This is a genomic window from Pediococcus argentinicus, assembly GCF_001437605.1.
Lineage (GTDB): Bacteria > Bacillota > Bacilli > Lactobacillales > Lactobacillaceae > Pediococcus > Pediococcus argentinicus.
In genome coordinates, this window is record NZ_JQCQ01000010.1 from 1 (window position 1) to 49,896 (window position 49,896).

The 49,896-nt window shown below is 36.0% G+C and carries 52 protein-coding genes; 15 read left to right on the top strand and 37 right to left on the bottom strand.

Translation table 11 applies throughout. The features are described from left to right. Nucleotides 1-66 precede the first annotated feature (66 nt). The 9 genes from nagA to lacD (IV88_RS03595) all read right to left on the bottom strand — a co-directional run bounded on the left by nagA (nt 67) and on the right by lacD (IV88_RS03595) (nt 8,977). Nucleotides 67-1,206 (bottom strand): N-acetylglucosamine-6-phosphate deacetylase, encoded by a 1,140-nt coding sequence (nagA, locus tag IV88_RS03555; RefSeq protein WP_057798835.1) that lies wholly within the window; start codon nt 1,204-1,206, stop codon nt 67-69. 14 nt (nt 1,207-1,220) lie between these two features. Continuing rightward, nucleotides 1,221-2,390 (bottom strand): SIS domain-containing protein, encoded by a 1,170-nt coding sequence (locus tag IV88_RS03560; RefSeq protein WP_057798839.1) that lies wholly within the window; start codon nt 2,388-2,390, stop codon nt 1,221-1,223. A gap of 43 nt (nt 2,391-2,433) precedes the next feature. Then, complete coding sequence (locus IV88_RS03565; RefSeq protein ID WP_057798842.1) at nt 2,434-3,180, bottom strand: GntR family transcriptional regulator; 747 nt, start codon at nt 3,178-3,180, stop codon at nt 2,434-2,436. Nucleotides 3,181-3,277: 97 nt separating this feature from the next. Then, nucleotides 3,278-4,102 carry a PTS system mannose/fructose/sorbose family transporter subunit IID gene (locus tag IV88_RS03570; RefSeq protein ID WP_057798846.1) on the bottom strand — a complete coding sequence of 275 codons (825 nt, stop codon included), beginning with the start codon at nt 4,100-4,102 and terminating at the stop codon, nt 3,278-3,280. Next, on the bottom strand, nt 4,086-5,009 hold the full coding sequence (locus IV88_RS03575; RefSeq protein ID WP_057798848.1) for a PTS mannose/fructose/sorbose/N-acetylgalactosamine transporter subunit IIC: 924 nt from the start codon (nt 5,007-5,009) through the stop codon (nt 4,086-4,088). The genes IV88_RS03570 and IV88_RS03575 overlap by 17 nt, the downstream gene beginning before the upstream one ends. A gap of 18 nt (nt 5,010-5,027) precedes the next feature. Then, complete coding sequence (locus tag IV88_RS03580; protein ID WP_057798850.1) at nt 5,028-5,519, bottom strand: PTS sugar transporter subunit IIB; 492 nt, start codon at nt 5,517-5,519, stop codon at nt 5,028-5,030. Between the two features lie 46 nt (nt 5,520-5,565). Beyond that, nucleotides 5,566-7,575, bottom strand: a complete 2,010-nt coding sequence (locus IV88_RS03585; protein WP_057798852.1) for a hypothetical protein — start codon at nt 7,573-7,575, stop codon at nt 5,566-5,568. Between the two features lie 13 nt (nt 7,576-7,588). Further along, nucleotides 7,589-7,978, bottom strand: coding sequence for a PTS sugar transporter subunit IIA (locus IV88_RS03590; protein WP_057798855.1), 390 nt, complete (start codon nt 7,976-7,978; stop codon nt 7,589-7,591). A gap of 15 nt (nt 7,979-7,993) precedes the next feature. After that, entirely contained in the window at nt 7,994-8,977 is a 984-nt protein-coding gene (gene lacD, locus IV88_RS03595; protein ID WP_057798856.1) for a tagatose-bisphosphate aldolase, read from the bottom strand. 127 nt (nt 8,978-9,104) lie between these two features. Here lacD (IV88_RS03595) and IV88_RS03600 point away from each other — a divergent pair, with 127 nt between their 5' ends. After that, nucleotides 9,105-9,767, top strand: coding sequence for a histidine phosphatase family protein (locus IV88_RS03600; RefSeq protein WP_057798859.1), 663 nt, complete (start codon nt 9,105-9,107; stop codon nt 9,765-9,767). Between the two features lie 179 nt (nt 9,768-9,946). Here IV88_RS03600 and IV88_RS03605 read toward each other — a convergent pair whose 3' ends face one another. From IV88_RS03605 to IV88_RS03625, 5 genes are read right to left on the bottom strand one after another with little or no spacing between them, the layout of a single operon-like run. After that, complete coding sequence (locus tag IV88_RS03605; protein WP_057798861.1) at nt 9,947-10,612, bottom strand: DUF4867 family protein; 666 nt, start codon at nt 10,610-10,612, stop codon at nt 9,947-9,949. A 22-nt stretch (nt 10,613-10,634) separates the two neighbouring features. Further along, nucleotides 10,635-11,636 carry a tagatose-bisphosphate aldolase gene (gene lacD, locus IV88_RS03610; RefSeq protein WP_057798863.1) on the bottom strand — a complete coding sequence of 334 codons (1,002 nt, stop codon included), beginning with the start codon at nt 11,634-11,636 and terminating at the stop codon, nt 10,635-10,637. A 44-nt stretch (nt 11,637-11,680) separates the two neighbouring features. Beyond that, nucleotides 11,681-12,199, bottom strand: a complete 519-nt coding sequence (lacB, locus tag IV88_RS03615) for a galactose-6-phosphate isomerase subunit LacB (RefSeq protein ID WP_057798865.1) — start codon at nt 12,197-12,199, stop codon at nt 11,681-11,683. Between the two features lie 13 nt (nt 12,200-12,212). Further along, nucleotides 12,213-12,641: a galactose-6-phosphate isomerase subunit LacA gene (lacA, locus tag IV88_RS03620; RefSeq protein WP_057798867.1), complete on the bottom strand. Its 429-nt coding sequence runs from the start codon at nt 12,639-12,641 to the stop codon at nt 12,213-12,215. 15 nt (nt 12,642-12,656) lie between these two features. Further along, the gene (locus IV88_RS03625) at nt 12,657-13,421 is read right to left on the bottom strand and encodes a DeoR/GlpR family DNA-binding transcription regulator (RefSeq protein WP_057798869.1); all 765 of its coding nucleotides are present in this window, start codon (nt 13,419-13,421) and stop codon (nt 12,657-12,659) included. Nucleotides 13,422-13,659: 238 nt separating this feature from the next. Here IV88_RS03625 and IV88_RS03630 point away from each other — a divergent pair, with 238 nt between their 5' ends. The 6 genes from IV88_RS03630 (at nt 13,660) to IV88_RS03650 (ending at nt 19,012) form a co-directional block, all read left to right on the top strand. Next, nucleotides 13,660-14,160, top strand: coding sequence for a PTS sugar transporter subunit IIA (locus IV88_RS03630; RefSeq protein ID WP_057798871.1), 501 nt, complete (start codon nt 13,660-13,662; stop codon nt 14,158-14,160). A 12-nt stretch (nt 14,161-14,172) separates the two neighbouring features. Beyond that, entirely contained in the window at nt 14,173-14,475 is a 303-nt protein-coding gene (locus IV88_RS03635; protein WP_057798873.1) for a PTS sugar transporter subunit IIB, read from the top strand. A gap of 86 nt (nt 14,476-14,561) precedes the next feature. After that, the gene (locus tag IV88_RS03640; RefSeq protein ID WP_057798875.1) at nt 14,562-15,983 is read left to right on the top strand and encodes a PTS galactitol transporter subunit IIC; all 1,422 of its coding nucleotides are present in this window, start codon (nt 14,562-14,564) and stop codon (nt 15,981-15,983) included. A 41-nt stretch (nt 15,984-16,024) separates the two neighbouring features. Then, nucleotides 16,025-16,189 (top strand): hypothetical protein, encoded by a 165-nt coding sequence (locus tag IV88_RS09180; protein ID WP_157059323.1) that lies wholly within the window; start codon nt 16,025-16,027, stop codon nt 16,187-16,189. 179 nt (nt 16,190-16,368) lie between these two features. Further along, nucleotides 16,369-17,532: a galactokinase gene (locus IV88_RS03645; protein WP_057798876.1), complete on the top strand. Its 1,164-nt coding sequence runs from the start codon at nt 16,369-16,371 to the stop codon at nt 17,530-17,532. Nucleotides 17,533-17,542: 10 nt separating this feature from the next. After that, nucleotides 17,543-19,012: a UDP-glucose--hexose-1-phosphate uridylyltransferase gene (locus tag IV88_RS03650; protein WP_057798878.1), complete on the top strand. Its 1,470-nt coding sequence runs from the start codon at nt 17,543-17,545 to the stop codon at nt 19,010-19,012. A gap of 89 nt (nt 19,013-19,101) precedes the next feature. On the opposite strand, the gene IV88_RS03655 is transcribed toward IV88_RS03650, so the two are convergent. From IV88_RS03655 to IV88_RS03680, 6 genes are all read right to left on the bottom strand, one after another. Beyond that, nucleotides 19,102-19,395 (bottom strand): Txe/YoeB family addiction module toxin, encoded by a 294-nt coding sequence (locus tag IV88_RS03655; protein WP_057798880.1) that lies wholly within the window; start codon nt 19,393-19,395, stop codon nt 19,102-19,104. After that, nucleotides 19,392-19,652, bottom strand: coding sequence for a type II toxin-antitoxin system Phd/YefM family antitoxin (locus IV88_RS03660; protein ID WP_057798882.1), 261 nt, complete (start codon nt 19,650-19,652; stop codon nt 19,392-19,394). Before IV88_RS03660 ends, IV88_RS03655 begins: the two co-directional genes overlap by 4 nt. Before the next feature lie 129 nt (nt 19,653-19,781). Then, nucleotides 19,782-20,534 (bottom strand): SDR family NAD(P)-dependent oxidoreductase, encoded by a 753-nt coding sequence (locus IV88_RS03665; RefSeq protein ID WP_057798884.1) that lies wholly within the window; start codon nt 20,532-20,534, stop codon nt 19,782-19,784. Between the two features lie 10 nt (nt 20,535-20,544). Then, nucleotides 20,545-21,282, bottom strand: coding sequence for an IclR family transcriptional regulator (locus tag IV88_RS03670; protein ID WP_057798886.1), 738 nt, complete (start codon nt 21,280-21,282; stop codon nt 20,545-20,547). A 175-nt stretch (nt 21,283-21,457) separates the two neighbouring features. Next, the gene (locus tag IV88_RS09335) at nt 21,458-21,595 is read right to left on the bottom strand and encodes a hypothetical protein (RefSeq protein ID WP_057798888.1); all 138 of its coding nucleotides are present in this window, start codon (nt 21,593-21,595) and stop codon (nt 21,458-21,460) included. A gap of 256 nt (nt 21,596-21,851) precedes the next feature. Next, on the bottom strand, nt 21,852-22,730 hold the full coding sequence (locus tag IV88_RS03680) for an aldose 1-epimerase family protein (RefSeq protein ID WP_057798890.1): 879 nt from the start codon (nt 22,728-22,730) through the stop codon (nt 21,852-21,854). Between the two features lie 188 nt (nt 22,731-22,918). Here IV88_RS03680 and IV88_RS03685 point away from each other — a divergent pair, with 188 nt between their 5' ends. Both IV88_RS03685 and IV88_RS03690 read left to right on the top strand, forming a co-directional pair. Further along, the gene (locus tag IV88_RS03685; protein ID WP_057798892.1) at nt 22,919-23,170 is read left to right on the top strand and encodes an AbrB/MazE/SpoVT family DNA-binding domain-containing protein; all 252 of its coding nucleotides are present in this window, start codon (nt 22,919-22,921) and stop codon (nt 23,168-23,170) included. A gap of 89 nt (nt 23,171-23,259) precedes the next feature. Continuing rightward, a complete protein-coding gene (locus IV88_RS03690; protein ID WP_057798894.1) occupies nt 23,260-24,591 on the top strand; it encodes a dihydrolipoyl dehydrogenase family protein in 1,332 nt (443 codons plus the stop codon). Nucleotides 24,592-24,831: 240 nt separating this feature from the next. On the opposite strand, the gene IV88_RS03695 is transcribed toward IV88_RS03690, so the two are convergent. From IV88_RS03695 to IV88_RS03710, 4 genes are all read right to left on the bottom strand, one after another. Then, nucleotides 24,832-25,278 (bottom strand): hypothetical protein, encoded by a 447-nt coding sequence (locus IV88_RS03695; RefSeq protein ID WP_057798896.1) that lies wholly within the window; start codon nt 25,276-25,278, stop codon nt 24,832-24,834. Nucleotides 25,279-25,362: 84 nt separating this feature from the next. Beyond that, entirely contained in the window at nt 25,363-27,030 is a 1,668-nt protein-coding gene (locus IV88_RS03700) for a glycoside hydrolase family 13 protein (RefSeq protein WP_057798898.1), read from the bottom strand. An 81-nt stretch (nt 27,031-27,111) separates the two neighbouring features. Then, on the bottom strand, nt 27,112-27,972 hold the full coding sequence (locus tag IV88_RS03705; protein WP_147165232.1) for an ROK family protein: 861 nt from the start codon (nt 27,970-27,972) through the stop codon (nt 27,112-27,114). After that, nucleotides 27,969-29,951 carry a sucrose-specific PTS transporter subunit IIBC gene (locus IV88_RS03710; protein ID WP_057798936.1) on the bottom strand — a complete coding sequence of 661 codons (1,983 nt, stop codon included), beginning with the start codon at nt 29,949-29,951 and terminating at the stop codon, nt 27,969-27,971. Before IV88_RS03710 ends, IV88_RS03705 begins: the two co-directional genes overlap by 4 nt. A gap of 174 nt (nt 29,952-30,125) precedes the next feature. Here IV88_RS03710 and IV88_RS03715 point away from each other — a divergent pair, with 174 nt between their 5' ends. Both IV88_RS03715 and IV88_RS03720 read left to right on the top strand, forming a co-directional pair. Next, nucleotides 30,126-31,601 (top strand): sucrose-6-phosphate hydrolase, encoded by a 1,476-nt coding sequence (locus IV88_RS03715; RefSeq protein WP_057798902.1) that lies wholly within the window; start codon nt 30,126-30,128, stop codon nt 31,599-31,601. An 11-nt stretch (nt 31,602-31,612) separates the two neighbouring features. Further along, nucleotides 31,613-32,605 carry a LacI family DNA-binding transcriptional regulator gene (locus IV88_RS03720; protein WP_057798904.1) on the top strand — a complete coding sequence of 331 codons (993 nt, stop codon included), beginning with the start codon at nt 31,613-31,615 and terminating at the stop codon, nt 32,603-32,605. 32 nt (nt 32,606-32,637) lie between these two features. Here the strand turns inward: IV88_RS03720 and IV88_RS03725 are convergent, their stop codons facing one another. Beyond that, nucleotides 32,638-33,492, bottom strand: coding sequence for a CPBP family intramembrane glutamic endopeptidase (locus IV88_RS03725; RefSeq protein WP_057798905.1), 855 nt, complete (start codon nt 33,490-33,492; stop codon nt 32,638-32,640). A 104-nt stretch (nt 33,493-33,596) separates the two neighbouring features. On the opposite strand from IV88_RS03725, the gene IV88_RS03730 reads away from it, so the two are divergent. Then, a complete protein-coding gene (locus IV88_RS03730; protein ID WP_057798907.1) occupies nt 33,597-34,484 on the top strand; it encodes a MerR family transcriptional regulator in 888 nt (295 codons plus the stop codon). A 42-nt stretch (nt 34,485-34,526) separates the two neighbouring features. On the opposite strand, the gene IV88_RS03735 is transcribed toward IV88_RS03730, so the two are convergent. Both IV88_RS03735 and IV88_RS03740 read right to left on the bottom strand, forming a co-directional pair. Then, nucleotides 34,527-35,753, bottom strand: coding sequence for an MFS transporter (locus IV88_RS03735; RefSeq protein ID WP_057798909.1), 1,227 nt, complete (start codon nt 35,751-35,753; stop codon nt 34,527-34,529). Nucleotides 35,754-35,846: 93 nt separating this feature from the next. Next, nucleotides 35,847-36,920 carry an endonuclease/exonuclease/phosphatase family protein gene (locus IV88_RS03740; RefSeq protein WP_057798937.1) on the bottom strand — a complete coding sequence of 358 codons (1,074 nt, stop codon included), beginning with the start codon at nt 36,918-36,920 and terminating at the stop codon, nt 35,847-35,849. Between the two features lie 132 nt (nt 36,921-37,052). On the opposite strand from IV88_RS03740, the gene IV88_RS03745 reads away from it, so the two are divergent. Continuing rightward, the gene (locus IV88_RS03745) at nt 37,053-38,150 is read left to right on the top strand and encodes a hypothetical protein (RefSeq protein ID WP_057798911.1); all 1,098 of its coding nucleotides are present in this window, start codon (nt 37,053-37,055) and stop codon (nt 38,148-38,150) included. A 98-nt stretch (nt 38,151-38,248) separates the two neighbouring features. Beyond that, complete coding sequence (locus tag IV88_RS03750; RefSeq protein WP_057798913.1) at nt 38,249-38,710, top strand: SRPBCC family protein; 462 nt, start codon at nt 38,249-38,251, stop codon at nt 38,708-38,710. A gap of 33 nt (nt 38,711-38,743) precedes the next feature. On the opposite strand, the gene IV88_RS03755 is transcribed toward IV88_RS03750, so the two are convergent. From IV88_RS03755 to IV88_RS03790, 8 genes are all read right to left on the bottom strand, one after another. Beyond that, on the bottom strand, nt 38,744-39,565 hold the full coding sequence (locus IV88_RS03755; protein WP_236698597.1) for a metallophosphoesterase: 822 nt from the start codon (nt 39,563-39,565) through the stop codon (nt 38,744-38,746). A gap of 375 nt (nt 39,566-39,940) precedes the next feature. Continuing rightward, on the bottom strand, nt 39,941-42,205 hold the full coding sequence (locus IV88_RS03760; RefSeq protein ID WP_057798916.1) for a glycoside hydrolase family 31 protein: 2,265 nt from the start codon (nt 42,203-42,205) through the stop codon (nt 39,941-39,943). Nucleotides 42,206-42,216: 11 nt separating this feature from the next. After that, nucleotides 42,217-42,633, bottom strand: coding sequence for a PTS sugar transporter subunit IIA (locus tag IV88_RS03765; RefSeq protein WP_057798918.1), 417 nt, complete (start codon nt 42,631-42,633; stop codon nt 42,217-42,219). Between the two features lie 89 nt (nt 42,634-42,722). Then, nucleotides 42,723-43,565: a PTS system mannose/fructose/sorbose family transporter subunit IID gene (locus tag IV88_RS03770; RefSeq protein ID WP_057798920.1), complete on the bottom strand. Its 843-nt coding sequence runs from the start codon at nt 43,563-43,565 to the stop codon at nt 42,723-42,725. Then, nucleotides 43,558-44,358, bottom strand: coding sequence for a PTS mannose/fructose/sorbose/N-acetylgalactosamine transporter subunit IIC (locus IV88_RS03775; RefSeq protein ID WP_057798922.1), 801 nt, complete (start codon nt 44,356-44,358; stop codon nt 43,558-43,560). The genes IV88_RS03770 and IV88_RS03775 overlap by 8 nt, the downstream gene beginning before the upstream one ends. A gap of 18 nt (nt 44,359-44,376) precedes the next feature. After that, nucleotides 44,377-44,868: a PTS sugar transporter subunit IIB gene (locus IV88_RS03780; RefSeq protein ID WP_057798924.1), complete on the bottom strand. Its 492-nt coding sequence runs from the start codon at nt 44,866-44,868 to the stop codon at nt 44,377-44,379. Then, on the bottom strand, nt 44,865-45,389 hold the full coding sequence (locus IV88_RS03785) for a PTS sugar transporter subunit IIB (protein ID WP_057798926.1): 525 nt from the start codon (nt 45,387-45,389) through the stop codon (nt 44,865-44,867). The genes IV88_RS03780 and IV88_RS03785 overlap by 4 nt, the downstream gene beginning before the upstream one ends. A gap of 78 nt (nt 45,390-45,467) precedes the next feature. Further along, complete coding sequence (locus IV88_RS03790; RefSeq protein WP_057798928.1) at nt 45,468-48,212, bottom strand: sigma 54-interacting transcriptional regulator; 2,745 nt, start codon at nt 48,210-48,212, stop codon at nt 45,468-45,470. 172 nt (nt 48,213-48,384) lie between these two features. Between IV88_RS03790 and IV88_RS03795 the strand changes: the two genes are divergently transcribed. After that, the gene (locus tag IV88_RS03795; RefSeq protein ID WP_057798930.1) at nt 48,385-48,903 is read left to right on the top strand and encodes a GNAT family N-acetyltransferase; all 519 of its coding nucleotides are present in this window, start codon (nt 48,385-48,387) and stop codon (nt 48,901-48,903) included. A gap of 50 nt (nt 48,904-48,953) precedes the next feature. Here the strand turns inward: IV88_RS03795 and IV88_RS03800 are convergent, their stop codons facing one another. Both IV88_RS03800 and IV88_RS03805 read right to left on the bottom strand, forming a co-directional pair. Continuing rightward, nucleotides 48,954-49,334: a VOC family protein gene (locus tag IV88_RS03800; RefSeq protein WP_057798932.1), complete on the bottom strand. Its 381-nt coding sequence runs from the start codon at nt 49,332-49,334 to the stop codon at nt 48,954-48,956. 2 nt (nt 49,335-49,336) lie between these two features. Then, entirely contained in the window at nt 49,337-49,798 is a 462-nt protein-coding gene (locus IV88_RS03805; protein WP_057798934.1) for a hypothetical protein, read from the bottom strand. Nucleotides 49,799-49,896: the final 98 nt, after the last annotated feature.

Sequence of the window (49,896 nt, forward strand, 5' to 3'; positions counted from 1 at the left end):
GCTTGACTTTGGGTAGAAAAAAAGCATAACGAATTATTAATTCAAATTCGTTATGCTTTTTATTTATTATTCTGCTTTTACACCATCTACATACGTTTCCTGTAGTTCCATATTAGGACTTAAAATGATGAAGCCAGCTTCACGGCCTGGTAAGATTTTTCCACAGCTATCACCAATTCCAGCACTATTTGCTGCAGTAGCAGATGCCATACGGATTGCTTCTGCAGGGCTTGCTATATTCCAATCCACTACATTCTTAATAGCATCCTTTAACTGCAAAATGCTTCCTGCCAAACTACCACCATCAACTAATCTAGCAGTACCCTTCTCGACAATAACTGGGAATTCACCCAAAATATAGTTTCCATCTGGCATTAATCCGGCCTTCATACAGTCAGTTACTAGAGCAATATGGTTTTGACCTTTTAATTTAATTAATGTCTTAACAGCAGCCGGATGAACATGATGACCATCGCAGATTAATTCATCAACAACATTGTCCATTGCCATTGCTGCTCCAACCATCCCAGGTTCTCTATGATTCAAACCACTCATACCATTATAAGTGTGGGTAAACATCTTAGCTCCTGCCTCCACACAAGCTTTGGCTTGATCGTATGTTGCATCACTATGGCCAAGTGCTACAACTACGTTTTCAGAGCTTATTTCTCTAGTAAACTCAACGGATCCATTTTTTTCTGGTGCTATAGCAATCTTGCGAATCATTCCTTTAGCTGATTTTTGCCACTTATGGAACTCTTCAATACTTGGATTGTTGAAGTATTTAGGATTTTGGGCTCCTTTATGCTTTTCAGTGAAATATGGGCCTTCAAAGTAAATACCTTGAATCTTAGCTCCTTTGTTATTGTCCAAAGAGCTTATAGTCCTAACCACATCGTTTAGTTGATCAGAACTGGCTGTTAGTGTTGTTGGTAACCACGAAGTAACTCCGCATTGTAATAATCCTTTAGACATCACACGCAGGCCGTTTTCATCATTATCCATCACATCATGATTTAACAAACCATGAATATGAGTATCAACTAATCCTGGAGCAATCCATTGTCCCTTTTTATCAATAATTTTTCCTTCTGGTTTTTCACTGCTAAATTGACCAAAGGTACCATTATCTTTAATTTCTAAGTAACCATCGTTTTCAGTTGCATTTTCTAGAAAGAACTTATCAGCATAGATATAATAACTCAAATCATTATCCCCTTTTAGTTAAATTCATGGATTGTAACACCCTTAACAACACGATTAACAGTACCTGTAGCTGATGGTGTATCTGGAGTGTTTTTAACTTTTAGAGATGTCATTAGAGCTAATACTTGAGCAAACATAATATCTGGAAATGCTAGATAAGCATCTGGCAAACTAACTGTTCCTTTTTCGAAGACGAAGTTATCTCCATCGAAGTTATTTGAACTACTTTGTCCAATTCCCATAACTGTTGGGGCAATCTCATCATGTTTTACTTCTTCAAGAATATCAACATCATATTGACGTACATAATTCTCGTTGCTCAAGAAATCAAAAACAAGCGATTTTGAGTTAACAAATGATTTAGGTCCATGACGGAATCCCATTGAGCTATCGAACATAGCTGCTTTTTGTCCAGCTGTTAATTCTAAAATTTTTAGTTGAGCTTCGCGCGTTAATCCCGAAAGACCACCTGATCCTAAATAGATGATTCTTTCAAAGTCAGTATCTACAATAGCTTGAATTTCGCTTTCGCGTTCAATAATTTCAGTTCCAATTTTTGAAATACTATCTACATATTCACTTTTGTTGGAATCCATAGCCGTATCGAAAACAAGTAAAGAGGTTAACATCATACAACTGAAGCTTCCTGTCATAGCAAAACCCTTATCATTTGATCTTGCAGGTTGAAGAAGGACTAAATTATTTGCGTCTCCTTCTGCATGTTTTGCCAATTGACCTTCTGGTGCACAAGTAATTGTTAGTTGCCATAAGTTCTTGATAACTTTTTCAGCAATATCAACTGTTGCTACACTTTCTGGGCTATTACCACTGCGTGCAAATGAAACTAAAATTGTAGGAGTATCCTTTTCTAAATACTGCATTGGCGTTGATACAATCTTTGTAGTATCAATTGCTTCAAATTTAAATCTACTTCGATCACCATGTTCAGTTAAATAGGGTGCAACCGTATCTCCTACGTAAGCAGATGATCCAGCTCCTGTAAAAATAACCCTAACTACTTCACTTGTACTCTTAGAAACACTGTCTAAAAACTTTGTAATTTCATCCTTTTTAGTTGAATAATTATCAAAGGCCTCTTTCCAAAGTTCTGGTTCTTGTTGTATTTCTCTAGTTGTAATGTTTGCCCCTAGTTTTGTTAACTCTTCATCTGTTTTCTTAAACATTTTTGTATCCCCTTTCATAACTCTTTAAATAAAAAACGCTTTTTTATGAACGTTTCTTATTCTCATATCTTATTTTATAAACAAAGTGATCACTTCTAGCACTACTAATCGTATATTCAATAACTTCGTTTTTTTGATTGTATGTTGTTCTGTTCAACATCATTCCTGGAGAATCTTCTGGAACCTGCAATACATGTGAATCTTTATCCGTAATTCTAACTGCAGAAATTTCTTCATCAGCAACACTAACTATTTCATCAAAATCTTCAGAAAAGACCGAATACAAAGCACGGTGCTTTTTCTCTAATTCATCAATTGATAGACTAGAAAACTTATAATAAGGCAAATATGTGCGATCAATCATAGTTGGTATACCATCAGCTATACGTAAACGCTTGAGCTTTAACATCTTATCCATTGAACCTATCTGTAACTTAGATCCAAAGTACTCACCCGCTTCTCTAATTGAGTATTCCAATATACGAGTTTCTGGAGTTCTACCAATCGCCTTCATTTGTTCAGTAAAACTATATTCATCACCTAAGCTAGTTGGATTTTCCACCAGTTTAGCTACAAATGTACCTTTACCATGTTTACGATAAATAAATCCCAATATTTCTAATTCATTGAACGCTTGACGAACCGTATTTCTACTTACAGAATACATTCGCATAATCTCTCGTTCAGATGGTAATTTATCATTTGCCTTATAGTTATTTTTTATATTTTTTCTTAATCGGTCTACCAGTTGTTCATAGAGAGGCTGATTCTTCGCGCTTTTCAGTTCCATTATTATTCTCCAAGATTTTGTTATAAAAGGGTCTGGAAGTAATATACCACACCAGGCCCTTTTATTTTACAAAACCTAAAATTCGTTTTTTAAAGCATTACATTGCTTTACCTAAAACGCCGAGTGCTGATAATGCAACAGCTACAATAATAACGATGAAAATTGCTCGTGTAGATGTCATTCTCTTACGACCCAATAGCCAATAGATACCACCGACAATCAAGGCTGGAACTAATTTTGGCATGATCATATCGATTTTATCTTGGAAATTAACTGCCATCTTACCTAAGTGGGCAACATAGATAATCTTTGTATTAACCATTGTTGCAGCTAAAGCTCCCACAACATAAACGCCAAGTAATGTTGCAGCATTTGTTAATGCATTCAGTTGGCCTTGCATTGCAGTAACAAGGTTTACACCTTGTTTATAAGCAAATTTCAATTGAACCCAACGGAACCACATGATTACAAAGTTGACTGCCATCCATAGAAAGGCGCCAATAGCATTCCCTTGAACCGCCATATTAGCTGCGATGGCTCCCATAATAGCAGGAACTAGGGCTGCAAAGATTGAATCACCAATTGCGGCAAATGGTCCCATAAGACCTGACTTGATACCAGCAACTGTTTCAAGTGACTTTGTACCTTCTTTTTCTTCGATGGCTAAATCAATACCTTGAATAATTGTGTTAAAGAAGTTACTTGTGTTGAAGAACTGATTTTGCATCTTCATGATGTCGCGTAAATCTTTAGTCTTGTCACCATACATTTTACGAAGTTGAGGAAGCATGATATATAGATAACCTGATCCTTGCATTCGTTCGTAGTTCCAACCCCATTGGTTGAAAAACAAACTACGTATATTAATCTGTCTAAAGTCTTTATCTGTTAATTGATATTTCTTGTTAGATTTCGTCTCCATGAATTTCACCATCCTGTTCTTCAGAGTTTTCTGTATCTACTTCTTTTTTAGGACCATTTGTCGATGAAGCTGAGAATGTTTCACTACTTGTTGAGCGTTTATACTCAATCATAGCTAATGCAAAACCAATCAAAGCAATTGCTAACATTGGAAGACTAGCGAATGCTGTTGTGAAGCTCTTGTTCATACCAGCAACTGTTGTTCCTAACAAACCGATGTTTGAGTAAACTGTTGAGAATAATGCGGTAACAACAAATCCAATAACCAAGTATGGGAAGTGTTTCTTTACTGGTAAATATCTTAGTAAAATTGCAAAACCTACTGCTGGAAGCAATGCTCCGGCTGTTGCTAATCCATTACTTAGCCAAGCGAGATTGTCATTCATATAAGCAACCGCTGATCTAACAAACGGACCACCGAATGCTAAAGCTAAGAACACTGGAATTCCACGTGATAATGTCCATGGAAATACTCCGTATAAATAGTTTCTTTCAATACCCTTGTAATTATCTTGGTCAATCATTTTATCTACTCGGTGCTGGAAGAATGTATTTGCAAATCGAGCAAGAATATCTGTTTGAATCATTAAACTTGCTACTGGAACACCTAAAGCTGCAACAGCAACTTCTGGCTTCATTCCAGCTCCGATAGCAAAAGCTGTAGCCATAACTGTACCTGAGTTTGCATCAATTTTAGATGCTCCACCAAATGTTCCGACACCCAAAACAGTTAATTGTAAACTACCACCAATAATCAGACCTGTCTTTACGTCACCCATGACTAGTCCCGCAATCAATCCAGCCCAAACCGGTTGACTTAAACTTGATTGAATTGTTAATTCATCCATAATCTGATACATGGAATATGCTGTTAAAATAATTACTTGCCATATTGCAATTGTGCCCATATTAATTACCTCCCCTTATTATTTAGACTTAAACTTTTTCAATATTTCCATAAAGTTCTGTGCATTATCACCCGGTACCATTTGAGCTGTAATTTTAACGCCTTTTTCATTTAAAGCATTAAAAGCATCTACATCATCCTGAACAACATTTATTGAATTTGTAAGTTGAGTTGTTTCATCAGTTTGTGACATATTACCAACATTGATGGTTTCTAAATCAACACCATCATTAACTAAATCCAACAAAATTTGTGGTCTCTTCACAACAATAAATACTTTTTGTGAATTATATCCGCCTCGTTTAATATGTTCAGCAGCAGTTTTTTCTGGTAATACGCTTAGATCTATTCCTGCTGGCCTTGCTAGTTTTAGTCCTGCCTTTTCAATATCACTTGATGCAACCTTGTCGTCAATAACCATAATTCTTGAAATTCCTAACTTTGTTGACCATAAATTCGCTACCTGTCCATGAATCAAACGTCCATCAATACGAACAGCTGTAATTGCCATAACGTCGTCCTCCTTAAAGCGCTTTCATTTTATTGTTATTAAAAAATCATTTTTTTAAAATTAGTATCGTTTCCATTGGGCTCAGTTGATAGTCAATTTTGCCAACTCCATTATTCCAACTGCACTGAACCACCTCATTGATAACCTCGTCTTTCTTTCTAAAATTAATAGTATAAGACTCATTTTCATCTGATAAATGTAATTTAATCCCATCATACAAATCAGTAGTAAAGTTTGAAATATATATTTTTTCGCCTTCTACAACTAACTTAACTCCGGGCATATCAACTAAATATGGAAGATCAAATTCTTGAAGTGCCTGTTTCAAGGCATGTTCCTTGATAGTATGGTACTCACCTTCCCACCCATATTTATCGTCAAATCCAATTGGCATAATTAAGGATTTTTCAGTTAATACCATGACTGGACCGACTCTTTCATGCGACGCCGTGTACGCTTGCGATAATACTTTTATTTGACTAGAATTCTTATAGTCTATTTTGAGATAGTCTCCGACATGCTGTAGTAATGTAACTCTAGGGTTTTCGATTCCATCAAATGACGACCCACTAAACTCTTCATATGACTGTTTACCACTTCTAGCCTTAATCCAGGTTGCATCTGTTGCCTTTACCAAGTTAAGCAAAGAGCGATTTTTTAGTACACTTACGCTCTCACCATCTAACAGTACAAAGTTATTAGAAAATAGTTTAACTATTTTTTGATCCGTTAAGTTTCTTAGTAACTGTCCGCTAACGGCGATTACTTCATTTTCTAGATCTTTAGACTCTTCAGAATAGTTAACCGGCGATGTTGAAAAACCTAGTGCACTCACTAAGGATAACCATTCACTTTCTTTCGGAAGTAACTCTGTTGGATTGGTTCCATTTTCAGTTTGAATCGTATACGCAGAATCTTGATTAATTAAAATTTTTATACCAGAAATATTGCTTAATGAAATACGATTATTAACACTGAAGTTCAGCCAATCCTTGGAATCCCTTAGCATCCGTGCATAATCAAAGTAACTATCAATTCCGTTACCAATCATGTCAAACAAATTAAGTAAAATTCCGTTTGCTCCTGATAAAGTTGAGCTTTCCAATTGAAATTGGGTAAATCGACTTGATTTAGCATACTGAGAATACATGTAATTCTCTAGTTCTGGATATAAATCCGCTTCTTCCCCAACTTGCATCGTAGTAATTCGAGTATACCTATCAAAGTCTCTAGAATATCTAAGTGGTGAAACCTCATTATAGGCTGGTAGATGAGGTCTGCTTACTCGAATCTGTGTTCCACTCAATGCATTAAATAATCCTTGCCAATCCCTTCCTTCTACAGCATGCCAGTCTGGAAATGAACTCATTAGACTCAATCGAGTATCTGAAGAAACGTTAGACACTGCTTTCTTTACCAGTTGTGCAACATCGATCATTTCTTTACGTGCAACGTCAAGATAGATCCTGCGTTCTTTTGTTGGCTTTCCTGGTCTCAAAACTGCTTTAACAAATTCTTCCCTACTAATAGTTCTTCCAAGTAATTTAGAATAGATTTCCATATGCTTCTCACAAAAGCATCCAAGCTTAATTGGTGTGTGATTATAATGTCTAAAGTCATCTTCAAACCATAACTCTTTAGGATGGATAGAAGCATACTGACTATAAGCATCTACCATGTAATTCTGCCATTTTTCATCAGCAGGACATGCTATAGAACCGCTTCTATTGCCTAAATAATCAACCATCGTAGAAAACCCTAGTTTAGGATTAACAGTAGTACCACGATCGCTGTGCATTAACGTAGTCCATGGATTTAAGCTTGTACTAATATTAAGACGCTTCAATTTTTCCGATATAGGAAGAATTGCATCCAACCATATTTGTCTCTCAGCTCGTGTCTGGTGTCCTTGATTTAGTTCTTCAGGATTTATGAAGAAGCAAACATTATCTATTCTTGCATTCTTACAAAAGTCTATTAATTCATCTTCTTTTTGTTCTGACCAAAACTTTGGATCTAATGTAAAGCGCAATGAATAGTAAAACGTATCATTCATACTTATTACCTCGCTACATCAGTTTTTCATTAACATCAATAACTCCAGCTTTTGCTTCCTGAATCATAGTATCTTTGCTAAAATCACTTCCCATCATAATCTGATTTGCATAACTTACGACCATTGGTAGGTTAAGACCACTGACCACTTCCAGATTTGGAAACTCTGCTAGTAATCTCACAACAACGTTAGATGGTGTTCCGCCTAGTAAATCAACAATAACTACAATACGATCAGATCCAGCTTCCTTTATAAAGTCTTCAGCTGAACTTTGTAAATCCTCAGGTCCTTGGTTCGGTTGCAACCCAACGGCCTTGGCATCGTTAATAGGTCCCAGAATCATCTCGGCACTTTTTAAAGTTTCAACTGCCATATTTCCATGACTCATTAATAAAAGTTTCATATTATTTTTACCTCCCTATTTAACTTTATTAAACCAAGATGTAGCAGTTTCGTTTAACACTTGGTTCAATTCTTCAATATTTTTACGGCCTTCGGTCTGCATCCATTTCCGTCCAGCTCCTTCGCTCTCACCAGCAAATGGTTGAATTGAGTTACGCCACGTTGCTCTACCACACAGCACTCCATTAAATGTAGAACCAGCTTCTTTGGCAAACTTCAATTCGTCTTGGAATAGTTCTGCTGAAACTCCTGCACTTAAGAAGATGAATGGTAAGTTAGTCGCATCGCTTTGTTCTTTATAATACTTAAGAGCTTCTTCTCGACTATAAACAACGTCGTCAGGGGTATCCGCATAGCCTTCTACATATGCTTGGTTAACTGGGACCTCTAACTTCAAAACATCAATTCCATATTTTGGTTTTGAAAATTCTTTAGTCATCTCAATAACTTTATGTGGCTTAACCTTGGCATATTCTTTACCTACAGCGTCGTCAATATTTGCATCATAAGAAACTAATTCTAAGAAGAATGGTAAATCTTCTCCGCGACACTCGTCGCCTAATCTTTCAATGAAGACTTGTTTGCGTGAATTAATTTCTTCACCTTCATCTACGTCGTAATAAAGTAGGAACTTAATTGCATCTGCCCCTTCTTCCTTTAATTTACGAACAGACCAGTGATCAAGAATATCTGGAAAACGTCCAGGCTCAGTTACATCGTAACCCGTTTTTTCATAAGCTGTTAATAATCCCGCACCTTTTGCTCTTGCTTTTGCCGCCGGCAAACCATATTCTGGATCTAGTAGAATACCAGTCGCATAGGGAGTCAGCTCTTCAGAAATAGCTACCTTAAAATCTTCGATTTCCTCTTGAGTTGCTTCTTTACCACTAGCCTTCTCAATCATCTTCTTCAATGATCCACGTTGATCAATCGCTAAGGCATTGATAATACCTTTGTCATTTGACAAAGCTTTTAAACCGTTTAACTTTCCACTTGTCACAAGTCTTCAGCTCCTTTATAATTTAACTGGTTGGTACCAGTTCCACCTAATATACTAACTGGTTGGTACCAGTAAGTCAAGAATGAATTATTATTTTTTTAATAAAAATAGAAAGTGACCCAACACAATGCAAAAACAAAAAGAATTGACAATATACTTAATACGGCATGGCGAAACATATTTAAATAAATATAATCGCATGCAAGGATGGGCGGATACGCCATTAACACCAGCTGGAATTGAGCAAGTTACCAATGCAGCAGATAAGGTCGCCAATATAAAGTTCGACAAATATTATTCAAGCGACTTATTGCGTGCAGTGTCTACAGCTGAAATTTTTAAAAAAGAAAACGTTAATACAAATTCTGAAACTCATAAAACAATTCAAGTACCAGAGCTTCGCGAAGCATGCTTTGGATATTTTGAAGGAGCAGATGGATCAGCCACTTGGAGTCAAATTTGCCGGCCTTTAGGATATCCAGGCATAGATGAATTCTTATCTGAGCATACATTTTTGGATGCTAGAGATATTATGAGTAAAGCCGATCCATTTAAAGATGCTGAAAATAGCAAAGCTTTTACTAAGCGTATTCGCTTAGGTCTAAAAAAATTAATTGATAAATCCGATGATCAAGATACCATTTGCGTTATCTCACATGGTGATGCCATTAGAACTATCATTCAGATGTTGGATCCATCAATCGATGTTCACCTCCCAATTAAAAATGGCAGTATAAATATAATTACGTACAAAGAGGGAAAATTCTTTATCGATGCATATAATAAATAAAAATTGGCAGCTAGATTTTTCTCTAGTTGCCAATTTTCATATATATAACATTAAAATGGATCTTTAACCGGAAATTCTTTTAACTGTCGGTCAATCATATCTCTATGCATTTGTTCCAACTTATCAATTTCCTTTAGTTCTTCATCTGTGGGCTTGTCTGCCATGATAATCAGACTCCTTTAAATTGAATTAACTTCAATCAGTTTTCCTAACACACCTGGTAATATTCCCTGACTAATTTTATCAGTTCGTGTTTTGTGTGCTAACTGAAATTTATTTTTCTTAACAACCATTCTGTTTGATGATTTAAAATGATCCGGCAAGATTTGGTTTGTTCCCTGCAAAACTATCACAATTGCTTTGAAGCCAGACTTTTCAACTTCTATAGGGCTATAGTGCAATGTATCACTGTACATTTCAAAAACTGTTCCTTTTGGAATAAAGAATAGTTCCGCATGTTTCTCAGCATTATATTCCTGGTTTTCAATGTCTGAACGTTTTCCTAGAGCCATCACAACATCAGTAAAAGTTATATTAACCTCACTACCCTGATGAAACTCAATAGCAGAAAATGAATTACAATGTCCCAAACATTCTCCTGCTGAGACGCTCATGCCAGCGTAAATATCTCTTTCAATATCTTTAATAATTTTCGTTGCTTCAATTTTATCGTTGTCAACGACATAGCTATTAGTATCCGAAATACTGACTTTATCCATATACTTATTTAATTCAGACAAATCATAACCTGAATACACTATTCCATACTTCTTAAACTCACTATCATCTAAACTGTGGATTATTAAATCCTTGTTTTTTTCTTTTAGCTCATCTAATTTTGACATTTAAAAACTTCCTTTGATTAAATTATCCTTCAACCTTACTGAACCATGAAGTTGCAGTTTCATTTAATACCTTATTAAGTTCTTCAATGTTTTTGCGTCCTTCATTTTGCATCCACTTACGGCCACTTTCTTCACTTTCACCAGCAAATGGTTCGATAGAATGACGCCATGTTGCACGGCCACAAAGGACTCCGTTAAATTCTGATCCCGCCTCTTTAGCAAACTTCAACTCGTCTTGGAATAATTGTGCTGAAACTCCGGCACTTAGAAAAATAAATGGCAAATCTGTAGCTTCGCTCTGTTGTTTGTAGAAACTTGCAGCTTCTTCTTTAGAATAGATTGCTTCTTGACCATTTTCTGTAAATCCTTCAACAAAAGCCTGGTTAACCGGCACTTCAAGTTTCAAAACATCAACACCATATTCTGGTTTTGAAAATTCCTTTGTCATTTCGATAACTTTATGTGGTTTTACTTTTGCATACTCAGCGCTCTTAGCATCATCAATATTTGCGTCATAAGAAACTAATTCTAGGAATAATGGTAAGTCTTCTGCTTTACATTCATCACCGATTCGTTCGATAAACGCCTTTTTACGATTGTTAATTTCAGAATCTTCATCAGTATCATAGTACAGAAGGAACTTGATTGCGTCTGCACCACGAGCTTTCAAACGACTTACTGACCAATCATCAAGAATATCTGGGAATCGGCCTGGTTCTGTTGCATCATAACCTGTTTTTTCGTAGGCAAACAACAATCCAGCATTTTCATCTCTGACTTGTGAAGCAGGAATACCATATTCTGGGTCCAGTAAAATACCTGTTGAATAAGGTGTTAATTCAGAAGAAATTGCAACCTTGAAGTCTTCAATTTCTTTTTGATTAGATGGCTTACCACTTGCAGCCTCAATCATCTTTTTTAAAGAACCTCGTTGATCAATTGCCAAAGCATTAATAACTCCATCCTTACTAGAAAGCGCTTTCATTCCTTGCAGTTTTCCACCACTTATTTTTCTAATTGACATATTATTCTAATCCTCCAACTCTATTTTTATTTGATTCATTTTAACTAATCGTGATATACGCCTTTAGCCCACTTTTCATTTTCAGCATCGAAGAAATGTGGATTATCTTTTTGTTCTGGGTTTGGTGTTGCAATGTTGTTAATTTTCTCAATAATCTTCTTGTTTTCAGGTGTTTCTTTATATTCAGAATTTAAGAATACAGAGATAATGTCTTCACACAAATGTTCACCGACTGTAGCTCCACCAAATCCGATAATATTTGCATTCAATTCTTCTTTTGCATAACGTGCAGCAACTAGATTTGAAACTAATGCTGCTCTAACACCTTCATTCTTATCTGCAGCAGTACTGATACCAATTCCTGTACCACAAAGAACAACTCCTAAGTCTGCTCGGCCGTCAGCAACATCTTCAGCAACTCTTTTTCCGTAGATTGGATAATGTGTTCTTGATGTATCATATGTCCCTTCATCAATAACAGTGTGTCCTAAAGACTTTAAAAAATTAGATAATTGAATTTTTGTTTCTGTAACAATATGGTCATTACCAATTGAAATAATCATTTCAAGATCCTCCTTAAATCATTTTTTCTAGCATATCTAGTCGTACTTGGTGACGTCCGCCTGCATATTCTGTATCAAGATAATATTGAACGATGTTATAAGCTAACTTTTCAGCTACAACTCCTGATCCAATTGAAATGGCCTTTGCACCATTATGCATAGCCGTCATATGTGCTGTGTTTTCTTCAATAACATTCGCTGTAACCATGCCTTTAACTTTGTTGCTTGCCATTGCTGAACCAACACCATATTCATCAAACATAACAGCCTTCTTAACGCCTTCTTTTAAGACCTTATCTGTCACTGCCAACGAAGAATCAACAAAATCCTCTTGAGGTGTTTCACTAACATCTTCAACTTCATATCCATTAGTCTTTAAATACTTTTTAACTTTTTCTTTCAGTTCAAATCCATTTTTGTCTGATCCTAATACTACCTTCATAACTTATATCTCCTTTTAGTTAGATTTAGATACAAATACTCGTGTAATTGAAGCGTAATGATTAAGAATCTCATCATCTACACTATTGTCAGTAATTAATCCATCGACATCTTGTAAATTATAAAATTGATAGAAATCATCGTGATTTAGTTTATTATGATCGGCCACAACATACTTTTCCTGGGACTGATTTAAAGCAATGGACTGTGTTTCTCCTTCATCAGGATTTGCATTCATTAGACTGTTATCCATAATTCCATTAACACCAACAAACGCTTTATGCATCCTTATGCTCTTTAAAAAATCTTGAGCTAAGCTTCCAATAAAAGCTCCACTTCTGCTTCTATATGTTCCACCAACAAGACAAAGTTCATAGTCATGTTCGTCTCTAAACCTCTCAAATACTGGTAGACTATTTGTTACTATTCTTAAGTCTTCAACATTTAAATATTTAGAAACTAGTTCATTTGTTGATCCCGGTCCTAGGAAAATTGTTTCATTATCTTCAATCATCCCTGCCACTTGCTTTGCAATTTCATTTTTCTCTTCCAAATGAATTTGTCTTTTCTGTATATAGGAAGGCTCATTCTTGTTAGCAAAGTTTATGCTTTGTGCACCACCGTGAACTCTAACAATTTTTTCTTCTTTTTCTAATTCATCAAGATCTCTTCTTATAGTCATAGATGAAACGCTCAATGAATCAACCAAGTTCGTAACTGTTACGACGCCTTCCTGATTCACTGCATCGAGAATCTTAACCATTCGCTCGTTTTTTAACACCAGCACCGCCTCCTTATCTATGTAGATTATATGATACTCCAAAAACAAACTGTTCGTTTATGTTCGTTTCTGTTTCAAAATGAGAATAATATATAATTTAAAGAAAGTCAATAGCCATGCTAAAAATATTAATTTATTTTCTTATTGACATTTGAAAGCGCTTAATTATAATAAGACTTGTAAAAACAAATAAACAAAAGCGAACATTTATGAACTTTTGTTATCAAGGAGGTGCCAAATGAATAGTATTGATGTTTCATTATTTGATAGCGACATCGTCTATGTTTCTAAGGCGAACTCTCGCAGAGAAGTATTTAAAGAAGTATCTGATGATTTATTTAAAAGAGGTTATGTGAAGGAATCTTTCCTTGATAACCTCAACACTAGGGAGGATGCATATCCTACAGGAGTCGATATGACCCCTGTATCAACGGATTACCCAAATGTTGCAATTCCACATACTGAGGCTAACTTCGTTTACAAACGAAAGATAGTTCCAGTAAAGTTGGAAAATCCTATTCAGTTTCACAATATGATTGATCCCTCACAAAAGATAGAAGTTGAGTTTTTATTTATGATTCTTAACAACGATCCAGAAGGTCAAGCAAATGTATTAGCTGAGATTATGGACTTTCTAACACAAACTCCCAAAGAAAAATTATTAGAATTCTTTGGAAGTGACTCAAAAACTGATATTTTTAATTTTTTAGAAAATAACTTTACTAAGGTAAGTAATTAGGAGGAATTTAAAATGATTAAAATGTTAACTGCTTGTGGTGCTGGTGTTAATTCAAGTCATCAAATTAAAGATGCTGTTGAAGCAGAGATGAAGAACCGTGGATATGATGTTTCCGTTGACGCTGAAATGATTAAGGACGTAACACCCGAAATGATGAAGGGCGTTCAAGTATTTCTACCTATTAACAAACCAGATTTAGGATTCGATATCGATATACCTGAAATTGATGCTGGAGCAATTCTATATAGAATGCCTGCAATGGCTCAGCCAGTTTACGACAAAATCGAAACAGAAATTAAAAAAATCCAAGCTTAGCAATATTTTGGATCAAGGTAGTAAGTCTTTGGTCCATTACATAACTTTGTTAGATTCAAAAATTAAATATTAAAGGAGTGAAAATAATGCACGCAATAATTCAATTTGCTAATGCAGTTTTTAACCCAATTATCCAACTTGGTGCGGCACCAATTATGTTAATTGTTCTGACGTTACTTGCTTGGGCATTGGGAGTTAAGTTTTCAAAGGCTCTTGAAGGTGGTATTAAACTTGCCATTGCTTTAACAGGTATTGGAGCAATTATTAATTTATTGACAACTACCTATCAACAACCTCTTACAGACTTCGTTAAGTCAACAGGTATTAACCTTTCCATTACTGATGTTGGATGGGCTCCACTTGCAACAATCACTTGGGGTTCTCCATACACACTGTTCTTCCTATTAGTAATGGTTGTAGTCAACTTGGTTATGTTAAGTCTCAAATGGACTAACACTTTGGATGTTGATGTCTTTGATATTTGGCATATCTCATTCACAGCTTTGATGGCTATGTACTTCGGTGCAAACTTATTTATCGCTACATTGCTAATTCTTCTTATCGGAGTTCTTAAGATTATCAACTCAGATTTGATGAAACCAACATTTAACGACTTACTTGATGCACCTGATGATAACCCTATGACAACAACTCATTTGAACTACATGATGAACCCTTTCATTATGATTCTTGATAAGTTGTTTGATAAGATTTTCCCTTGGTTAGATAAATACGACTTTGATTCCGCTGACCTTAATAAGCGAATCGGATTCTGGGGTAGTCACTTTGCCATTGGTGTTTATCTAGGTGTATTCATTGGATTACTATCACGCCAAGATCCTAAAGAAATTTTGACTTTAGCATTTATTGGTGGTGTTTGTTTGGAACTATTCTCACAAATCGGATCATGGTTTATCGCAGCCGTTGAACCTTTATCACAAGGTGTTACAGACCTTGCCAACAAACGTCTAAACGGACGTAAGTTGAATATCGGTTTAGATTGGCCATTCTTAGCTGGTCGTTCAGAAATTTGGGCTGCTGCTAACGTTCTCGCACCAATTATGTTAGTTGAAGCACTTATCTTACCAGGCAACCGTATCTTACCTTTAGGTGGAATTATTGCCATGGGTGTTACACCAGCATTATTAGTTGTTACTCGCGGTAAAATCATTCGTATGATTGTTATCGGTGCCATTGAAATGCCTCTATTCCTCTGGGCCGGAACATTAAGTGCACCATTCGTTACAGGTGTTGCAAAACACGTTGGTGCCTTTCCCGCAGGATTACATGCCGGTACACAAATTGCTTCATCAACTAAAGAAGGACCTATCGAACAATATCTTGCATACTTGGTTGGTAAAGCATCAACTGGACAAATTGAATTTATTCTTTACGCTCTTCTTGCACTCGCAGCTTACGTACTTATCTTCTGGTGGTACGCTCGTCAAATGAAGAAACGTAACGCAATTTATGCAGCTGAAAAAGAACAAGCTAACGCTGAAGCATAATAAAAAACAAATTCTCATAACTAAATTGGAGAGTGAACGAAATGATGCAAACATTTAAAAAAATAAAAACTAACAAAGCCATATTTTGGGGAATTGTAGTAATAATAACCTCAGTTATTCCTGCGATTTTTCAAAAGAGTTCCCTTGCATACGCATTGCAAGCTCTCATCTCAATCATTGCATTATCTCAAATTATGAAAAAATAATAATAGTTCACTTTCCAGTGAATGGTTCTAGGCAAACTTATGTTGATAGAGCTTTTCAAAAAGATCAATTCGTTTTGCGAATTGGTCTTTTATTATTTGTACCTAGTGGCGTGATTTTAATCGTGCTACAATAAAATCAGCATATGAAAACGGTTACTCAAAAAACGGAGGACATACCCATGAACAAACAAGATTTTTTAAATGGTTTCACAGCTACTTTCAATTCAACTACTGATAAGGTCTATTTCTCACCTGGACGTATAAATCTAATCGGAGAACATACCGACTATAACGGTGGACATGTTTTCCCTTGTGCAATCAGTAGAGGAACTTACGGAGCCTTCAAGATACGTGACGACAACCAAATCAAATTATATTCAGAAAATGTACCATCAACTGGTATCCTAAGCTTCGATAAGGATGACTTAAAATTTGATAAAAAGTATAAATGGAGTAACTACCTTCGGGGAATGATCTTAGAAATGAGCAAGCTTTCTGGACAAACCTTTACAGGATTCGACTTATATTTATCTGGCGATTTACCCGATGGTGCTGGCCTATCCTCGTCTGCTTCCATTGAAATGCTGATGGGAACAATTTTAAATGAAGAATTTCATTTGAACATAGAACCAATTGAAATAGTTAAAGCTGGTAAAAGAGTAGAGAATAACTATATCGGTGTTAATACTGGTATTATGGATCAATTTGCCGTAGAAATGGGGAAAAAAAACCAAGCTACATTTCTTGATACAAATACAATGGAATATAAATACGCTCCTATCAGTCTTGGAAACAACATCATCTTGATAATGAATACTAATAAGCCTCATGAGCTTGTTAATTCTAAATATAACGAGCGCAGAGCACAATGCGAAAAGGCCTTAGAACTAATTCGAAAGAAAGTAAACATCGACTCTCTTGGGGATTTAAGTGTAGATGAATTCGATCGTTTAACCTCGTTAATTAATGATGAAGTTTTAATAAAGCGCGCACGTCATGCAGTTTTCGAAAACCAAAGAACCATTATGGCTAAAAAAACACTTGAAGAAGGTAATCTAATTGAATTCGGCAAATTGGTTAACGCTTCTCACATTTCGCTTCAGTTCGACTATGATGTTAGTGCACCTGAGCTCGACTTTTTAGTTAATGAAGCATGGAAATCTGATAAAGTATTAGGATCAAGAATGATTGGTGGTGGCTTTGGTGGCTGTGCTATTGCCATTATAGACAAAGATGCTGTAAAGGATTTAGAACACTCTATAGGCTCTTCATATAAAGACAAATTTGGATATGCCGCTGACTTTTATGAAGCACAAATTGTAGACGGGCCTCATGCAATATAAGGAGAAAGAAATGTCACAAGATGCTATTTCAAATTTAATATCTCTCGCAATTAATAATCAGGCTGCTGATCCTGAAGATTCTATTTATCTTAGAAATCGTACAATGGCTTTAGTTGGAGAAAAAGTACCCACTGCAGAATATAGCTATAACCCACAGGTAATTATTGATGCATTAGTGAACTTAGCCATTCAAAACAATAAAATTTCTAATTCCATTACAGATAAAGAACTATTAGCGAGTCAGCTAATGGATATTGCAGCGCCTCTTCCCAGTGCCATAAATAGAGAATTTAATAATATTTTCAACCAAAGAGGAAGTTTAGCTGCAACCACGTACTTCTATAATTTATGTAAATCTGATAACGACATTCAAACTGCTGCAATTAAAAAGAATATTGAATTTACAGCTAACAAACTTGAAATAACAATTAACTTGTCTAAGCCTGAAAAGGATCCCAAAGCTATTGCCGCAGCATTGCATCAAACCGATGAAAATAAGTATCCAAAGTGTCAATTATGCCTGGAAAATGAAGGATATCTAGGTAGAGTCGGCTATCCGGCAAGAAGCAATCATCGTGTTATACGGATTAACGTTAATGAAAACACTTGGGGATTTCAATATTCACCATACGCATATTTCCCTGAGCACGCTATCTTTATCGATCAGGATCATGTTCCTATGAAGATTAGTAAGCAAACCTTCAAAAACTTATTTGAAATAATAGATAAGTTTCCACACTACTTCGTGGGTAGTAACGCTGATCTGCCAATTGTTGGGGGATCTATGTTAACCCATGAACATTATCAAGGTGGTCGACACTCATTTCCAATGATGAAAGCTTCCATTTCTGAAAGTATACAAAATCCTTTAGACAACAACTCAGCTACTATAGGTATCGTTAACTGGCCTATGACCGCATTTCGCATTCAAAGCAATTCAAAGGAGGATGTAGTTAACACGGCGGAATTCATCCGACAAAGATGGTTTGATTACACAGATATTTCAGTTGATATTCGCGCATTTACCGACAACGAGCGTCACCATACTGTCACTCCTATTGCATACTTTAATGATGACAAACTTTACACTCTCGATATTGTTCTAAGAGACAACCAAACATCTGAAAAATATCCTGATGGTATTTTCCATCCCCATAAAGATGTTCAACACATAAAAAAAGAAAATATCGGTTTAATTGAAGTAATGGGAAGAGCCATCTTCCCACCTCGACTTGTGTCCGAAATGAATGAAGTGCAAAAATACCTACTCAATAAGGACAATAAAATCGCCGATTATCATTTACCTTGGGCCAAAGAAATTAAAAAAAAGCATAGTAAAATTTTGGAAGATAATGTTGAGGGTATTGTTCATGAAGAAATAGGTACAACGTTTGAAGAAGTTTTAAAAGATGCTGGTGTATTTAAATGGAACATCCAGGGAAGAAAAGCATTAGATAAGTTCGTAAAGTCACTTTACTAAAATTGTAATAAGTTATTATAAAAGGAAAGATTTCAGCACTTATGAAAAAAAATGTGCTAAAATCTTTTTTGATTATAAATTAGCCGGGTTTAACTAGGCTTTCTAATTTCATAGTGTGACCAAGCCGACCATACTTTAACAACCTTTGCTTGTTTATCTATTGTGTATATAACACGATGCTGATTGTTAATCCGCATTGAATAGATTTTTTTCGACTTAGGTTGCAGTATTTCTCTATTATGTTGTGAACTATATGGATTTTCTTTTAAGCATTTTATGATTTCCATATACTTGTTAAATAGGTTCGCTTTTTCAAGCAATAGTTCATCTTTCTTTTTAACTTCTCTATGTGGAATAACGATGTACTTATTTGTATTTTTCAATAAGCATCCTGATCATTAAAATCTCCTGGCTTTTCATTCTTCATTCTATCTAAAACAACGTCCAGTGTTCCCGTGTCATATAAGTACTGGGCTTCCTTCAGCTTGTTCCACTCATCTTTACCAATAATAACCACCTCGCTGTTTGTCTTTTTACTCTTATCCTTAATTGTCACTTCAATTGGCTCATGTTTCTCCACTACATTATTCAAGGCTTTATACAAATTTCTACGTAATCCAGTTGGTGTGTACACTTCCATTTCATCGACCTCCATTTGTTATTTACTGGTATTATATTCAAAAAAATAAGCGTACGTCAATACGTACGCTTATTGCAACATAAAGCGCTCGTTACTTTTAAACTACGCCTTAATATAAGATTTTATTTTTTACTGCACTGGCTGACTACTATAAATCCCAAATCCAGTATTAACCTGAATATTCTGCCCAGTGATTGATTTGCCTTCATCAGATGCCAATAAAAACATCATTCGAGCAATGTCCTCAGGTTCAGTTAATCGACCGATTGGACTTGCATTCTTAAATCCATCGATGACGCTTTGTGGATTATTCTGGAACAACGCTGTATTAGTGGGACCAGGCACAATATTATTCACACGGATATTATACTTACCGTAATCTAACGCCATTGATCGCACCAAATTAACAACAGCGCCTTTTGCAGCACTGTAAGCTGCCATATTATAGTCGCCGGTAATCCCTGAAATTGAAGCAGTGTTCACAATCGATCCATGTTGTTGTTCGATCATTGCTGGGACAAAATACTTCGTCATTAGATAAATTGATTTAACATCAATATTCATAATGCGGTCCCAAGCGTCTTCTTGAACCTCGTGAAGAGCTCCTTTTACGAAGATTCCAGCATTATTAATCACGGAATCAATCGTTTTAAATTGTTTAATACTAGCATCAAAAAGATTAGCAACTGATTTATCATTTGAAACATCAGTTTTATGAAAATAGACTTGGCCTGGAAATAGATCAGAAAGTTTCTTCGCAATCTTTACTCCATTCACATCGTCAAAGTCTGCCATGACAACATTCCATTTGCGACTTAGAAATAGCTCGGTGGCTTCAAGTCCCATGCCTGATGCCGCACCAGTTATTACAACTGTATTCATGTCTTACCTCCTAAAAATATTCATTCGTAATTTGCTGACTGCACTGTGTTAAATCCTTCGCAATTCGTTTTAATTCACTACGTTTTAAGTTGTTGTATGAGTTTGAGATACCTAGTGACGCCACGCTCTTGCCATTCACAAAAATCGGAACAGCTAAACAACGGATGCCAATTTCACTTTCTTCATCATCTAAAGCAAAACCCTGCGACTTTATTTCATTTAGATTTTGTCGAATAACATTTTGATTGTCCAAGGTATATTTAGTCCCATCTGGAAAATCCATACCATCGATAAAGGCTTCTTGTTGTTTAGGTTCTAAAAAGGCCACAATACTTTTTCCAAGCGCACTCATGGTAATCGGAGTACTGTCTCCAATTTCCTTCAAACCATCTGTATTATCTTCTGCTGAGAATACTTGTGAAATGACTACTTCGTAATTTTCTAAAATTCCGATAAATGCCGTTGCATGATATTTGTTTACAATCTCTTTCACAATCGGAATTGTGATCCAGTTTAGGGATGGTGCACTAGGCTGTGAAAATAAGTTGTTGTTATGCGTAAGTGAATACTGCGAATTGAACTTTTTAACATATTCAGTCGTTATTAACGTTTGCAAAAGTCGAAAAACGGTCGTTTTATTCATCGCTAATTCTTGTGAAATTAGTGTTAATGTCGCACCGCTATGCTCTGATAAAAACTCGATGATTTTTAATCCTTTAACGAGCGTTGTTGATGAATTGTCTGACATATCTTTCTCCTTTTAGCATACGTGTATAATATGCGGATGATTTTTAGTTGGCAAAATATAGTTGATTGTTTCAATATACGAAATTTTATTATAACGTATTGCGCTGGGTTACTGTTTATAGCTAATAAAAAATCCCAATTCATATCCTATTTGGAATGAATCGGGATTATATAATTTATCTAAAAATTTTAGGACCCTTACGCATGTTTTTACGGTCATTTTTAGGATTCTCGAAACGATCTTTACGGTATCCACCGCTTTGTTTCTTCTTGATCATTTCTAACATTTTTTCTTTTTGTGCTTTGGTTGGCATAGATTAACCTCTCTTTTAAACCTTGGCTGAAATTGTTAATTATATTTCAAGCATTTACCTTATTCGACGAGGTTTAATTATAGCATCTGGGGAGTGTTATGGCTAATTGAGTTGCGTTCTATTTGTTTATAGCCGTAACGTGCTAATGAAGACAGTAATCTCCGTCCAGCTACAAAAGAAAAACGATAAGCAAAAATCGCTTATCATTTTCCTTTTTATGCTGGTACTCGATTACTAACCGTCTTCCTGAGCACTTCTAATTTAGTTCCATCGCATACTCAAACTCGCGACTTTCGCCTGGTTCTAGAATAGTATTACCTTTCTTGTTCATCCAGTCGGTTGGAGTGTCGCTGGCTTCATCTGGTAGACCTGCGAATGGTTCGATACATAAGAATGGTTCAGTCTTGTGTTCCATTGCCCAGAGAGTTACATATGGGAAGTCTTTGATATCTAATTTGATTGAATGAGCTGTTTGGTCAGAATGAAGTGTGACACTATCAATCTTCTTAGCGTCCATAATAATCAAACCGTCATCAAACATCTCATGGTTCAATGCTAATTCACTGTTTTTAACAGCTTCATAAGGTTTCTTTGTACCATCACGGAATGGTGCTGGGTTAACTCCTAAGCGTTGAACTTCCTTTTGGTTAGGGCTGAATGTTAATGAATAGTCTTCAAAAACACCATCGTCATCAACTGGTACATTGAAACCAGGATGTGAACCTAAAGCAAATGGCATTGCTTTGTCATCAGCATTTGTAACACGATATAAAGTGATTAATTTATTTTCAACAACTTTGTATTCTACTTGGAGCACGAAGTTAAATGGGAATAATTCTTTTGTCTTATCGTTAGCTTTTAATTCAAGTAAAACTTGGTCATCAGCCTTTTTGACGTTTTCCCATTGATAGTCACGGGCGAAACCATGCTGTGACATTGAATAAATCTTACCATCTAGTTGATATTGGTCATTGTTTGATTTACCAATTGATGGGAACAAAATTGGTGCATGACGTGTCCATGCTTGACCGTTCCAAATATAGTCATATTCACTTTCTGAGCCAACTACGTGTGTAACTTGGGCTCCTAATTGATCAATCTCTACTGTTAAACGATTACTCTTAATTGTTATCATCAAACATTTCTCCTTTATTTTAATCTATCTATACCATGAGCTACTTAGTTAAAAATGTAAAGGCTTACACACTAATTTATGAAATAATTTTCAGTTTGATATAATGGTTATTTTACAACACTTCCGACCTTATTCGTTGTACTATTAAAATAGTTAAATTGGTATATTTAAAAACGGAGGATGATAAAATGATAGAATTCAAAAGTAAGATTGTTGCATTAGATGGTTCTCAAGGTGTTTTATTACCAAATTCTATTTTAGAAAGCATTGGGGTAGTTTCTCCATTGGAACAAGAGGTCAACATTTCAGTTAAAAATGGGGCTATTATCATCAAACCAAAGTTTTCGAGATTGTGGGAAAATTGCAGATCTTTAAAAGACACCCAAAACTCAGGAGAACTAGATTGGGGTTCCGATGTTGGTAATGAAATAATTCATTAACTCAGTATTGAGCAAATTTCGCCGTATGTATTTTAAATTTTGCTACAATGATAGCGAATACATACTAGTACAGTTAGGGGGAATTTATAATGGATTTTGATGTCTTATTTATAGGTAGTGGTCAAGGTGCTTGGAACGGTGCCATTCCTATGTCAGAGCATGGATTAAAAGTAGCCGTAATTGAAGAAGGTAAATTTGGTGGTGTTTGCACGAACCGTGGGTGTAACGCCAAAATCACACTCGATCGACCAGTAGAAATTCTACGTCAGGTAGAACAACTTCAAGGGCGTGGCTTTGATAGTCTTCCCCAACTAAACTGGCACGACTTGATGGCTCACAAACACGAAGTCATTGATGGGTTAGCACTTGGTAATGAAATGAAGCTTCAAAACGCTGGTGTAACAAATATTAAAGGTCATGCTCGCTTTGTTGACTCACATACCGTTGAAGTTAACGGATCAAGATATTCCAGTGAAAAAATCGTGATTGATTCCGGACGTCGCCCTCATCGTATGGATATTCCTGGTAGCGAACTTTTCCATGACAGTACGGACTTCATGGTGTTAGAAGAGCTGCCAGCTCGAATTACCATTATTGGCGGTGGATACGTTGGAATGGAGTTTGCTACCATCGCAAATGCATTTGGCAGTGACGTAACTGTCATTCTACGTGGTAATAAAGTCCTCCGTGATTTCCATCAACCCTACGTTTTAAAATTAATCAGTAGCTTAAAAGATCGTGGCGTGAAGTTCCAATTTGAAGAAACTATCGAAAAAGCTGAACAAACTGCAGATGGAATCAAGCTTAGTGGCACCAATGGTTATGAACAAACAACCGATTATATAATTGATGCAACTGGTCGCATTCCTAATGTAGAAGATATGAATTGGGACGGAATTGGTCTTAAATACGATGCTCATCGTGGTATTCCGGTTAACGATCATTTGGAAACTAATATCGAAGGTGTTTATGCTTCTGGAGATATTTTAGATAAGAAATTACCTAAAATTACCCCAACTGCCATTTTTGAATCACAATACCTGGCACACTTGTTCACTGGTGAAACGTCAGCACCTATCGATTATCCCGCAATTGCGTACACTGCCTTCACTTCCCCAAGAATCGCTTCAGTCGGTGTAACTCCGGAAGTTGCGGAATTTCATCCTGATGAATACACTGTTAAAGAATTCGACTATACCGAAGACTGGTTCCGCCAAGTCGGTAATGAAAATCTCGGTGGTGTCACAGTAGTTTACGATTCAAAAGGAATTGTCGTTGGTGCGACAAGTATTGGTAATGATGCTGTTGAAACCATTAACGGTCTCACAGACATGATTGAACATCGTGTCAGTCATGAAGATGTTGAACGTTTGATTTACATCTTTCCTAGTGTAGCTCATAGCTACATGAGGAAGGTTTAGTTTAATAAATTTAAGTCGTTTTCGAGATTAGCTGGAACGTAGTGAATGAAATTCAAGCCGAAGTACGGTCTTGAATGTTCATCTTATCCTAAGCAATAAATTGCTAAGGATAATTTCACTACTTAGCCATCTTGAAAACGACTTTTTTCTATATTTGTTTTAATTCCAATAGGAATAGTCAATAGTTCCAGATATTTATTAGCACATTGGCTTAATTTTTGTACTTTAATTCTTGAATCACTACTTTAAAACAACCATAAATACAAATAACACAATATCAATCACAATGTTACAAATCAGTGTTTCATTAAACACTGGCAGGCTAGGAATTAGCTTCGTACGTGAACGTATCAATCTACCATCGTAAATTAGCACTGCCACAATAATAACTATCCATAACGATATTTCATTTTCCGAAAAACCAGCCAGAAACAAAATGACAATTAGTGCTTTTTCAAATAGAGACAAATGACGATAATCATCTTTAAAAATATTAACCGGTAATTTGTCCTGCTTACCAAACTTAAACAAAAATAAGGCACACAAAATAATCATGATTGGAGCTGAAAGTGTATATCCAAGAAGGATAGTATTTTGACTATACAACCACATACCGATTGAGGTAATTAGATTTAGCAATATTAAAATGATAAATTTTGAGTTTGTCTTCTTGATATTAACCACCATTGATTCTCACTTTAACTTTTTACCACATTATATCTAATGAAAACACAAAAGGCACCTCTAATTAGGTGCCTTACTTAGTAGTTATTATATCTTATAAACTCGACTCTCAAATGGTTGAAGATTGTCAGTTTCAATTTGATCATAATTATCGATCAAAACTTCAGCATCCCTGAAACTAGTTGGCACTTTGTAATCAACAACATGGTCTGCAAAACTACAAATCACGAGCAATTGATCATCGTCATCAGTTCTCGTATAACTGAACACATCGGGATTTTCAGCATCTACTAATTGATAAACCCCATCTGTAATAACTGGTAATTCATGCCGTATCTTAATTAATTTTTGATAGAAATAAAATACTGAATTAAAATCTTTGAGTGTATCTTCAACATTAATCTCATCATTATTTGGATTTAATTTTATCCAAGGTTCCCCGGTTGTGAAGCCCGCTTTTTCACTAGCATTCCAAGGCATTGGTGTCCGAGCGTTATCACGTGATTTAGCATAAATTGCTCGTAACGCTGCATCAGGTGCCACATGATGAACCTCAGTTAGTTCCTTATAGCCATTAAAAGTTTCCAAATCTTGATAGTCATTAATCGAATCGAATTTGGCATTTGTCATCCCTAGCTCTTCGCCTTCAAAAACATATGGGGTCCCTTGCATCATGTGCAATAAGGTTCCAAGCATCTTTGCTGATTCAACTCGATATTTTCCGTCATTACCAAAACGTGTGACAGGACGTGGTTGATCGTGATTACTCCAATAAAGAGAATTCCAGCCACCATGAGCTGAGAGTTCAGTCTGCCATTTACTGAGGACCTGTTTTAAGTCACTTAATTTAAAGCGATTCTCTGAGAACTTACCAAATGGTCCGCCATCTAATCCCATGTGCTCAAACTGAAAAATCATATCCAATTCATGTCGTTTTGGATCCGTATATTCCACAGCTTTTTCTGGAGAAGTTCTTGGCATTTCACCGACTGTCATAATATCGTACTTAGATAAGACTTCTCGGTTCATTTCTTGCAGAAATTCATGTGCACGTGGCCCATTTGCAGTCATTTGGTGGGCGTCACCATACTTCTCGACCTCACGAACAGCGCCATCTAAATACGCTGGGTTCTTAGAAATTAAATTAATAACATCCATCCGGAACCCATCAATCCCTTTATCCAACCAGAATTTCATCAAATCATAGACTTCTTCACGAACTTTTGGATTTTCCCAGTTTAAATCGGGTTGTTCTTTCGCAAATAGATGGAGATAATACTCCGCCACACTCTCTTTGTACGTCCATGCTGATCCACCAAATGAACCACCCCAGTTGTTTGGTTCTTGTCCATTACGTCCCTTTTTCCAAATATAGTAATCATGGTGCGGATCATCCACACTAGATTCCGCGGCTTTAAACCATGGATGTTGGTCTGAAGTATGGTTCACTACTAAATCCAAAATAATTTTCAAATGATGTTTGTGTGCTTCTGATAATAGCTTTTCAAAGTCTTCCATCGTCCCAAACATTGGATCAATTGCGCGATAGTTAGCAATATCGTATCCATTATCGACCTGAGGTGAAACATACATCGGATTAAGCCAAAGTACATCTACACCAAGTTTCTCTAAGTAATCTAGATGTTCAATAATCCCATTAATATCACCAATTCCATCACCATTAGTATCTTGAAAACTCTTTGGATAGATTTGATAGACAACACTCTTTTTCCACCATTCAGTTGCTTGTGCCATGATTTAAATAACCCCTTTTACGATATTTGAAAGCGTTTACTATATTTAGTCTAGTGGAATTACCGTTTAATTTCAATTGGTCTATGAAAGTTCTTTTGCCGCTAACAACAACGCACCCTTAATACCTGCGTCATCGTTTAAACCTATTCTGACAATGTACTCCTCCAATGGTGGAACATCTACATAGTCGTTCAATTGTTCTTTAAAGTGTTTACGAATCTTCTTTAATAAATGTTCTTGATGAATTACGCCACCACCAAAAATAATAATATCAGGTCTTAAAACAAGCGTGGCAGTTACACAAGCCTGAGCAGCATAGTCGGCAATATAGTCCCAGACTGGATCATTTTGATCCAATTCAACAGCCTTCTTGCCAATACGTTCTTCAATAGCTGGACCAGCCGCGAGTCCTTCAAAACAATTTTTATGAAATGGGCAATGTCCTTCATAGATATCATTTGGATTTTGTCTAATTAGCATGTGACCCATTTCCGGATGTGAAATACCTTGTAGGAATTCACCATTTTGAACATAACCTGCACCAATACCTGTTCCGATAGTCCAATACAGGACATTTTCTTTTCCTCGACCAGCTCCCTGGACTGCTTCCCCATAACCAGCTGCATTCACATCAGTGGTAAAACTAATTGGAATATTCAGTTCTTTCTTCATGGAGCCAAGAAAATCATAATTACTCCACCCAGGTTTAGGCGTTTTAGTAACATATCCATATGTTACAGAATTTTTATTTACATTAATTGGTCCAAAAGTACCGACCCCAATTGCCTCAACCTGTTGTTCTTTGAAATAATTAATTACCTGATTCATTGTTTCTTTAGGACTTGTTGTTGGAATCTTAATTTGTTCACTGACTTGTCCGTTTTCATCACCGATGGCACATACAAACTTAGTACCACCCGCTTCAACTGCACCTATTTTCATAATTGCATTGCTCCTGATTTATTATTTGCTTGAGCTGTAAGAGCTACTAATTTATCACCATGTGAAACATCATCAACATTTTGAATCCGTTCAACTCCACCATAGCTCATAGTATTAGTAACAACGATCATGACTGTAGCGTCATATCCCGCTTTTTGAATTGCTTCATAATCGAATGTTCCTAAAAGATCACCCTTTTTAACTTGTTGTCCTTTTTTGACATTACTTGTGAAAAATTCGCCTTTTAAATTGACTGTATCAACGCCGAGATGGATTAAAATTTCAGCGCCATCTTTCGTCTTAATTCCGTATGCATGATTTGTATCAAATTGAACTGTAATCTCTCCATCAGCTGGAGCATAAACATTATTGTCGTTAGGAATAATTGAAGCTCCCTTACCCATAATTTCAGCAGAGAAGACATTATCACTAACGTCACGAAGGCTTTGTGCTTTACCGCTAACTGGTGCAGCAATGACTTCATCTGATACTTCTGTTTCAACAACTTCTCCAGCTTCATCGACTGTTTCATCATTGTCAGCATCCATATCTGTAGCAACTCCACTGGCTAGGACACGTTTGCCATATCCAAATGTAAGGGTAAATGCAACGGCAAAGCTGATTACAACACCAACAAAGAATGACAACCAGTATTTACCAGGAATTGAAACAAATCCAATCACACCTGCAGCACCCATTGCACTAGCTAAAACATGTGCTAATCCCATCCAAATACATGCAATTCCAGAACCAATCATGGCGCAAATAAATGGAAACTTCATTTTTAAATTAACACCAAAGATAGCTGGTTCTGTGATACCTAACAAAGCTGAAATAGCTGATGAACTTGCCAAACCTTTTTGCTTACTATTCTTTGAGATAAAGAAGATGGCCAGACATGCAGCTCCTTGTGCGATATTAGCCATTGAAGCAATTGGAAAGATAAAACTACCGCCAGTTTGTTTAATATTAGCTAATAACTGGGTTTCCACAGCTGGGAAACTTTGGTGTAATCCAGTTACAACGATTGCAGAATAGAATGTTCCAAAAACACCAGTTCCTACAAATCCGGTTGTATTATATAGCCAAACTAAACTAGTCGTTAATCCATCTGAAACAACTCTTAGAACAGGTCCCACTAATGAAAATGTTAAAAATCCAGTAATAATAATTGCTAACATTGGAGTAAAAATAAAATCAAAAGCATTTGCAATATGTTTGTGGAAGAATTTTTCTAAATTAGCCAAAATCCAAGCGACTGCAAGCACCGGAATAACTTGCCCTTGATAACCTGCTTGTGCAATATGTAATCCAAAAACATCCCACATTGGCATCTTGCCACTAGCCATAACTGTCGCAACTTGATAACCATTTACCAAAGATGGCATAACCATGATCATACCCATTGCTGCACCAAGATATGGATTCCCACCAAATCTCCTAGTAGCTGAGAAACCTAACAGAACAGGTAAGAATGCGAATGGTGCTGACGACATCAGGTTGACCATCTGTGCAAATCCGTCTAACGCTGGGTACATTTCAACAATTGATTTAGCAGCAAAAAGATGTTCGGCAGTTAAAACATTATTGAGAGCCATTAACAAACCACCAGCAACTAGAGCCGGAATAATGGGAACAAAAATATCTGACAAAACTTTGATAAAGGCCATAAAGGGATTAGCTTTTTGACCATTCGCAGCTGCAACCTTCAAATCATCCGGTGTTACTTCCTTTAAACCAGTTAATTTGATAAATTCGTCGTAAACCTTGTCTACATCACCAGGCCCAATAATCACTTGATACTGGCCATTGGTTTTAAACGTTCCCTTTACATCAGGTTGTTTGTCCAAAGCCTTCTGATTAATTTTGGATTCGTCCTTAACCACCAAACGCAATCTCGTCGCACAATGCGCAGCAGCCTGAACGTTATCCTTTCCAATATCATCTAATACATCACGAGCAACCTTTGCATGATCCATTGCCATAATGAAGCCTCCTCTAGTTTCTGAATAATTTTTGCTCTTTACAGCTTATATAATAAACCGTTTTCATAAATTGTCAAACGTTTATCAATTTTTATTTTAAAAATATTATAATTGGTGATACAATGCACCTATAAATAAATAATATCGTTTATCAAAGTGAGGCATATTATGATTAAACACTGGACAGATAAAGATCGTTATCGTCCCTATAATGAATGGGACGATGCATATTTGGTAGAACTTAAAAAACGAGTTAAACAGTCGAACTGGCGATTAGGTTTCCATATTCAACCTCAAACAGGTTTATTGAACGATCCAAACGGATTCTCTTTTTTTAATAATCAGTGGCACTTATTCTACCAAAGCTATCCTTATGGTCCCGTACACGGACTAAAGAGTTGGCATCATCTCACATCTACTGATTTAATCCATTGGAAGGATTTAGGGTTAGCACTACAGCCAAATAATCAGTTTGACAGCCATGGAATTTTTTCAGGTTCAGCTTTATCTACCCTTGAAGGCCTAGTATTTATGTATACCGGAAATGTGCGCGACCAAAATTGGCAACGACATTCCTACCAAAACGTTGCTATTATGGATAGCGGCAATGCAATCAATAAGATTACAGAGCCTGCCATTACGACACCTACCAATATCTTCACTGAAGATATCCGTGATCCTCAGTTGTTGAAAATTCATAAGGAATACAAAGTAATTTTAGGTGCTCAGACCATTAATAAAACTGGTGCAATTGCTGTATTCAAAGGTCACAGTTTGGAAGATCTAAAATATCAAGGTGACTTAAAGATAGACAAAGAATTATCGGGATATATGATTGAGTGTCCCAACTTGGTATTTATAGATAAGCATCCTGTATTACTTTTCTGTCCCCAAGGCCTTGACCATAAGCAACACGAATATCAAAACGTATACCCTAATACCTATCTAACTGGTGAATCATTTTCTTGGGATTATTTAGAAATTAAGCATCCCAGTGCACTAGCAAACCTTGATGAAGGTTTTGATGTTTACGCTACTCAGGCCTTTAATGCACCTGATGGTAGAGCGTTGGAAGTGAGTTGGGTTGGGCTTCCTGAAATGGAGTATCCAACAGATTCTGACGGTTGGTCCGGGGCTTTGAGTTTAGTGAAAGAGTTAACCTTGAAAAACGGTGAGCTTTTCCAATATCCGGTCAAAGAAACTAAAGAACTACGTAAAAACGAGCAAGTTAATATCAAACAACTCGCTAATTCTTCTAATCAATACGAATTAGAAATACAAATCAAGGATAATCAAACTGGTGAGCTACAGTTACTTCGTAGCGAGGATGGACAACACTATTTATCACTCCATTTTGATACAACAATGGGTAAGCTGGTGCTAGATCGATCTCACAGTCCTCAACCAATCAATGTTAAATTCGGCCAGAAACGAATTGCTAATGTTAGCTCACATTCAGATTTAAAGCTTAATATCTTTGTTGATAATTCGGTAGTAGAAATATTTGTGAACAATGGTGAGAAAGTATTTACATCCCGTTATTTTCCACTTTTAAACGAGTCAGGAATTAACGTTAAAACTAGTGATGAGAATGATACAATTAGGACTAAGATGTGGGATTTATTAAAGACTAATCATAATTGAGGAATTTTCAAATGGCTAAACTTTCTGATGTAGCAAAAAAAGCTGGAGTTTCTGTTACAACAGTCTCTCGTGTAATTAATAATTATGGATCATTAAGTGAAAAGACTAAGAATGCTGTATTCACTGCAATGCACGAATTAAATTATCAACCAAATTCACTGGCTCGTTCTCTTCAGGGCAAGCAAACAAAATTAGTTGGGGTAATCTTTCCTTCAATTACTAATCCATTTTATGCAGAACTGATTGCTGATATTGAAGATAAATTATTTAAAAATGGTTATAAGGTTATTCTATGCAATGCAAACGAAAATGCTGAAAAAGAACTTTCATATCTTCGTATGCTAACTGCTAATCAAGTGGATGGAATTATCGTTGGTACACATTCAAATGAGATTAAAGAATATCAGACAATGGATTTACCCGTTGTTTCATTTGATAGAACCTTAGGAACCAAGATTCCAACTATCAGTAGCGATAACTTTCAAGGCGCACAACTCGCCACTCAGGAACTAGTTGATAGTGGTGCAAATAATATATATTTCATTGGTAAGACTCACCTTGGTTCAGCCAAGAATCCAACTGATTTACGTGAAAAAGGATTTGCCAAAACGCTTGAACAAAACTCGCTAAAGCCGCACTACCTTGATTTAGATAATGATCTTTCAAATAACATCAAAAAAATGAAAATACGTGACTTTCTCACTAATACTCCCACCGTTGATGGAATTTTCACTTCTGATGATTTCACTGCTCTATTAGTTATGGAAGTGGCTCAATCTCTCAAAATTGATGTTCCTAAAAATTTGAAAGTAATTGGCTTTGATGGAACTCAATTAATTCAAAGTTTCCATCCCGAATTATCAACCATTGCTCAACCTATTCAAGATATAGCTGAACTTCTAATTGGAACCTTAGACGAACGAATTAATCAACATAAAGAATTTGAAAATGCTAAGTTAGTTCTTCCAAATAGGCTTATCAAATCAAATTCAACACAAAAATAAAACGGACGTAAGTTGCCTTACATCCGTTTTTATTATTTCCAATTTTCTCGATAAAATCCTAACTGTGGTAACGTTAGAGACTTCAATTGTCTAGTAGCACCAACTACAAGCGGAATATAAATCAGAATAAAGATAGTATTGATTAATAAAGTTGTCATTGCTTGTTTAGGATCTGAGCTCACGTATGAAACAGAGTTAGAACCTGTGAACATCAAGTTACCAATCATCAATAAGAAGTCAGACAATCCATGAACTATGGCAATCCCCCATAGATTTTTAGTCTTAAGATAAATTGCGCCAAAGAAGTATCCCGCCATTCCTGCACTCAAGGTTTTAACTAAAGCTTGTAGTAGTCCTAAAACACTTAAATCAACGCCTGATTGGAACCACCCCAACAGAATGTGTACAAAACCAAAGATGATACCGCCAATGATAATTGCACCAAATAGTCCTCGTCTTGTTTTACCAAATTTTGCTAATAAGGCTTGTAGGATCACACCTCGGAACATACCTTCTTCAAAGAATCCTAACAATGAATAGAAAAATACACCTTCCAGAATCAACAAAATAAGATTAGGTTGTAAAGCCCGGTGTGCTGAAATTGCAGCAAAGATAGTTGAAGATGCGACTAGAATTCCTGGAATTAGATAAATGATACTTTTTCTAAATGTAAATCCAAGTCCATTACTTTGAAACTTAATTAACTTAAAGCCACCGATAGCGACAACCAACCCTAACGTTAGAATCGTAAGTGGCACTTCTTGTCTTAAATTCTGCAAAACCGTACCATCGGTCTTAATTGTTAGCAATAATACAAATGCAATTACCAACGCTACAAATGCCGTAACAAGTGGATATTTATTAACTAGTGATTGTTTTTTATTCATTTTAAATTTTCCTCTTTATTTAGTATAACTAATATCATAAACTGTGATGTTACATCATAGTCAAGTATAATTAAGATAAATTCTAGTTATGGAAGGCATTTAATATGAAAAATGAACTTACCGCAGGAGCATTCGCAAAACTGTGCGGCACCACTAAAGCCACATTACGTTGGTATCGCAAAGTTGGATTATTGATTCCAAAAGCTATTGGTGACAATGGATATGCCTATTACGGAACTGAACAACTTATACAATTCAGCACTATTCAAGCCTTGCAAAAAGTTGGTTACACGCTGAATCAAATTAAGAGCTATAGCGACTTTGACAACGCAGATAATTCTTTTTTAGAAAAACAAATATCGCAATTAGATCAAGAAATCAGTATTTTACAAACTCAAAGAGACTATTTAAAGAATCTTCTTAATACCCAAAAGAGCTTATCAAAACGCTGGAAAGCAGATTCAAAAAATGGAGATTCCAAAGTAATACATTATGAGAAAACTTTCTACTTAATGATCCCAACATCGGCTGATAACCCAGCTTATTATCAGAAACAGCTATTTGAGTTTAAAGAACTACTTTCTGAACTAGATTTGCCTTCTGATTCGACCATTATCACCTTTTTAGATGAAAATCATCTTGAAAAGAAAGTGTTTTCAAATGGATTCTGGGTCGGAATCCAAATTAAAGATGACAAACTCACACCGATCCTCAAAGAATCTAAAAATACCATTGCAAAAAGAGCCAGAATCTTTACCAGACCAGCTGGAAACTATTTTACTTATCTAACATCATTTGCGCTTGAAACAACACCTGAGCAGAGTAATAAATCCGTTAATCCAATGGTTCAAGGGCAGATAATGGCCTTAAGAGCAGCGAGAAGGAAAAAGGCAATACTTTCCGCCGGATTACTAGAAACACCAGTAACTATTAAAGAACAGGAAAAGGGTATCAAGTATTTATTCATGGAAATATCTATATTAATCAAATAAAAAACGAGTTGATAAACTTAGTTAGATTATCAACTCGTTTTTTTACTCGATTACTTGCTTATAGTCTATATCCTTAACATGATCCTTATTAAGCTCTCTTAAACTAATCATCGTTATAAAGCTGATTAGGTATATAAGCGATAGGAATAACATCACAGTCGTCAAAGTATATTTATCCATCAAAAAGCCTATTAATACTGATGAAAAGTTTCCAATTCCTTTTGATACACCCATAATTGTGTTATTCGCAGTAGCACGAATATCAGTATCATACATTTGACTAATAATCACACCAAAACCACCATACATACCATCAGAAAAGAAGCCTAAAACCATCCCTGCAATTATCATTTCAACCTGATTCTGTGCGAATAATATAAGGTAAACTACAACTGAAGAAGCTAACAACCATATTGTAAATGCTGTCCTACTGCCAAATCGATCTTGAAAGAATCCAAAGAAATACATACCCAAACTCATTCCAAGAATTGTACTAATCATCCACAATGAGGAACTGGCCACACCCACATGCAATCTATTTTGCATAATTGTGGGCAGCCAATTCATCAATCCATAATATCCTGCAACTTGAATAGTACCCATAACAATTAGTCGCAAAGTTTTACTAATATTTTGACGAGTATTGAACAGTTTTTGCCATCCGATGGTTGCAACTTGGCGGTCTTCTTTATGCTTTATAAAAGCTGGACTCTCTGACAAACCAAAACGGACAAATAATGCCAATATAACAGGAATGACGCCAAAGAAGAACAAAGCGTGCCACCCTAAATTAGGAATAACCACCGCCGCCAAAACAGAAGCTACAATTGCGCCTGCCTGTCCTGCGATTGAAGCAAAGGAAGTCATTCTACCCAGTACTTTACGCGGAAAGGCCTCACTTAACATTGTTATAGCAATGCCGTACTCTCCACTAGCACCAATTCCCATAATCACGCGAAGCACACACAACATCACAAAAGAATTAGTTAATCCCATGAAGACTGTTCCTATCACATAAATGAAAATCGACCATGATAATGTCTTAACTCTGCCAAAACGATCTGCTAAAACACCAAATAAAATCCCACCAATTAACGATCCAATACTCGTAATTGATGGGATTAGCCCTGCTTGGGCATGTGTAATATGCAATGTTGTAATAATTGAGGCCAGTGAAAATGAAATAAACATGGCATCCATGTTTTCCAAAGTAAAACCTAATAATGTTGATCCAGTAACTCGACGTTGATATTTCGTCATTTTTTCCATAACAAAGCCTCCAAATGGATGTTCTCTGACACCCTTTATTTGATACATTGTTGGATAGTATACAAAAAAACTAATTGTACTGCAAGGTGAAATTTATTTTGCTAATTTAAAATTCATCACCAATGGATTGTGATCTGAATATGCAAAACTAGTATCTTTGACTTTAACATCTTTCACCTGAATATTGTCGGAAATAATAAAACCATCAATCATCGTGACAAATGATTTGCCCTTTTTATATGGCTCATTCAAATTACGAGCGGATGGCACTGCGTCTTCTCGCAAGGATCCCATTGGCATATGGAATCCAGCCGGAATTTTATCTTTAGGGAATGGTTTATTCCACGTTAGGTGTTGATTGGCGGTATGGAACACTTTAGGACTATCTCCGAGGGTATCGTGATTATAGTCACCACCTACCATGACATAGTTCCCCTTTTTATATTCATCTTCCATCACATTAAACATCTTTTTAAGTTGCGCATTTTGTACCTTAGCACTCTTAGTGTATGCGGATAAATGAACATCAATCAAAATCATTTTCTTACCATTTGCGACCGGGCTAATTGTAACCGTAAAGGCGCGATCCAAATCAAAGAACTTATTAATATCTATATCGATTGGCAACGAATATCGTTTAGAGTGCTCCATTTTAGCCTTGCTGAGCGCTAGCAATCCTGATTTAGCCTTTCCAATCGGCTTCGTAACTGGGAAGAATAAATATGGTGAATCGTAATTCTGACCGAAGACAGAGCCATACTCATGTTCCAGGCTACTAGAAATTTGTTTTTGTTCATTAACATTACGTGATCGTTTTCCATGTTCATCAACTTCTTGGTAAAATGCAAACTCTGGATCGACTTCTTTAGTTGTTTTAATGACGCCATTGATGTTATCAACCACGGATTGCTTACTGTCAGCAATTGACTTTTTGCCACCATCCATAAAAAAAGTATAGCTAGGTGGATAGGATCCGTAGCCAATATTATACGTCATTGCTCGGTAGTTTTTATCTACTTGAACATCAGCCTGGCGTGAATTATTAATCGTTAATTTTTGATTATCCGGAACCCGGTAGTAGGCAGTAAATAGATAAATTAAGTATCCGACTACTATTAAAACGACTACCAATAATCCTATTAATAAATATTTTAAGAACCGTTTCATCATTTTGCTCCTCTAATATATCTTGATATTTTATTTTAGCACTGATAATGATAAATAATTATATCTGGTTACTTTCGGCATATATATCGGTATAATAAGGTTATTACAATATTTTACGGGGGATTTTGTCCAATGGATCATGTTAAGGAATTTTTTAATAGGTTGAGGTCAGAAATTCGTAATTTTATATGGCCAAAAGAAAACGACAATCCCATTGATCAAGAATTCTCGCACGATGATCTGTATCGTAACCGCAGGTTAGCTCGCCGCCGGAGATCAAAATTACGCATCGAAAGATATTTGTCATTAGCTCTCTATTTTGCTTTGACCATAATTATAATTGGTGGAATCATTTTTGCTGGTCGTAAAATTTCCTTCAATGGCAAAATAAATCATGTCAAAAATGAATACGCACAAATCTATACCGATTCCAATCGATCTGATTTAAAAGATTCAGTAACGGACGGCAAACTCACCAACCTAAGTCACGACGTGAATGCTTTACCTAGCAGTCACGAAAAAATGGATTTACAAAAAGAGGACACTGAAAGTAAGCACATGTTGTCTACTAAAGAATCTTACAAGAAGCTATTCACTAAGAAACAAAAGCTTAAGGAAAAAGTTAGTCCAAAACAGATTTCAAAACTCAAAGAAAAATTAAAAAAACGAAAATTACCAAATGCATTTCTAAATAAATATTCAGCAAAACTATCTAGCGATTTTAATACAGTCAAAAAAGCAAAAAGTCTTAGTAACAAATATAATAATATAATGAATATTTATAATATTGGTGGTAGCGTTGATACAAAGACAGTAGATCAACTCATCAAAGACTTGAAAAAGAATAAAAAGTCTGAAAAAAGTGATAAGCAACACGGAAAGTTAGTTAAATTTCGTAAAAAGCTTGTGGCAGAGCAGAAAGCTCAAATTAACGCACAAGCACTAGCCGAACAGCAAGCAGCTAATCAAGCTCAGGCAGAGGCCGAACAAAAAGCTCAGGAGAAAGCTGAGAAAGCCGCTGAAAAAGCTGCTGAAAAAGCACAAAAGGAAGCTGAAGAGCAAGCAGAACTGGCTGCCCAAAGTCAACAAGCAGCAGATGCTTCAGCTAACAATAGTCAACAGAGTGCTAATGGTGATGGAAGTGCTACCAGTTCAGATTCTAACAATAATCAATACGGTGGTACCGGATATTCTCAATCTGATAATGGAAATTATAATAGTCAAAATTAATTCACAAAAATCGTCTTTAACTATAAGGCGATTTTTTATATACAGCCAATATAAGATAGCCTATAATAATTGCAACGTCACATATTTGAGAGATTATCATGCAAAAAACTCTACATTTTTCAAAAATTATTAATGCTCCAATTGATGAATTGTTTAACCGTGTTGCTGATATGAAAAACTATCACGAGTGGTTACCAAACTCCAATGCATTCGGCGGTACTAAAGATATTGAACCCTATCCAGTCCAACTAGGTACTAAATATTTGGATTATGGTCCCAGTGGTCAACGCCCTGGCGAAGTTAACTTCTTTGTGCCAAATAAAAAAATTGGATTTAATCACAGTATGGATATTAGTCAAATGGGCTTAAATATCAAAACCGATATTCAAATCGATTATACCTTTGAAGAAACTAACAAGGGCGTTAAGGTTAGTCGGACTTTGATTATGACTATTAATTCTCCCATTAGTTCATATTGGGGATTACCATTTGTGATGGGAGCTTTTGTAAAAGAAAATTTCCGTCTAATGGGTGCACTTAAAAAATTCAGTGAACAATAAAAGAGTCAGACAATTTTTTGTCTGGCTCTTTATTTAAATACTAACATTTAATACCGATATTTCAGGTCGAACTCCGAACCGAGCGTGAACTCTAGTTGTTCCTACACCGGTATTAACGTAGACCTTCATGCCACCATTAAGTGTGTACAATCCTTTGATATATTTTCTCGATAACACGTTGGTTTCCTGGTAGAACGGTAATTTAATTTGTCCGCCATGACTATGCCCGGCCAATACAAGTTGTGTACCTGTGTTCACTAGTTGATCAGCTACATCTGGTTCATGAGTTAACATGACGGAATAATTAGGTTGCCCCACTCGATATTGTAAAGTTTCTGGGATAGAAGGATGACCTAACATAGAATCATCCATCCCTCCGATAAAGACCGAACGACCATTTAAATTTAACATGTCACCAGCATTTTTCAAGATCTTAAATCCACCATTAGCCATCACACTATCGTAGACTCTTGATTCTCCACCGCCATAATCGTGGTTTCCCCAAACTGCAAATTTACCAACTTTAGCTTTCATTTGCGCTAATTTTGCACTCACTTCATTTTGATAAGGATATGAAGCAAAGTTATCATATAGGTCACCATTAAAAACAATTATATCGGGTTGTTGCTGATTCACGTCTTTAATTACCTTATCTAATTTTGCAACCGGATAGCTATTCGAAATGTGTAAGTCGGAAATCTGAACAATCTTTAATTTAGTTGCATTAGCATCTTTATTTTCATTAATTTGAACTTGTTTAATAGTTAACATATTGGGCTCAATTTTGAATGCGTATAGTGGTAACATCACTATGAATAATCCCAACAAACCGAATATCATAATTTTCTTTTTCAAAATAGCTCCCCACAATCTCTAGTCCACTTCGAACTAGCTTACGAGTTTATTCTACGTGAAAGTTCTGACGAAAAGTGGTCTGATGGTCATATTTAGGATTTAATTTAAACTTATTTAAGGGAATGTTTAGAAAGAGAGTGAGAAAAAAGGCGGTTTGATTCTGAGCATAGCATAGGAAACCAAATGATTCGTACTTGGAATCGTTTGGTTTTCGTAGCTAAGGCGGCGACCGAGGCGGTTTGAACCGAGTAGGAAAGTTGTGGGCTTTGCAACTTTCTTCCTTCATCAGCCTTTTTTCTCCGATTTAGACTATTAAAGTTAGAAAATGAAAAGAACCTGAAGTAAAAACGTTAGTTTTTGCTCAGATTCTTTAGTTTACTTATTAATCAAAACAGCTAATTCACTTAACATCCCTGCCAACTCCGGATTATCCAAAGTATTCAGATAGTTAACAAATGCTACCGTTGTCATTTCTGGATCAACAAAAGCTCTCCATATTTGCATTTTATCATCAAAATCAATTTCTGCATGTTGTAGTTTTTCTCTAAACAACTGGGTTATTTTAGAATTATTATCTTTAATATTAACTTGATCTACTTGAATCTTATTGTCTAACTCTGTTGATTCAATTTCTAAATTATTCACATCAGCCTGATATCCCACAAATTCAAAAATATAAGACCGATTTGCAGGGATTAAGTGTGCAGGATCATTAGTTGTAGTTGTAACTGTCTTACTTTCTTCATTCCAAGTAAAAATAGTTTCAGCCATCTTTGTCTGTTGGTGTTCATACATGTGATACCTTGCATCAGCACCTGGGTAAACCTTAACTCTGATAGTTTGAGGCAATTCATTCAAAGACTGCATATATTCTTCATTAAGGGGAATAATGCTACCGTCTTTTACAAAAACAGGATATTCATTTTCACTTCGGTAAAGCTTCAATACTTGGTTTCCTTGGTAGTGAATTCCATTGTAAAAGTCTGTCCAATGACCTTCAGGCAACCATGCCTCAGCTGAAGCTTGTCCTGTTTGTGAATCCTTAGGAGTCGTAATCGGTGCAACCAACATTTCATTTCCAAAGTAATACTCGTTCTTAAATTGATAAGCTTTTTTATTAGTTGGATGTTTGTAATATAACGGTTGAATTAATGGCTCACCGTCTCGATGAGTTAGTTCATTAGCCGTATCAATATAAGGCACCAACTTAGCACGCAATCTTAACGCATCATTCATAGCTCCACGAGTAATTTCATCATAATTCCATGGTTCCTTACCCATAAAAAGATTATCAGAACTATGTAATCTTAAAACAGGACTAAATACACCAAATTGCATCCAACGTAGTGATAATTCCGCGTTATATCTTCCGTGCATATGACCACCAATATCATGGCTCCACCATGTATATCCGATATTGCTGGCAGTAGCAGTGAAATATGGTTGGAACTGCAATGATTTCCAACTAGCAACTGAATCACCAGAAAAACCAATTGGATAACGATGACTTCCAGGACCCGCATAACGTGATAAAATCAGTCCTTCACCAGGATGACGTTTAGTATTATCGTTATAATGCAATACATTGAGTAACCAAAGTGGGTCCAAATGCTTTCCTCGACTACCACCTTGTTGCCAGTCTAGCCACCAAAAATCTACACCCTTGTTTTCTAGTCCATGATGAACAATATCAAAATAAGCTTTAACAAATTTAGGATTCTGAAGATTAAAAATAGCAGGTTCTTTTTTACTTGCATCCAATCCCATTGATTTAGCAACTTCTGGATATGATTCCTCTGATGGCCTGATTCCTGCAGCTGGGTGAACATTCAAAGTAACCTTTCGACCTGCATCATGCATTTTTTTCAAAGTTCCTTTGGGATCAGGGAATAAATCTCGATTCCATGTATAACCTGTCCAGCCACTGCCCATTTCAGATGGAATCTTAGTTGTATGCCAGTTCATATCAAAAACTGAAACAGCAATCGGTAACTTCTCATTTTCAAATCGTTTCATTAACTGTAGATATTCATCTTGTGTATAAGGATAAAATCGACTCCACCAGTTACCTAAGGCATATCGAGGAACAATCGGTGTTGATCCTGTTAATCGATAAAAGGCTTTGAGTGTTGCCAAGTAATCACGCCCATATGCAAAATAATAGAAATCATCTTCCGTATGATCACGATCAATAAATTCATCACCAATTTGAATGAATGATTTAGAATCATCAAGAACACTAAATCCCCCTTTAGTCATTAATCCATCTTCAAGAGGAATCTCTCCGTCTGCTTTGTCCAATGTTCGAGCAGTACCCTTTAGATTCTTTTCAATCTTCTCTCCGAAGTACCAGCGTGAATAATAGGTTTCAAAATTGTACTTGGCATCGATAAATAATGTATCGTTCGAAAATTTACCGCCCTCATAATACAGATGAAAACTATCAGTTACTATTTCTAGTTGATGGCCTGCATGATCTCTGATTACATCAAAGTCGGGATTGTCAAAATCACGATTTTGAATAACCTTCGTAGTTCGATCTTCAAACTGACCACTTTCCGAATACTCTAGTCGCAATAATTTATTTGTTAAAACAGTAAATCGATATTTATCGCCTTGAATTATATTTTTAGATGTCATTTAATTAACCTCTATTCATCGTCATCATCAGCGCTAACATCTAAATCATTAACATATATAATCTGTTCACGCGCATTATTAATTAATGTTCGGATACGATCATCACTGATATATTCTTTTTTCGGTTCCATAACAACTGCTAAAACTAAAGGTAAATTCATCCCTGTAATAACATGTGTATGTGGTTGATCCCGGTATGGGAAAAACTTTTGGTTTACACTGCCAGCTAACATGTCGGTAAATACTACTACTTCATCTTCAGCTGTAAACTTTTTCATTATAGTGGCAACTTGATCTTCAATAGGATTGTTATCAACATAAGCAGTTAAAACATCCAAGTCCTCCTGTTCACCTGCAATAAATTCTAAGGTTTGACGCATCCCATCTGCCAAACGATTGTGTGAAGCAATTACAATATGGCGTTTCAATTTCGGTTCCTCCTTATGTTATAAAAGGATGCTCTAAAATTTCTTTTAGCACATCCTCTCATAAATTAGCTATATCTTTTTAAATTAATTTACTGAGGTTGAACACCGAGTAAACCGGTGAATGCACCAACAAGTGAAATAACTACGATTAGTAGAATAACTTTTGTTGGAGTCCAACTCTTTTTACCAAGAAGTGTATATACCATGTAAGCAACTAAGGCTGGTAACAAAGCAGGCATAATCTTATCAAGAATCCCACTTTGGATTGCTAACTTAACTTTCCCAGTCATGAAGGTTAGTGGTGTATAAACTTTAACAACAGTCGCTATCAAGGTACCAACAACGGTCAGACCCATGACAGATGTAGCTTCAGTAAAGATTGATAATCTCTCACCCAAGGAAGTAATCAACTTAACACCTGAGTTGTATCCTAAATCAAATAACTTGATTCGTGCCCAGAATAATAGCATGTCGAACAAGATCCAAGCAATGGCACCAGTTGGGTTACCTTGTACAGCCATATAACCAGCAATTGAACCCATGATAGTTGGGAAGAGAACCCAAATAATTGTGTCACCAATTCCGGCAAATGGTCCCATCAACGATGTTTTTAATGATTGAACAGCATCTTTGGATTTGATACCGTCTTTTTCTTCCATAGCTAAGGTTGCACCTAAAATGATGTTAGCCATTGCTGTGGTTGTATTGAAATATTTAAAGTGATTATCCAAAGCTTCAACATATTCGTCATCTTTAGGATAAATCTTCCGCAAAACTTTTGAGAAGGCCCAAACGACTGATGGTCCCTGTTGAGTTTCATAATTAAAGTTATTAACACCCATTGTCATGTAACGTAGGATCGCACTGTGACGTTCTTTACGTGTTAAGACTCCTGGGGTATTTACTGGTGTTTGTTTCTTTTCTTTACTCATCGTAGTCGTCTCCTTCTTCAGAATCATCAACGCCTTCAGCTACAGCAGCATTCTTCTTGTTTGCTTTAGCCATCCCTTGTTGGAAAATGATAATAGCAGCGGCAAGACCAAGAATAGCAACGCCGAATACTGGTAATTTGAGATATGCAGCAAATACGAATCCTGCTAAGATAGCCCAAATATATTTCTTAGTTGGCATATAATGCATCAACATTCCAATACCTACAACTGGAAGCATTCCACCAGCAATAGTTAATCCATTTGTAACCCACTTTGGAATAACGTTTAAAACTGCTGATACAGCTGATGGTCCAACTGTGATAATGATAACCATGGGAATGAAGTCCTTCATTGTAAAGAACAGAGGTCCAAGCCAGTTAATCATCCGCATCTTGTTGAATTCCTTCTTATGTGCGTATTCTTGAGCTTTGTGTGCGATGAAGTTGTTTGCCAATTTGATAACAACATCGAATTGAATAGCAAGCAATCCAACTGGAAGTCCAACCGCAACCGCCGTTCCAATTCCGGCACCAGTTCGAGCAGCTAAGTAAATTCCAACGATTGTTGCTAATCCGTAATCTGGTACTGAAGCACCACCTAAACCGGCAACACCTAATGACATAAGTTGGAATGTACCTGCAATAACCATCGCTGTATGCATGTCACCCATAATTAATCCGGCAACTAATCCGACAGTTACAGGCCAATAATTCAAGATTGTAATACCCTGATTATCTAGTAATGCATATGCAGGTAATATTAAAATTAATAAATCTTGCAATAAATGTGGCATCTTGATTCTCCTCCTTTATTAATTAAACTCTTTGTTTTCGACTGCTTTATCAAAATTAAGCGGTTCATCAGCTGGTACGTAGCGAATATCTACTGGCACTCCTTGATCTTCAATCTTCTTAAAGTCATCGAATTCTTCTTTATTGAGTGATACAAACTTGCTAACTCTTGTACGACCATCCTCAGCAAATATAATTCCAATATCTACTTTAGGGATTTCAATTCCAGCATCCATAAGTTTCAACATTGTGCTGGGTTCTTTAGCAATAACAAAAACTCGTTGAGCATCATATTTACCATTTGTAAAATTAGTAATTGCCTTTTCGGTATCAATAATTGACATTCCTGTTCCAGCAGGTTTGCTAAGTCGCATACTGTCCTTTAAGGTTTCGTCCTTACTGACTTCATCATCAATTACCATGTATCTTTTTGCTTGGGTTTCTCCAGCCCATTGATTAACAACAATTCCATGAATTAAGCGTTGGTCAACTCTGGCTAATACAACTGTCATTTCAATTCCTCCAATGTATTCGGCACTTCATATGCTTTGGAATATGGTGTTTCTTGGATTTTGACCTCAACGTTATGTTCTTTGATAGCTTTGACGTTATTTAAGTCCTCTTCATCCATATATACGGTTCCAAAGATTTGGTGCTTATGTTCTTTTTTAAACATATTCCAAATGGTAACTTTATCTGCATTCACTCCCTCATCAATAATTTCTCTGACTGCCTGGGGTGTTCGACAAACAATAAAAATTGGTTCTTCTGACTGCTTTCCTAGTAATCCAACCTTTGGCTTACTTAATTTATTAATAATAGCTGGTGCTTCTTTAACTGATACAAAATAACTCTTTAGGTTGGCTGCTTGTGTAGCAATTCTCATCAATGTTTGATTAAAATCATCAGCGGCTAATTCATTGTCCGGAACAATGATCGTATTAAATTGAAAGGCCTGTTTCCAATTCACTGCAATCTGACCATGAACTAATCGGTTATCGATTCGAAAAATCACTCTACTTTGCTTGTTCATCTTTATCCCTCACCTTTATATAAGCAAAAAGCGTGCCAACTTGTGTAAGCGTTTTAATCTTACACTGTTGAACACGCCTCAATCCATTGATTTTAAGCTAATTCTATTTTTTAAAATATCATATACAAATCCAATTTCCGATGTTGGAACTGTCACTTTATAATAGTGTTCTATTTCACTAAAGGCGTCTTTGACCACTTTAATAAACTGTTGATGTTCTTTTTTAAACTGTTGAAGATTGTGATAATCCATATTAGGATGGTTATCAACAATTCGATCTAGCATAAAGCATAAATGCATGTACAAACTAATTCTTAAATAGACATCCATTTTGCTACCAAGGCTACGTTCTAGCACTTTAACACAGTGTTCCACTTGGTCAATCGTAATATCTGGTTGAACCTTCGCTAAGTTAGAAGCAATACTATCAATTGTGAACGCTCTAACCATTGCCGTATTCATATTCTCTAAATTCTTATTATTGAAAACATCTGGAAAGGCATTTAGTAAGACTCGGTCACCAACCTCTCGGTTAATTAAACTTTCAACAGACAGATATGGAACATCCGTAATATCAGGATCATCCGTTCCAATAATCACCTTTACATTGTAATCTTTAAAAATCGAGTTCTGTTTTCCATCGCGTTTTAACTCATAGTAGTCACACGTGACTACATTGATTTCACCATTTGTGTTATCCTGGACGACTTTTTGAAGATACTTAGCTGCACCAATACCCGTAATACATGTTGTCAAAATAACCTTCGGGCGTTTTTGCTGAACTAATACGTTAGATTTAGCCGACGTCTGTTCAGCAATTTGCTGCAGCCCTTCAGTATCCACTTCATTTTTAAGAACCTTTTGACCTACAAATAATGCTGATGCGGTAGAAACATTCGTCATGATACCGATCGTACCATCATAGAAATCCTGAATCTTACTTTGAAGTTTTGTTAGTGAACCCATATCAACTAAAATAATTAGCTCTTTTTCAGTGTTAATCGTATTAAAGTACCGTTTCAATTCACTCACTACCGCATTAACACCCGCGTCAAGTGGCATATCAAAACTCGCAAAGACAAAAGTACCTAACAACCGATTAACAGTAGTAGCAATACTAGAAGCGGTCGAGTACCCATGGGCCACAATCACCGCATTCGTATCACGTGGAATAAGTTGCTTTCGTTGAGAAAAGATAAAACCGAAAACTAGTAACTTATACAAGTCAGGTTTCTGAACATCTAACTGTGTACCGATGGTTTGAACAACCTGTTCAGCTAGCTCATATCTTTCACTATAAAAGCTTTTAATCTTGATATTGCTCTCGGTTAGCCCTTCAATTTCTTGATCATTTTCATAGTCATTAATAAATAAAATTATTTTTGTTAACAGGTCTGCATTACTATTAAATTGATTCATCCCAAAGTTAAGATAAAAGTTTGCTAATGATGTCTTAATTGTTGATTCAATGAACTCTGCAAACGCTGTTGGTTGCGATCGACCCAAATCAAATGAAATATAATCACTCAATTGATCGACAATTTTACTGATTTTATTAAAGAATTCCTGTCGTTGCTCATCCGTAGCATCTAGATTACTGCTGGCTGCAATTATTCGTTTAGCATAGTCTTGCAATTTAACTTGTTGACTAGTTGTAGCACTAATAGCCACGTTCTGAGTAAAATCAATTTTAATGGTTTCATCTTTGTTAGTTGGTAATTCTGATAACTGTTTTTGATCTGTTAAAAAACTTGCTGGTAAATCATTAATTTTGATTAGTAATCCTGAAGTATTATCGTCCCGATGTTTAAGTAATGATTCTGCACAGGCAAGTTTCACAATACTACCTAATTTACCGATGTTACCATCTTTCACTTGCGTGATTAGTAAACAAACCGCTTCGGAACTGATTGTTAGATTTCGCTGAATTAACTTCGCTTCTTTCATAAATAATGAAGTAATCAGTGCTATTTTTTCTTTCTTAGTTCTTTCTTGATAACTTGGAATCTGAATAACTAATGGGATTCGTCTTAAGAATGTCTGCAGAAAATCCACATTATTACGTTCCGTTGTAGCAAAAATTAAGCGAGCATTGGATTTTCTAACTTTGCTTGTTTCACCAACTGGTCGATAAGTTCCTTTATCCATAAACTGGAATAGTTTTTCTTGGCTTTCAGGTGCTAAACGATGAACTTCGTCCAAGAATAAATATCCATTTTGAGCGCTAGCTAATAAGCCTTGTCGCTCATCTTGAGCACCCGTGAATGCACCCTTAGTATGACCAAATAACATACTGGAAAGCAATTCTGGGTTATCTGCATATTCAGCGCAGTTTAAAGTTACAAATTCGCCAGAAACATAACCTTGCTCTTTTGCATATAAATAGGCCAACTTGGCAATGAAACTCTTACCAACTCCCGAATCACCCATTAGCAAACTAGGCATCCCATTTGGCGGATAGATTACGGCTGACTTCATTTGTTCAACGACACCTTTTAGACTATCGCTTTCTCCAACAAGTTGATGAAATGGATCAGTAATATGTTTCTTAGCCTTCGCTTTATGCAAATATTTTTGAATATTTGGTAAGTTACTTTTATTTTTTTCATAGATAGCAGCATCAATAAAATACACAGGCCGAGTATTTATTTTCAGTGCTTCCCCATTTCGAACTAAATCATTTAGGTATAAGCTTACTGTGCTGCGTTGAATTTGAAGCTCATCTGATATAGCTTTTGCTGATACTCCTAATTTATTTGTTGCACTTAAACTTTCACTGCGACTTTTTAGAAAATCAATTACTTTTTCTCGATTTGTTAACATTCATTTTCCTCCGTCCGCACCTTGCTATTATTTCTAACATACCACAAAATGAAGCGGTTTCACATTGTCATTTTATTTTTAAGTCTAAAGCTACTGATAATACACATAAATCCACTTATTCAAATAGTTACATAAATGGTAAACTATTAACAAAACAAAGGGAGTGCATAGAATGGCAGCAATCTATATCAGGCAAGCAATTGAAACAGATTTACCCCGAATCATGGAAATAATTAATCAGGCTAAGGCACTTTTAAAAGCCGATGGAAGTCCACAATGGCAAAATGGAAAGCCAAACGAAGATGTTTTGACTGAAGATATTAATCAGAAGCATTGTTGGGTATTGATGGTTGGAAATGAAATTGCTGGTACTGCAACACTCCTTGATATAGATGATCCTAACTACGCCCAAATTGATGGTAATTGGATTACGGATGGTGTTCCATATACAACAATTCACCGCATTGCCTTGTCTGCTGACTTTCGTGGACAGCATTTAAGTGATTTCTTCTTTTCAAATTTGATTAGTTTATCACTTCAAAAGGGATTCTCCACTATACGAATTGATACCCATGCCCTCAATCAACGGATGCAACATTTAATTCAGAAAAATGGATTTGAATTTTGCGGAATCGTCCATGTTGAGCCTGGTAAAGATGGCGAACGAAAAGCATATGAATTACAGTTATAGAAATCAAAAGCTTCCTACCACTTTAATCAGTGATAAGAAGCTTTTTTAATTTATACAGTTAATTCCAACACGTTACCTTCAGGATCTTCAAAGACCGACTCATAATAACCATCACCAGTAGTTCTGGGACCATTAGTATGTTTGTACCCATCGTTACTTAATCGCTCTGTCATTTCATCAACAGCTTTCTCACTACCCAATGACATTGCAATGTGGGCATAACCATAAGTTATACTATCTGGTTCGACAACATTATCTTGGTTCATAATTTCCATTCTGGTTTCACCATCTGGAAAACTCAGGAAATATGAATAAAATCCTTTTGTTCGATTATGGTATAACTCACTACTTGTAGCTTCAAAGTATTTTTCATAGAAGCTCTTAAATTTTTCAATGCCCTTAGTCCAAATAGCAACGTGTTCAATTTTCATTTTTAATGTTCTCCCTTAACAACAAAGTATGAGCCTCTAATCGTACCGGCCAACTTCGATTTTTGGCGTGCAAACTTGAACTTTCCTTCAAATTCAGCTGGCACTTCCATCCCGTCTGAAAGTTTAAATCCAACTGCTCGCTTGCCACCTTTTTCAACACTATACATCACATTAACTACTAGTCCATTTTCGTAGAATACATATGCCATTTTCAAGCCATCTACTTCAAAACTGGAAATCTCTAAAGGAGTATAACCAAATTTCATGTCACGTTCAGACAGTACCTCTTCAACCCACTCTAAGGTTTGGGGATCCTCAGATGCAGGAACTGTTACAAATTCATGCTTGTATTTATTCCAATAGTATCGGGCTTCGTTAGCTCTCAAACCGGCTAATGCCTTAGCTACTGGTGAACTTTCTAAACCTACTGTTGAGACATCTTTAAAATCAACTTTATAGCTCATATCAATAATATCCTCTTTTTGAATATTTTTTGGTTGCGTTTTCAGTCTATGTAATTAAATGATTAAAGTCAATCTGTTTTTAGATAACTCAAAGTTAT

What these genes read in the sequence shown, in the direction of transcription:
- IV88_RS03600 (WP_057798859.1), top strand. Translation starts at nt 9,105, where the DNA reads ATGCAAAAACAAAAAGAATTGACAATATACTTAATACGGCATGGCGAA.
- IV88_RS03560 (WP_057798839.1), bottom strand. Translation starts at nt 2,390, where the DNA reads ATGTTTAAGAAAACAGATGAAGAGTTAACAAAACTAGGGGCAAACATT.
- IV88_RS09335 (WP_057798888.1), bottom strand. Translation starts at nt 21,595, where the DNA reads ATGCCAACCAAAGCACAAAAAGAAAAAATGTTAGAAATGATCAAGAAG.
- IV88_RS03785 (WP_057798926.1), bottom strand. Translation starts at nt 45,389, where the DNA reads ATGAACAAGCAAAGTAGAGTGATTTTTCGAATCGATAACCGATTAGTT.
- IV88_RS03570 (WP_057798846.1), bottom strand. Translation starts at nt 4,102, where the DNA reads ATGGAGACGAAATCTAACAAGAAATATCAATTAACAGATAAAGACTTT.
- IV88_RS03790 (WP_057798928.1), bottom strand. Translation starts at nt 48,212, where the DNA reads ATGTTAACAAATCGAGAAAAAGTAATTGATTTTCTAAAAAGTCGCAGT.
- IV88_RS03700 (WP_057798898.1), bottom strand. Translation starts at nt 27,030, where the DNA reads ATGGCACAAGCAACTGAATGGTGGAAAAAGAGTGTTGTCTATCAAATC.
- IV88_RS03745 (WP_057798911.1), top strand. Translation starts at nt 37,053, where the DNA reads ATGGATCATGTTAAGGAATTTTTTAATAGGTTGAGGTCAGAAATTCGT.
- IV88_RS03645 (WP_057798876.1), top strand. Translation starts at nt 16,369, where the DNA reads ATGAACAAACAAGATTTTTTAAATGGTTTCACAGCTACTTTCAATTCA.
- IV88_RS03670 (WP_057798886.1), bottom strand. Translation starts at nt 21,282, where the DNA reads ATGTCAGACAATTCATCAACAACGCTCGTTAAAGGATTAAAAATCATC.
- IV88_RS03635 (WP_057798873.1), top strand. Translation starts at nt 14,173, where the DNA reads ATGATTAAAATGTTAACTGCTTGTGGTGCTGGTGTTAATTCAAGTCAT.
- IV88_RS03680 (WP_057798890.1), bottom strand. Translation starts at nt 22,730, where the DNA reads ATGATAACAATTAAGAGTAATCGTTTAACAGTAGAGATTGATCAATTA.
- IV88_RS03695 (WP_057798896.1), bottom strand. Translation starts at nt 25,278, where the DNA reads ATGGTGGTTAATATCAAGAAGACAAACTCAAAATTTATCATTTTAATA.
- IV88_RS03760 (WP_057798916.1), bottom strand. Translation starts at nt 42,205, where the DNA reads ATGACATCTAAAAATATAATTCAAGGCGATAAATATCGATTTACTGTT.
- IV88_RS03800 (WP_057798932.1), bottom strand. Translation starts at nt 49,334, where the DNA reads ATGAAAATTGAACACGTTGCTATTTGGACTAAGGGCATTGAAAAATTT.
- IV88_RS03590 (WP_057798855.1), bottom strand. Translation starts at nt 7,978, where the DNA reads ATGAAACTTTTATTAATGAGTCATGGAAATATGGCAGTTGAAACTTTA.
- IV88_RS03710 (WP_057798936.1), bottom strand. Translation starts at nt 29,951, where the DNA reads ATGGATCATGCAAAGGTTGCTCGTGATGTATTAGATGATATTGGAAAG.
- IV88_RS03780 (WP_057798924.1), bottom strand. Translation starts at nt 44,868, where the DNA reads ATGACAGTTGTATTAGCCAGAGTTGACCAACGCTTAATTCATGGAATT.
- IV88_RS03720 (WP_057798904.1), top strand. Translation starts at nt 31,613, where the DNA reads ATGGCTAAACTTTCTGATGTAGCAAAAAAAGCTGGAGTTTCTGTTACA.
- IV88_RS03565 (WP_057798842.1), bottom strand. Translation starts at nt 3,180, where the DNA reads ATGGAACTGAAAAGCGCGAAGAATCAGCCTCTCTATGAACAACTGGTA.
- IV88_RS03715 (WP_057798902.1), top strand. Translation starts at nt 30,126, where the DNA reads ATGATTAAACACTGGACAGATAAAGATCGTTATCGTCCCTATAATGAA.
- IV88_RS03640 (WP_057798875.1), top strand. Translation starts at nt 14,562, where the DNA reads ATGCACGCAATAATTCAATTTGCTAATGCAGTTTTTAACCCAATTATC.
- lacB (WP_057798865.1), bottom strand. Translation starts at nt 12,199, where the DNA reads ATGATTATTTCAATTGGTAATGACCATATTGTTACAGAAACAAAAATT.
- IV88_RS03630 (WP_057798871.1), top strand. Translation starts at nt 13,660, where the DNA reads ATGAATAGTATTGATGTTTCATTATTTGATAGCGACATCGTCTATGTT.
- lacD (WP_057798863.1), bottom strand. Translation starts at nt 11,636, where the DNA reads ATGTCAATTAGAAAAATAAGTGGTGGAAAACTGCAAGGAATGAAAGCG.
- IV88_RS03605 (WP_057798861.1), bottom strand. Translation starts at nt 10,612, where the DNA reads ATGTCAAAATTAGATGAGCTAAAAGAAAAAAACAAGGATTTAATAATC.
- IV88_RS03735 (WP_057798909.1), bottom strand. Translation starts at nt 35,753, where the DNA reads ATGGAAAAAATGACGAAATATCAACGTCGAGTTACTGGATCAACATTA.
- IV88_RS03770 (WP_057798920.1), bottom strand. Translation starts at nt 43,565, where the DNA reads ATGAGTAAAGAAAAGAAACAAACACCAGTAAATACCCCAGGAGTCTTA.
- IV88_RS03740 (WP_057798937.1), bottom strand. Translation starts at nt 36,920, where the DNA reads ATGAAACGGTTCTTAAAATATTTATTAATAGGATTATTGGTAGTCGTT.
- IV88_RS03795 (WP_057798930.1), top strand. Translation starts at nt 48,385, where the DNA reads ATGGCAGCAATCTATATCAGGCAAGCAATTGAAACAGATTTACCCCGA.
- IV88_RS03730 (WP_057798907.1), top strand. Translation starts at nt 33,597, where the DNA reads ATGAAAAATGAACTTACCGCAGGAGCATTCGCAAAACTGTGCGGCACC.
- IV88_RS03575 (WP_057798848.1), bottom strand. Translation starts at nt 5,009, where the DNA reads ATGGGCACAATTGCAATATGGCAAGTAATTATTTTAACAGCATATTCC.
- IV88_RS03650 (WP_057798878.1), top strand. Translation starts at nt 17,543, where the DNA reads ATGTCACAAGATGCTATTTCAAATTTAATATCTCTCGCAATTAATAAT.
- IV88_RS03805 (WP_057798934.1), bottom strand. Translation starts at nt 49,798, where the DNA reads ATGAGCTATAAAGTTGATTTTAAAGATGTCTCAACAGTAGGTTTAGAA.
- IV88_RS03775 (WP_057798922.1), bottom strand. Translation starts at nt 44,358, where the DNA reads ATGCCACATTTATTGCAAGATTTATTAATTTTAATATTACCTGCATAT.
- IV88_RS03665 (WP_057798884.1), bottom strand. Translation starts at nt 20,534, where the DNA reads ATGAATACAGTTGTAATAACTGGTGCGGCATCAGGCATGGGACTTGAA.
- IV88_RS03690 (WP_057798894.1), top strand. Translation starts at nt 23,260, where the DNA reads ATGGATTTTGATGTCTTATTTATAGGTAGTGGTCAAGGTGCTTGGAAC.
- IV88_RS09180 (WP_157059323.1), top strand. Translation starts at nt 16,025, where the DNA reads ATGATGCAAACATTTAAAAAAATAAAAACTAACAAAGCCATATTTTGG.
- IV88_RS03685 (WP_057798892.1), top strand. Translation starts at nt 22,919, where the DNA reads ATGATAGAATTCAAAAGTAAGATTGTTGCATTAGATGGTTCTCAAGGT.
- IV88_RS03705 (WP_147165232.1), bottom strand. Translation starts at nt 27,972, where the DNA reads ATGAAAATAGGTGCAGTTGAAGCGGGTGGTACTAAGTTTGTATGTGCC.
- IV88_RS03660 (WP_057798882.1), bottom strand. Translation starts at nt 19,652, where the DNA reads ATGGAAGTGTACACACCAACTGGATTACGTAGAAATTTGTATAAAGCC.
- IV88_RS03750 (WP_057798913.1), top strand. Translation starts at nt 38,249, where the DNA reads ATGCAAAAAACTCTACATTTTTCAAAAATTATTAATGCTCCAATTGAT.
- IV88_RS03580 (WP_057798850.1), bottom strand. Translation starts at nt 5,519, where the DNA reads ATGGCAATTACAGCTGTTCGTATTGATGGACGTTTGATTCATGGACAG.
- lacA (WP_057798867.1), bottom strand. Translation starts at nt 12,641, where the DNA reads ATGAAGGTAGTATTAGGATCAGACAAAAATGGATTTGAACTGAAAGAA.
- IV88_RS03585 (WP_057798852.1), bottom strand. Translation starts at nt 7,575, where the DNA reads ATGAATGATACGTTTTACTATTCATTGCGCTTTACATTAGATCCAAAG.
- IV88_RS03725 (WP_057798905.1), bottom strand. Translation starts at nt 33,492, where the DNA reads ATGAATAAAAAACAATCACTAGTTAATAAATATCCACTTGTTACGGCA.